The 57,671-nt window shown below is 39.6% G+C and carries 45 protein-coding genes, 17 tRNA genes, 1 rRNA gene and 2 pseudogenes (1 of these 65 running past the window's edge); 60 read left to right on the forward strand and 5 right to left on the reverse strand.

The window, feature by feature from the left end:
• Positions 1-41 precede the first annotated feature (41 nt).
• From rrf to QM469_RS08250, 18 genes are all read left to right on the forward strand, one after another.
• Positions 42-157 (forward strand): 5S ribosomal RNA (gene rrf, locus QM469_RS08165).
• A gap of 4 nt (positions 158-161) precedes the next feature.
• Positions 162-234, forward strand: a tRNA-Val gene (locus tag QM469_RS08170).
• 2 nt (positions 235-236) lie between these two features.
• A tRNA-Asp gene (locus tag QM469_RS08175) sits at positions 237-309 on the forward strand.
• A 24-nt stretch (positions 310-333) separates the two neighbouring features.
• Positions 334-406, forward strand: a tRNA-Lys gene (locus QM469_RS08180).
• Positions 407-411: 5 nt separating this feature from the next.
• Positions 412-493, forward strand: a tRNA-Leu gene (locus QM469_RS08185).
• A gap of 12 nt (positions 494-505) precedes the next feature.
• A tRNA-Thr gene (locus QM469_RS08190) sits at positions 506-578 on the forward strand.
• 27 nt (positions 579-605) lie between these two features.
• A tRNA-Gly gene (locus tag QM469_RS08195) sits at positions 606-677 on the forward strand.
• A gap of 7 nt (positions 678-684) precedes the next feature.
• Positions 685-770: transfer RNA gene (locus tag QM469_RS08200), tRNA-Leu, on the forward strand.
• Between the two features lie 8 nt (positions 771-778).
• Positions 779-852 (forward strand) — tRNA-Arg (locus tag QM469_RS08205).
• A gap of 16 nt (positions 853-868) precedes the next feature.
• Positions 869-942, forward strand: a tRNA-Pro gene (locus tag QM469_RS08210).
• Positions 943-947: 5 nt separating this feature from the next.
• Positions 948-1,021, forward strand: a tRNA-Met gene (locus QM469_RS08215).
• 13 nt (positions 1,022-1,034) lie between these two features.
• Positions 1,035-1,108 (forward strand) — tRNA-Ile (locus QM469_RS08220).
• A gap of 11 nt (positions 1,109-1,119) precedes the next feature.
• Positions 1,120-1,209, forward strand: a tRNA-Ser gene (locus QM469_RS08225).
• A gap of 10 nt (positions 1,210-1,219) precedes the next feature.
• A tRNA-Met gene (locus QM469_RS08230) sits at positions 1,220-1,293 on the forward strand.
• 3 nt (positions 1,294-1,296) lie between these two features.
• A tRNA-Phe gene (locus QM469_RS08235) sits at positions 1,297-1,369 on the forward strand.
• A 13-nt stretch (positions 1,370-1,382) separates the two neighbouring features.
• A tRNA-Gly gene (locus tag QM469_RS08240) sits at positions 1,383-1,453 on the forward strand.
• 36 nt (positions 1,454-1,489) lie between these two features.
• Positions 1,490-1,563 (forward strand) — tRNA-Ile (locus tag QM469_RS08245).
• Positions 1,564-1,569: 6 nt separating this feature from the next.
• Positions 1,570-1,657, forward strand: a tRNA-Ser gene (locus QM469_RS08250).
• A gap of 223 nt (positions 1,658-1,880) precedes the next feature.
• Here the strand turns inward: QM469_RS08250 and QM469_RS08255 are convergent.
• The 4 genes from QM469_RS08255 to QM469_RS08270 form a co-directional block, all read right to left on the reverse strand.
• The gene (locus tag QM469_RS08255; RefSeq protein WP_414276538.1) at positions 1,881-3,083 is read right to left on the reverse strand and encodes an IS110 family transposase; all 1,203 of its coding nucleotides are present in this window, start codon (positions 3,081-3,083) and stop codon (positions 1,881-1,883) included.
• 490 nt (positions 3,084-3,573) lie between these two features.
• Positions 3,574-4,305, reverse strand: a complete 732-nt coding sequence (locus QM469_RS08260; RefSeq protein ID WP_248035511.1) for a hypothetical protein — start codon at positions 4,303-4,305, stop codon at positions 3,574-3,576.
• Positions 4,306-4,320: 15 nt separating this feature from the next.
• Positions 4,321-5,016 (reverse strand): ABC transporter ATP-binding protein, encoded by a 696-nt coding sequence (locus tag QM469_RS08265; protein WP_000173159.1) that lies wholly within the window; start codon positions 5,014-5,016, stop codon positions 4,321-4,323.
• Positions 5,017-5,019: 3 nt separating this feature from the next.
• Positions 5,020-5,385 (reverse strand): GntR family transcriptional regulator, encoded by a 366-nt coding sequence (locus tag QM469_RS08270; RefSeq protein ID WP_000119157.1) that lies wholly within the window; start codon positions 5,383-5,385, stop codon positions 5,020-5,022.
• Positions 5,386-5,524: 139 nt separating this feature from the next.
• Here QM469_RS08270 and nrdR point away from each other — a divergent pair, with 139 nt between their 5' ends.
• The 12 genes from nrdR to glmS all read left to right on the forward strand — a co-directional run bounded on the left by nrdR (position 5,525) and on the right by glmS (position 21,125).
• Entirely contained in the window at positions 5,525-5,998 is a 474-nt protein-coding gene (gene nrdR / locus QM469_RS08275) for a transcriptional regulator NrdR (protein WP_001203674.1), read from the forward strand.
• Positions 5,999-7,165: a DnaD domain protein gene (locus tag QM469_RS08280; RefSeq protein WP_414276537.1), complete on the forward strand. Its 1,167-nt coding sequence runs from the start codon at positions 5,999-6,001 to the stop codon at positions 7,163-7,165. It begins immediately after the preceding gene.
• A complete protein-coding gene (gene dnaI / locus QM469_RS08285) occupies positions 7,166-8,062 on the forward strand; it encodes a primosomal protein DnaI (protein ID WP_223140149.1) in 897 nt (298 codons plus the stop codon). It begins immediately after the preceding gene.
• Entirely contained in the window at positions 8,059-8,772 is a 714-nt protein-coding gene (locus QM469_RS08290; RefSeq protein WP_414276536.1) for an NADPH-dependent oxidoreductase, read from the forward strand. The genes dnaI and QM469_RS08290 overlap by 4 nt, the downstream gene beginning before the upstream one ends.
• Before the next feature lie 13 nt (positions 8,773-8,785).
• A complete protein-coding gene (der, locus tag QM469_RS08295) occupies positions 8,786-10,096 on the forward strand; it encodes a ribosome biogenesis GTPase Der (protein WP_414276535.1) in 1,311 nt (436 codons plus the stop codon).
• A 643-nt stretch (positions 10,097-10,739) separates the two neighbouring features.
• Positions 10,740-13,253: a preprotein translocase subunit SecA gene (gene secA, locus QM469_RS08300; protein WP_414276534.1), complete on the forward strand. Its 2,514-nt coding sequence runs from the start codon at positions 10,740-10,742 to the stop codon at positions 13,251-13,253.
• An 81-nt stretch (positions 13,254-13,334) separates the two neighbouring features.
• A complete protein-coding gene (locus tag QM469_RS08305; RefSeq protein ID WP_000232201.1) occupies positions 13,335-14,366 on the forward strand; it encodes a 3-deoxy-7-phosphoheptulonate synthase in 1,032 nt (343 codons plus the stop codon).
• A gap of 1 nt (position 14,367) precedes the next feature.
• Positions 14,368-15,399, forward strand: coding sequence for a 3-deoxy-7-phosphoheptulonate synthase (locus tag QM469_RS08310; protein ID WP_075228792.1), 1,032 nt, complete (start codon positions 14,368-14,370; stop codon positions 15,397-15,399).
• A 45-nt stretch (positions 15,400-15,444) separates the two neighbouring features.
• Complete coding sequence (acpS, locus tag QM469_RS08315) at positions 15,445-15,807, forward strand: holo-ACP synthase (protein WP_315640904.1); 363 nt, start codon at positions 15,445-15,447, stop codon at positions 15,805-15,807.
• The gene (gene alr, locus QM469_RS08320) at positions 15,797-16,900 is read left to right on the forward strand and encodes an alanine racemase (RefSeq protein ID WP_414276533.1); all 1,104 of its coding nucleotides are present in this window, start codon (positions 15,797-15,799) and stop codon (positions 16,898-16,900) included. The genes acpS and alr overlap by 11 nt, the downstream gene beginning before the upstream one ends.
• Before the next feature lie 24 nt (positions 16,901-16,924).
• Positions 16,925-18,940, forward strand: coding sequence for an ATP-dependent DNA helicase RecG (recG, locus tag QM469_RS08325; RefSeq protein ID WP_414276532.1), 2,016 nt, complete (start codon positions 16,925-16,927; stop codon positions 18,938-18,940).
• 376 nt (positions 18,941-19,316) lie between these two features.
• Entirely contained in the window at positions 19,317-21,125 is a 1,809-nt protein-coding gene (gene glmS, locus QM469_RS08330) for a glutamine--fructose-6-phosphate transaminase (isomerizing) (RefSeq protein WP_414276531.1), read from the forward strand.
• A gap of 367 nt (positions 21,126-21,492) precedes the next feature.
• On the opposite strand, the gene QM469_RS08335 is transcribed toward glmS, so the two are convergent.
• Complete coding sequence (locus QM469_RS08335; RefSeq protein ID WP_311522935.1) at positions 21,493-22,977, reverse strand: DUF1846 domain-containing protein; 1,485 nt, start codon at positions 22,975-22,977, stop codon at positions 21,493-21,495.
• Positions 22,978-23,129: 152 nt separating this feature from the next.
• Between QM469_RS08335 and QM469_RS08340 the strand changes: the two genes are divergently transcribed.
• From QM469_RS08340 to QM469_RS08485, 30 genes and pseudogenes are all read left to right on the forward strand, one after another.
• Positions 23,130-24,740: a glycoside hydrolase family 13 protein gene (locus QM469_RS08340; RefSeq protein ID WP_414276530.1), complete on the forward strand. Its 1,611-nt coding sequence runs from the start codon at positions 23,130-23,132 to the stop codon at positions 24,738-24,740.
• A gap of 168 nt (positions 24,741-24,908) precedes the next feature.
• A complete protein-coding gene (locus QM469_RS08345; RefSeq protein WP_075227262.1) occupies positions 24,909-26,876 on the forward strand; it encodes a peptide ABC transporter substrate-binding protein in 1,968 nt (655 codons plus the stop codon).
• A 159-nt stretch (positions 26,877-27,035) separates the two neighbouring features.
• Positions 27,036-28,994: a peptide ABC transporter substrate-binding protein gene (locus QM469_RS08350; protein ID WP_414276529.1), complete on the forward strand. Its 1,959-nt coding sequence runs from the start codon at positions 27,036-27,038 to the stop codon at positions 28,992-28,994.
• A gap of 494 nt (positions 28,995-29,488) precedes the next feature.
• Positions 29,489-30,934 (forward strand): LCP family protein, encoded by a 1,446-nt coding sequence (locus QM469_RS08355; protein ID WP_414276528.1) that lies wholly within the window; start codon positions 29,489-29,491, stop codon positions 30,932-30,934.
• A gap of 1 nt (position 30,935) precedes the next feature.
• On the forward strand, positions 30,936-31,667 hold the full coding sequence (cps4B, locus tag QM469_RS08360) for a capsular polysaccharide biosynthesis protein Cps4B (RefSeq protein ID WP_414276527.1): 732 nt from the start codon (positions 30,936-30,938) through the stop codon (positions 31,665-31,667).
• Positions 31,668-31,675: 8 nt separating this feature from the next.
• Positions 31,676-32,368 carry a CspC family polysaccharide chain length determinant protein gene (locus tag QM469_RS08365; RefSeq protein WP_371608370.1) on the forward strand — a complete coding sequence of 231 codons (693 nt, stop codon included), beginning with the start codon at positions 31,676-31,678 and terminating at the stop codon, positions 32,366-32,368.
• A 10-nt stretch (positions 32,369-32,378) separates the two neighbouring features.
• Positions 32,379-33,068 (forward strand): tyrosine-protein kinase, encoded by a 690-nt coding sequence (locus QM469_RS08370; protein ID WP_371608371.1) that lies wholly within the window; start codon positions 32,379-32,381, stop codon positions 33,066-33,068.
• 15 nt (positions 33,069-33,083) lie between these two features.
• Positions 33,084-34,454 carry a sugar transferase gene (locus tag QM469_RS08375; RefSeq protein ID WP_414276526.1) on the forward strand — a complete coding sequence of 457 codons (1,371 nt, stop codon included), beginning with the start codon at positions 33,084-33,086 and terminating at the stop codon, positions 34,452-34,454.
• A 4-nt stretch (positions 34,455-34,458) separates the two neighbouring features.
• The gene (locus QM469_RS08380) at positions 34,459-35,244 is read left to right on the forward strand and encodes a LicD family protein (RefSeq protein WP_414276525.1); all 786 of its coding nucleotides are present in this window, start codon (positions 34,459-34,461) and stop codon (positions 35,242-35,244) included.
• Between the two features lie 19 nt (positions 35,245-35,263).
• Positions 35,264-35,986: a WecB/TagA/CpsF family glycosyltransferase gene (locus QM469_RS08385; protein ID WP_371608389.1), complete on the forward strand. Its 723-nt coding sequence runs from the start codon at positions 35,264-35,266 to the stop codon at positions 35,984-35,986.
• Positions 35,961-37,046, forward strand: a complete 1,086-nt coding sequence (locus QM469_RS08390) for a glycosyltransferase family 4 protein (RefSeq protein WP_371608374.1) — start codon at positions 35,961-35,963, stop codon at positions 37,044-37,046. The genes QM469_RS08385 and QM469_RS08390 overlap by 26 nt, the downstream gene beginning before the upstream one ends.
• Positions 37,043-38,137 carry a non-hydrolyzing UDP-N-acetylglucosamine 2-epimerase gene (wecB, locus tag QM469_RS08395; RefSeq protein ID WP_414276524.1) on the forward strand — a complete coding sequence of 365 codons (1,095 nt, stop codon included), beginning with the start codon at positions 37,043-37,045 and terminating at the stop codon, positions 38,135-38,137. Before QM469_RS08390 ends, wecB begins: the two co-directional genes overlap by 4 nt.
• A complete protein-coding gene (locus tag QM469_RS08400; RefSeq protein WP_414276523.1) occupies positions 38,137-39,102 on the forward strand; it encodes a glycosyltransferase family 2 protein in 966 nt (321 codons plus the stop codon). Before wecB ends, QM469_RS08400 begins: the two co-directional genes overlap by 1 nt.
• A 6-nt stretch (positions 39,103-39,108) precedes the next feature.
• A complete protein-coding gene (locus QM469_RS08405; RefSeq protein WP_414276522.1) occupies positions 39,109-40,524 on the forward strand; it encodes a flippase in 1,416 nt (471 codons plus the stop codon).
• Positions 40,525-40,741: 217 nt separating this feature from the next.
• Positions 40,742-41,890 (forward strand): polysaccharide polymerase, encoded by a 1,149-nt coding sequence (locus QM469_RS08410; protein WP_371608378.1) that lies wholly within the window; start codon positions 40,742-40,744, stop codon positions 41,888-41,890.
• Positions 41,891-42,016: 126 nt separating this feature from the next.
• Positions 42,017-43,117 (forward strand): UDP-galactopyranose mutase, encoded by a 1,101-nt coding sequence (gene glf / locus QM469_RS08415; protein ID WP_414276521.1) that lies wholly within the window; start codon positions 42,017-42,019, stop codon positions 43,115-43,117.
• The gene (locus QM469_RS08420; RefSeq protein WP_414276520.1) at positions 43,114-44,106 is read left to right on the forward strand and encodes a stealth family protein; all 993 of its coding nucleotides are present in this window, start codon (positions 43,114-43,116) and stop codon (positions 44,104-44,106) included. The genes glf and QM469_RS08420 overlap by 4 nt, the downstream gene beginning before the upstream one ends.
• Positions 44,107-44,116: 10 nt before the next feature.
• On the forward strand, positions 44,117-45,172 hold the full coding sequence (locus QM469_RS08425; RefSeq protein WP_414276519.1) for a galactofuranosyltransferase: 1,056 nt from the start codon (positions 44,117-44,119) through the stop codon (positions 45,170-45,172).
• Positions 45,173-45,574: 402 nt separating this feature from the next.
• On the forward strand, positions 45,575-45,925 hold the full coding sequence (gene tnpB / locus QM469_RS08430; RefSeq protein WP_371608382.1) for an IS66 family insertion sequence element accessory protein TnpB: 351 nt from the start codon (positions 45,575-45,577) through the stop codon (positions 45,923-45,925).
• A 53-nt stretch (positions 45,926-45,978) separates the two neighbouring features.
• Positions 45,979-46,186: pseudogene (locus QM469_RS08435) on the forward strand (transposase domain-containing protein).
• Positions 46,187-46,314: 128 nt separating this feature from the next.
• Positions 46,315-46,530 (forward strand): annotated as a pseudogene (locus tag QM469_RS08440) (transposase domain-containing protein); the annotation flags it as partial.
• Positions 46,531-46,786: 256 nt separating this feature from the next.
• The gene (gene ftsA, locus QM469_RS08445) at positions 46,787-48,160 is read left to right on the forward strand and encodes a cell division protein FtsA (RefSeq protein ID WP_315640761.1); all 1,374 of its coding nucleotides are present in this window, start codon (positions 46,787-46,789) and stop codon (positions 48,158-48,160) included.
• A gap of 17 nt (positions 48,161-48,177) precedes the next feature.
• Complete coding sequence (ftsZ, locus tag QM469_RS08450; protein WP_414276518.1) at positions 48,178-49,434, forward strand: cell division protein FtsZ; 1,257 nt, start codon at positions 48,178-48,180, stop codon at positions 49,432-49,434.
• Between the two features lie 5 nt (positions 49,435-49,439).
• The gene (locus tag QM469_RS08455; RefSeq protein ID WP_248035604.1) at positions 49,440-50,111 is read left to right on the forward strand and encodes a YggS family pyridoxal phosphate-dependent enzyme; all 672 of its coding nucleotides are present in this window, start codon (positions 49,440-49,442) and stop codon (positions 50,109-50,111) included.
• A 9-nt stretch (positions 50,112-50,120) separates the two neighbouring features.
• Positions 50,121-50,672 (forward strand): cell division protein SepF, encoded by a 552-nt coding sequence (locus QM469_RS08460; RefSeq protein ID WP_075231297.1) that lies wholly within the window; start codon positions 50,121-50,123, stop codon positions 50,670-50,672.
• Entirely contained in the window at positions 50,672-50,935 is a 264-nt protein-coding gene (locus QM469_RS08465; RefSeq protein ID WP_248035607.1) for a YggT family protein, read from the forward strand. Before QM469_RS08460 ends, QM469_RS08465 begins: the two co-directional genes overlap by 1 nt.
• Positions 50,932-51,717, forward strand: coding sequence for an RNA-binding protein (locus QM469_RS08470; RefSeq protein WP_414273802.1), 786 nt, complete (start codon positions 50,932-50,934; stop codon positions 51,715-51,717). The genes QM469_RS08465 and QM469_RS08470 overlap by 4 nt, the downstream gene beginning before the upstream one ends.
• A 9-nt stretch (positions 51,718-51,726) precedes the next feature.
• Complete coding sequence (locus QM469_RS08475; RefSeq protein ID WP_075231300.1) at positions 51,727-52,485, forward strand: DivIVA domain-containing protein; 759 nt, start codon at positions 51,727-51,729, stop codon at positions 52,483-52,485.
• A gap of 274 nt (positions 52,486-52,759) precedes the next feature.
• Positions 52,760-55,552: an isoleucine--tRNA ligase gene (gene ileS / locus QM469_RS08480; RefSeq protein ID WP_075231301.1), complete on the forward strand. Its 2,793-nt coding sequence runs from the start codon at positions 52,760-52,762 to the stop codon at positions 55,550-55,552.
• 788 nt (positions 55,553-56,340) lie between these two features.
• Positions 56,341-57,671, forward strand: part of the annotated coding region (locus QM469_RS08485) for an Ig-like domain-containing protein (protein WP_414276517.1) (this coding region is incomplete at its 3' end). 2,021 nt of the annotated region lie beyond the right edge of the window; 1,331 of its 3,352 annotated nt are in view.

Here is a 57,671-nt window from a genome sequence, read left to right on the forward strand (position 1 = left end):
AATTTGATAGATATTCAATTTTGAGTAGGTATTACTCAAAGTTAAGTGACGATAGCCTAGGAGATACACCTGTACCCATGCCGAACACAGAAGTTAAGCCCTAGAACGCCGGAAGTAGTTGGGGGTTGCCCCCTGTGAGATAAGGAAGTCGCTTAGCTAAAGGGAGTTTAGCTCAGCTGGGAGAGCATCTGCCTTACAAGCAGAGGGTCAGCGGTTCGATCCCGTTAACTCCCATAGGTCCCGTAGTGTAGCGGTTATCACGTCGCCCTGTCACGGCGAAGATCGCGGGTTCGATTCCCGTCGGGACCGTTTAAGATAACGTAAGTTATTTTAGACTCGTTAGCTCAGTTGGTAGAGCAATTGACTTTTAATCAATGGGTCACTGGTTCGAGCCCAGTACGGGTCATCATTGCGGGTTTGGCGGAATTGGCAGACGCACCAGATTTAGGATCTGGCGCTTAACGGCGTGGGGGTTCAAGTCCCTTAACCCGCATAATAGAAATAAGCCGGCTTAGCTCAGTTGGTAGAGCATCTGATTTGTAATCAGAGGGTCGCGTGTTCAAGTCATGTAGCCGGCATTTTTTTAATATAACCAAGAGGTCGATGCGAACGTAGTTCAGTGGTAGAACACCACCTTGCCAAGGTGGGGGTCGCGGGTTCGAATCCCGTCGTTCGCTTAGAGAGGCCGGGGTGGCGGAACTGGCAGACGCACAGGACTTAAAATCCTGCGATTGGTAACGATCGTACCGGTTCGATCCCGGTCCTCGGCATATAATGAGCACCCTTAGCTCAACTGGATAGAGTACCTGACTACGAATCAGGCGGTTAGAGGTTCGACTCCTCTAGGGTGCATTTTTTCTATTTAACTCGGGAAGTAGCTCAGCTTGGTAGAGTACTTGGTTTGGGACCAAGGTGTCGCAGGTTCGAATCCTGTCTTCCCGATTGATGGCGGTGTAGCTCAGCTGGCTAGAGCGTCCGGTTCATACCCGGGAGGTCGGGGGTTCGATCCCCTTCGCCGCTATAATGATCTTGTTGGACCTTTAGCTCAGCTGGTTAGAGCTCTCGGCTCATAACCGAGTGGTCGTAGGTTCAAGTCCTACAAGGTCCATTAAATACTATGGAGGATTACCCAAGTCCGGCTGAAGGGAACGGTCTTGAAAACCGTCAGGCGTGTAAAAGCGTGCGTGGGTTCGAATCCCACATCCTCCTTTATTATTAACGCGGGATGGAGCAGCTCGGTAGCTCGTCGGGCTCATAACCCGAAGGTCGTAGGTTCAAATCCTGCTCCCGCAATAAGGCTCGGTAGCTCAGTTGGTAGAGCAATGGATTGAAGCTCCATGTGTCGGCGGTTCGATTCCGTCTCGCGCCATATTTGTTTTTATGCGGGTGTAGTTTAGTGGTAAAACTACAGCCTTCCAAGCTGTTGTCGCGAGTTCGATTCTCGTCACCCGCTTTGAACATTTAGTTCATTTACCAAGTTATTTAACTTGGGCGCGTAGCTCAGGTGGTTAGAGCGCACGCCTGATAAGCGTGAGGTCGGTGGTTCGAGTCCACTCGTGCCCATTAATAGGAGAATTACTCAAGAGGCTGAAGAGGACGGTTTGCTAAATCGTTAGGTCGGGTAACTGGCGCAAGGGTTCGAATCCCTTATTCTCCGTAGTTGAAGAGCTTAAAAGCTCTTTTTTTGACTTTAAAAGGCTCTTTTCTACCATTTGTCAAGTATATCAAGGGCCTTAAGCAAAAAAAGAGATAAGACAGTAGCTATTCTGAGGTTACTGTCTTATTTTTACCACTTATTGATCCATAAAAGTGCATGCTAAAAAACACCTCATCTGGTATTTTTTGAAACAAGGTGTTATAATAATACGGCATAGATGACCTTATCGATTTTGGGTCAAAGAGTAATCGTAAAGTTTGTTATGCGTAATGAGGTAATACATTGTTCGAATGAGACGATGTATAGAGGCAATCGCATGTGGCTTGGTTGAAGCTATTGTCGATTGTCTTTTTCGTTTCTCATAAAAGTCGGCGATATGGCAGGGATTGGTATGACTGGCTGAAGCGATGTTATGAATGCACTTGAACAAGATTTTTCTGGCATAGGGATTACCTCGCTTAGTAATGTGTTTCTTGGCGAGAAAGTTCCCAGATTCATAGTGTCTCAGGTCAATGCCAATAAAAGCGTTGATTTGATTGGTAGACTGAAAGCGCCGAATATCTCCCAATTCGCCAGTGATAGATGTCGCTGTGGTTTCTGCGATGCCAGGAATTGATCGTAAGATGTCATACTCTGGTAAAGGCTGAGCTAGAGCTACCATGTCGTCTAAGACAACCTGTCTGTGCTCAGAAAGACGAAGCAATTCTTGAGCATAGTAACGAACCTCTTCAAGCATTGGGGAGATTTTCTTGACCGCACAAAAAGATTGTTTAGCGAGTTTTATAAGTTTATCAGTCAGATAAGCAATACGCTTTTCAGAGATTCGTTTGGAGGTAGATTGACGGATAATCTTACACAATTCATTTTGAGATAGGTTTAATACAAACTCTTTGCATGGAAAAGCCATCACTAAATTCCAATATTGCTCTCCAGTTGGTGTGGATAAGAGATTTTCCAATTCAGGAAAGGTGACTTGTAAGACCTTGTGTAGACGGTTTTTAGCTCTAACAATGTCTTCTGTAAGATTTTGATAGAAACGGCTTAAATCACGCAGGTGTTGATAAACTTCTTCCTGCGCATAAGTTGGTTTACGATTGAGTATAAACTGAGAATGAGCCAACTTTTCAGCGTCAATTTTGTCTGTTTTACGAACTCGCAGACTGTCCAGTTGCTTCTTAGCTTCCAGAGAATTCAGCTGTGTATAAGCGTAGCCGTATTCCTCAAGAAAGGCTTGAAGACGCCGAGAATAGACACCAGTAGCTTCAAATATAATCTCAGGGTTATGAATAGTTTTCAAGTCATTCAAAAGACGATTGAAGCCAATGGCGTCATTGAGCATAGTGTATCCATGAATCTTTTCACCGTTGACTAAAATTGCCACCTCAGAACTTGCCTTACTCACATCAATCCCAAATACTGTACGCATGATATTACCTCTTTTGTCTTGAATAATTCCGTGTTTTAGTGATTTTATTTTCAATACGCGACGTCTAGCGTCCCACATACTTTGATCAAATTCCACCTAAAATAGGTGTCTTGCCAGTTTGTCAAGCGACGTCTAGCGCCAAAGAGCCCTACGACTTTACAAGACACCTCTACTTTAACATAAAGAAAAAGTATTGAGTACTCTCTCCCGTCGGAGATTTTCTCACTACTAATCTTAGTATGTTTTCTACACAAAAATAGGTTCCATAATATCTATAGGGGATTTACCCACTACAAATATTATAGAGCCGATAATATGCGTTTGATCATAGACAGATCTATTTCATTTTTTACTATAGTTGATTGAAATAAGATATGAACAAAGAGGTTAGGAAAGTCAAATTAATTTTTAAAAATGTTTTAGAATCCATGACGTGCTACTCTAAGTTCAATCCACTATAAAATTAAGTTTTTAACTAGCCTCTGAATGATTACTGAAGATTAACCTTGTTTTTCAAGATGTAGTAGTTTCCGAGATAGAAGACTGCGATAAGGATTAGGTCTTTGAAGATTTCATAAGTAAGCATCATATTGTAATGGGTACCAAAGTTTAAGAAGAGATCACTGAATCCAAGGACAACATGAATGACAATATAGGCTAAAACTGCAAGAGCTGTACGGTATTCATTAAAGAGTTGTCCGATTGAGATTGCCAAGTAGATGCATAGTATGCCTGCTACAGTGCTGAGGATGAATGAAATCAGAGATAAGCTGATACTGTCTAGGTACTGTTGGAACAAGTCTTTAAAAGCAAGGAAATCAACAGAATTAGGCTCAATTATCACAAGAATGATATAAATGCTCAGAACCAATACTGCTGAACTGATCAGAGACCAAATGAAGGCCCCCAAGAGTTTGGCTAGGATAATCTGGTGTTCGGAAACTGGCAAGGTCAAAGTGAGATAACCTTGTCGGTCATAGACACTACCTTTGAAGCGACGGATGATCAAAATCAAGGTTGAAATCCCAAGCGTAATCATCAAGCCACCAAATACGAGTGCAAGAAAAACAAGTAGAATAGGTTGACTTTCTTTGATGGGTAGATTGTTATAGGTCTTTGCTTGAATTCCGATAAGACCAGAAAGTGCTAACACAGCACCATAGAGGGCTAAATACCATTTGTTAACATTTTTAAATTCATAACGAACTAAATTCCAAAACATAATAATCTCCTTTATCTAGGCTTTGAATTCGTGGCGGAAGAGCTGGTCGATAGACTCTCCAGACTCATAGCGAATATCATCAACATTTCCTTGACGGACGACTTTTCCATCCTTTAGGAAGATAATCTCATCCAAGATTGGTTCGATATCTGAAATCAAGTGAGTTGAAATCAAGACAGTCGAAGTTGGAGAGTAGTTGTTAATGATGGTGTTCAAGATATAGTCACGAGCTGCGGGGTCGACACCACCGATTGGTTCATCAAGGACATATAGACGAGCATCACGACTCATGACAAGAATCAACTGAACCTTTTCTTTGTTTCCTTTTGAGAGTTTCTTGAAACGGCTGTTCTCATCGATGCCAAGGTCACGAAGGAGACCTTGAGCACGTTCCAGATTAAAATCTTGGTAGAAGGTCTTGAAATAAGTGAGAGCTTCCTTGACTTTCATTTGCTCGTTTAGATAGGTCGTATCAGGCAGATAAGAAACAATCGCTTTAGTTGCTGGACTTGGTTCCATGCCATTAATAAGGATACGCCCTTCCTCTGGCTGTAGCAAGCCGTTGATTAGTTTAATCAAGGTTGTTTTTCCAGAACCGTTTGGGCCAAGGAGGCCAACGATTTTTCCAGCTGGAATTTCAAGGGAAACATTTGTAAGAGCAGGGCTTGCTCCATAGGATTTTGACACATTTTCAAATGCTAACAAGGTCATAGTTTAAACTCCTTCAATATAATCTCTCAAAACAGTCGGTAGTTCTTCTTTTTCATAGCCGAATTCTACCATGCCTGTTACAAACTGTTGCAGCTGTTCTTCTGACAGTTGCTTACGGGATTGGAGGATCAAGTCCAAATCCTCTGTGACAAAGCGTCCAGATGTTCGCTTGGTATAGACAAAGCCTTCTCTCTCCAAGTCCGATAGGGCGCGCTGGATGGTGTTGGGATTGACACCTGCCTCGCTAGCCAATTCTCTAACGGTTGGAAGCTGTTGATTGGGCTCGAGTTTATGGGAAATAATCTGCAATTTGATTTTCTCCATAATCTGCAAATAAATGGGTTTATTGTTATCAAATGTCCAAGACATCACGATCTCCTTTCTATTTACCTTTGTGTTAATTCAATAATACAACAAAACAAAAAACTTGTCAAGCCAAAAGGAGAATTATTTTGGGAATCTCTTAAAAAATGGTATAATGAAAAGAAAACGACAAGGAGGGAAAGGCATGCGTTGTCCAAAATGTGGCGCTACAAAATCAAGTGTGATCGATAGTCGCCAGGCTGAAGAAGGAAATACAATCAGAAGAAGACGTGAGTGTGAAGAGTGTCAGCATCGTTTTACAACCTATGAACGTGTTGAAGAGAGAACACTAGTTGTGGTCAAAAAAGATGGTACACGGGAACAATTTTCAAGAGATAAAATCTTTAACGGGATTATTCGTTCAGCCCAGAAACGTCCAGTGTCCAGTGATGAAATTGGCATGGTGGTCAATCGCATCGAACAAAAACTCCGTAGTCGCAATGAAAATGAAATTCAGAGTGAGGTTATTGGCTCTTTGGTTATGGAAGAGTTGGCAGAGTTAGATGAGATTACTTATGTACGTTTTGCCAGTGTTTACCGTAGCTTTAAGGATGTGAGTGAGCTTGAAAGCCTACTCCAGCAGATTACACAATCCTCTAAAAAGAAAAAGGAAAAATAAATGAAGCCAAATGACCGTTTTTCTTTTGTAAAGAATAATCGGGTGTCGCAAGATACCTCATCAATGGTGCAGTGCTACCTCCCGATTATCGGTCAGGAGGCGCTGAGCCTCTATCTTTATGCTGTGACTTTTTGGGATGGTGGTCAAAAAGAACATCTCTTTGCAGCCATGCTTAATCATCTGAATTTCGGGATGGATACCCTTTTAAAGGCTTTTAAAACTCTGACAGCCATGAAATTGGTGACCCTCTATCAGCAAGGGGAGACCTATAACTTGTTACTCCATTCTCCCTTATCAACTCAAGAATTTTTACAACATACAGTTTATCGGACCTTGTTAGAAAAAATGATTGGGGATAGTGCGGTTGCAGCCATGAGACAGGAAAGTGTTGAAGGGGAACCTATCTCGGTGGCCTTGAGTCAAATCTTTCCTCAGTTATCTGAGTTTGCGAGTCGAGAAACCTCTAGCAGTCAGCCTGCAGCAGATGATTTTGATTTGGAGCATTTCCGTCAGCTCATGGCTTGCGATGGTCTTCGTTTTCAAGATGAGACTTCGGATGTTTTGGCCTTGTTTGCAATAGCAGACGAGCAGAAGTGGACCTGGTTTGAGACTTATCAAGTAGCCAAAGCGACAGCAGTGTCGCAAGTGATTTCTGTCAAACGCATCCGTGAAAAGATAGCGCAAAAGCCTGTGACTTCTGACTTTAGTCCCAAGGAAGCAACCATTATCCGAGAGGCTAAGAGAAAGACAGCCTTGCAGTTCCTTGCTGAAATCAAGCAGACCCGCAAGGGAAATATTACCCAGACTGAACGGGACCTGCTCCAGCAGATGGCAGCCTTGGGCTTGTTGGATGAAGTGATCAATGTTATCTTGCTCCTAACCTTTAATAAGGTTGATTCGGCCAATATCAATGAAAAATACGCCATGAAGGTGGCTAATGACTACGCCTATCAAAATATTCGTAGTGCCGAGGAGGCTGTCCTCCGTATTCGTGAACGTGGCCAAAAAGCAAAAACGCAAAAGCAGAATCAGACTGCCCCAGTAAAAACTAATGTGCCTAAATGGAGCAATCCTGAATATAAGAATGAAACCAGCGAAGAAACTCGCTTAGAACTAGAACGTAAGAAAAAAGAAATGTTAGCTCGATTAGAAAAAGGAGGAGACTAGATGGAAAGTGTCGGAGACGTACTCAAGCGTCAACCAAGCCGATTTCAGTATCAGGATTTGGTCCAGCAAATTGTGAAAGACCCTGATGTTGCGGCCTTTATCCAGAAAGAATCTCTCAGTCAGGAGGAGTTGAACCGAAGTATTTCCAAGTTTAACCAATACATCACTGAGAGAGATAAGTTCCTCCGAGGAGATACAGACTATATCGCGCGTGGCTACAAGCCTATCCTAGTCATGAACCATGGCTATGCAGATGTCTCGTATGAAGAGACTCCGGAGCTCATCGCGGCAGAAAAAGAAGCGGCGATTAAAAACCGTCTCAAGCTAATCAATCTTCCAGCTAGTCTTAAAAAAGCTAGCCTAGCTCAAGTAGATTTAGATGATTTGGGGCGCTTGTCCGTTTTTGAAAAGCTCCTAGCCTTTGTGGAGCAATATCCAGCTATTCGGAAAGGTCTGTACTTATATGGAGACTTTGGTGTGGGTAAAAGTTTCATGGTGGCTGCCCTAGCCCATGATTTGTCTGAAAAACGTGGTGTTTCATCAACGCTCCTCCACTATCCTAGCTTTGTCATCGATGTCAAAAATGCCATTGGTGATGGCAATGTCAAGACCTTGGTGGATGAGATTAAGCTGGCTGAAGTCTTGATTTTAGATGATATTGGTGCCGAGCAATCAACAGCTTGGGTGCGTGACGAGATCTTGCAGGTCATTCTCCAATATCGCATGCAGGAAGATTTACCGACCTTTTTCACCTCCAACTTCAATTTTGAAGATTTGGAGAAGCATTTCGCTAAAGGGAAAAATGGAAATGACGAAACCTGGGAGGCCAGACGCGTCATGGAACGCATCCGTTATTTAGCAGAGGAAACAAGACTTGAAGGAGAAAACCGTCGATGACAGAAACAATCAAATTAATGAAGGCTCACACTTCAGTGCGTAGATTTAAAGAGCAAGAGATTCCTCAAGCAGACTTAAATGAGATTTTGACAGCTGCCCAAATGGCTTCTTCTTGGAAAAATTTTCAATCCTATTCTGTGATTGTAGTTAGAAGTCAAGAAAAGAAGGATGCCTTATTTGAGTTAGTTCCTCAGGAAGCGATTCGCCAGTCTGCAGCATTTTTACTTTTTGTTGGTGATCTAAACCGTGCAGAAAAAGGGGCTCGTCTCCATACGGATGTTTTCCAACCTCAAGGGGTGGAAGGACTCCTTATCACTTCGGTAGATGCGGCTTTGGCTGGACAAAATGCCTTGCTTGCGGCAGAAAGCTTAGGCTATGGTGGAGTGATTATCGGTTTGGTGCGTTACAAGTCTGTTGAGTTAGCAGAATTGTTCAAGCTTCCTGACTATACCTATCCAGTCTTTGGGATTGCACTCGGTGTGCCAAATCAACAGCATACTGTAAAACCAAGACTGCCACTAGAGAATGTTGTCTTTGAGGAAGAATACCAAGAACAGTCAACTGAGGCAATTGAAGCCTATGACCGTGTACAGACTGAATATGCAGGTGCGCGTGCGACTACAACTTGGAGTCAACGTTTAGCAGAGCAATTCGGCAATCCAGAACCAAGCTCGACTCGAGAAAATCTTGAGCAGAAGAAGTTATTGTAGAAAGTGAGAAAACATGGCCTTACCAACTGTTGCCATTGTAGGGCGTCCCAATGTTGGGAAATCAACCCTATTTAACCGTATCGCGGGAGAACGCATCTCAATCGTAGAAGATATTGAAGGTGTAACGCGAGATCGTATCTATGCCACAGGTGAGTGGCTCAATCGTTCTTTTAGTATGATTGATACTGGGGGAATTGATGATGTCGATGCGCCTTTCATGGAACAAATCAAGCACCAGGCAGAAATTGCCATGGAAGAAGCAGATGTTATCGTCTTTGTCGTGTCTGGTAAAGAAGGAATTACAGATGCGGACGAATACGTTGCCCGTAAACTTTATAAAACTCATAAACCAGTCATCCTAGCCGTTAACAAGGTTGACAATCCAGAGATGCGAAATGATATCTATGATTTCTATGCTCTTGGATTGGGCGAACCTCTACCAATCTCATCTGTTCACGGTATCGGGACAGGGGATGTACTGGATGCTATTGTGGAAAACCTCCCACATGAAGTTGAAGAAGAAAATCCAGATGTTATTAAATTCAGCTTGATTGGTCGTCCAAATGTTGGAAAATCTAGCTTGATTAATGCCATTTTGGGAGAAGATCGCGTCATTGCCAGCCCTGTCGCTGGTACCACTCGTGATGCCATTGACACCCATTTTACAGATGCTGAAGGCCAAGAGTTTACCATGATTGATACGGCTGGTATGCGTAAGTCAGGTAAAGTCTATGAAAATACTGAGAAATACTCGGTTATGCGTGCTATGCGTGCTATTGACCGTTCAGATGTAGTCTTGATGGTCCTCAATGCCGAGGAAGGTATTCGTGAGTATGACAAGCGTATCGCTGGATTTGCCCACGAAGCTGGTAAAGGGATGATTATCGTAGTCAACAAATGGGACACGCTTGAAAAAGACAACCACACCATGAAAAACTGGGAAGAGGATATCCGTGAGCAGTTCCAATACCTGCCTTACGCACCGATTATCTTTGTATCAGCCTTGACCAAGCAACGCCTCCACAAGTTGCCTGAGATGATTAAGCAAATCAGTGAGAGTCAAAATACCCGTATTCCATCAGCTGTCTTGAATGATGTGATTATGGATGCTATCGCCATCAATCCAACACCGACCGACAAAGGGAAACGCCTCAAGATTTTCTATGCGACTCAAGTGGCAACCAAACCACCAACCTTTGTCATCTTTGTCAACGAAGAAGAACTCATGCACTTCTCTTACCTACGTTTCTTGGAAAATCAAATCCGCAAGGCCTTTGTCTTTGAAGGAACACCGATTCACTTGATCGCAAGAAAACGGAAATAAAAAAGTAGAATCTGGAAGGATATTTCCAGATTTTTTGCTATAATAAAATAAGGAAAGCGTTGGAGAGGTAAGGAGATGGAAAAACTATTAAAATTCTTGATTTTGGCACCCTACTTTTACTTTTTTCGTTGGCAAGGGAAGGTACATCCAGGAAGTAGGTACTTTTCTGTCTTTTACTATTTTTATTGGTTTTATATGCCTCTAGCAGCCTTGTTTAGTCTAGTTTTCACTCTTTTTTCGCTAGTCTTATTTAACTTTATTTTACAAGAACCAAGGGATCTTGCTAGATGGGTGATTTGGCTACTTTTAGTCCTTTTATCCTTAGTCAATGACTGGAAAATCTATGCTTGTCTAAAATTTATGAATAAGCTGCGATTGGAGAAGAAAAAATCCAGTCTTCCTTGAAAGAAATAGGCGAGCTTGTATCTGATAGAAAATGATGGTCAATTTTTCATGGAAAAACTAGCTAGAAGCATTAATGAAGAAAACTAGCCTCGGAATAGGAATTTTAAGGGAACTAATCACCTTGGTTAGCCCTTTTTTCGTCCTAAGGGAAAACGGAATATTTCTTGAAAAAATTGGGCAAATATGCTACAATAAAAAGAACATTCTAAAATATTCAGAATTTAAAGTAAGGAAAAAAATGGCAAATTTACTAAAAACAATCATCGAAAATGATAAAGGAGAGATTCGTCGTCTGGAAAAGATGGCGGACAAAGTCCTAAAATATGAAGATGAAATGGCTGTATTAACAGACGAGCAATTGCAAGCAAAAACAGAAGAATTCAAACAACGCTACCAAAATGGTGAGACTCTTGACCAACTTTTGTATGAGGCGTTTGCTGTTGTACGCGAGGGAGCTAAGCGTGTTCTTGGTCTTTTCCCGTATAAGGTTCAGGTTATGGGGGGGATCGTTCTTCACCATGGTGACGTTCCTGAGATGCGTACTGGTGAGGGGAAAACCTTGACAGCGACTATGCCTGTATACCTCAATGCTCTTTCAGGTAAAGGGGTTCACGTAGTTACGGTCAATGAATACCTTTCTGAACGTGATGCGACTGAGATGGGTGAATTGTACTCATGGCTTGGCTTGTCAGTAGGGATCAACTTGGCGGCCAAATCTCCAATGGAGAAAAAAGAAGCCTATGAGTGTGATATCACTTACTCAACCAACTCAGAAATCGGATTTGACTACCTCCGTGATAACATGGTTGTCCGTGCGGAGAATATGGTTCAACGTCCGCTTAACTATGCCTTGGTTGATGAAGTTGACTCTATCTTGATTGACGAGGCCCGTACACCTTTGATCGTATCAGGAGCCAATGCAGTTGAAACCAGTCAACTCTACCATATGGCTGACCATTTTGTGAAGTCTTTGGATAAGGATGACTATATCATTGATATTCAGTCTAAGACTATTGGTCTATCAGATTCAGGGATTGACAAGGCCGAAAGCTACTTCAATCTAAGAAACCTTTACGACATTGAAAATGTTGCTCTGACTCACTTTATCGATAACGCCCTTCGTGCCAACTACATCATGCTTCTCGATATTGACTATGTAGTCAGCGAAGAGCAGGAAATCTTGATTGTCGACCAATTTACAGGTCGTACTATGGAAGGTCGTCGTTATTCTGATGGATTGCACCAAGCGATTGAAGCTAAAGAAGGTGTGCCAATCCAAGATGAAACCAAGACTTCAGCTTCTATCACCTACCAAAACCTCTTCCGTATGTACAAGAAGTTGTCCGGTATGACAGGTACTGGTAAGACTGAGGAAGAAGAATTCCGCGAAATCTACAATATTCGTGTTATTCCTATCCCAACAAACCGTCCAGTTCAACGTATTGACCATCCAGATGTACTTTATGCTAGTCTTGAAGCTAAGTTTAAGGCGGTTGTCGAAGACGTTAAGGATCGTTACCAAAAGGGTCAACCTGTCTTGGTAGGTACTGTTGCCGTTGAAACCAGTGATTATATTTCTAAGAAATTGGTAGCTGCAGGTGTTCCTCACGAAGTATTGAATGCCAAGAACCACTACAAAGAAGCTCAAATCATCATGAACGCTGGCCAGCGTGGTGCAGTTACAATCGCGACCAACATGGCCGGTCGTGGTACCGACATCAAACTTGGTGAAGGTGTTCGTGAACTTGGTGGACTTTGTGTCATCGGTACAGAACGTCATGAAAGCCGTCGTATCGATAACCAGCTTCGTGGACGTTCAGGACGTCAAGGGGATCCAGGGGAATCTCAATTCTACCTTTCTCTTGAAGATGATTTGATGAAACGTTTCGGTTCAGAGCGCTTGAAGGGTGTCTTTGAACGTCTCAATATGTCAGACGAAGCAATCAAATCTCGTATGTTGACACGTCAGGTTGAAGCAGCACAAAAACGTGTTGAAGGAAACAACTACGACACACGTAAACAAGTCCTTCAATACGATGATGTCATGCGTGAGCAACGTGAGATTATCTACTCACAACGTTACGATGTCATCACTGCTGATCGCGACTTGGCTCCTGAGATTCATGCAATGATTAAACGCACCATTAATCGTGTTGTTGATAATCATGCGCGTGCTAAACAAGATGAAAAACTAGAAGCTATCTTGAATTTTGCAAGATACAACTTGCTTCCAGAAGATTCAATTTCACTTTCAGACCTAGAAGGTTTGTCAGACCAAGCGATCAAAGATGAACTTTACCAACGTGCCTTGAAAGTCTACGATAGCCAAGTTGCTAAGCTTCGTGATGAGGAAGCTGTTAAAGAATTCCAAAAAGTCTTGATTCTACGTGTTGTAGATAACAAGTGGACAGACCATATCGATGCTCTTGATCAGTTGCGAAATGCTGTTGGTCTCCGTGGTTATGCTCAGAATAACCCAGTCGTTGAGTATCAAGCAGAAGGTTTCCGCATGTTTAATGATATGATTGGTTCCATTGAGTTTGATGTGACTCGTTTGATGATGAAAGCACAAATTCATGAACAAGAGCGTCCACAAGCAGAGCGTCATATCAGTACGACAGCAACTCGTAATATTGCTGCGCAACAGACTGAGCTTCCTGCAGATTTGGATCTTAGCCAAGTTAAGCGTAACGACTTGTGCCCATGTGGTTCTGGTAAGAAATTTAAAAACTGTCATGGTAAACGACATTAAGAATGACTAATTTTCAGGCGGATGCCTAGTGAAAAGTGAATTTTCGCTTGGCGTCCGTTTGCTTTATAAGGAGGATGAATCATGGTATTTACAGCCAAAAGCCCTAAAATTAATATTGAAGAAGTTCGTAGTTTGTCTAAATTAGAAGGACAAGCACTTGCCAATAAACAACAACGCGATCAAGAACTTGAAGCGATTATTCGTGGTGAAGATCAACGCATTTTGTTAGTGATTGGTCCGTGTTCGTCTGACAATGAAGAAGCAGTTCTTGAGTATGCCAAGCGTTTGGCAAAACTGCAAGAAGAAGTAAAAGACCGCGTCTTTATGGTCATGCGTGTCTACACTGCTAAACCACGTACTAATGGTGATGGCTATAAGGGCTTGATTCACCAACCAAATGCCAAAGAAGCACCTAGTCTCATCAATGGGATCAAGGCGGTTCGTCACCTGCATTACCGTGTTATTTCTGAAACAGGAATGACGACAGCGGATGAAATGTTGTACCCAGAAAACCTTCCTTTGGTAGATGATTTGATTTCTTACATGGCAGTTGGAGCTCGTTCGGTTGAAGATCAACAACACCGTTTTGTAGCTAGTGGAGCAGATTTTGCGACAGGTTTTAAAAATCCAACGTCTGGAAATCTCAATGTCATGTTCAACGGTATTTATGCGGCTCAAAACAAACAAAGTTTCCTTTTCCTAGGGAAAGAAGTTGAAACGACTGGAAATCCTCTATCGCATGCTATTCTCCGTGGTGCCCTCAATGAATACGGGAAAAACATTCCGAACTATTACTACGATAATTTGATGGATACCATTGCCCAGTATGAAAAAATGGGCCTCGAAAATCCATTTATCATCATTGATACCAACCATGATAACTCAGGCAAGCAGTATATGGATCAGATTCGCATCGTTCGTCAGACCTTGATTAACCGCGACTGGAATGAAAAGATTAAAAAATATGTCCGTGGTTTCATGATTGAGTCTTATCTAGAAGACGGTCGTCAAAATGAACCAGAGGTCTTTGGAAAATCTATCACCGATCCTTGTCTTGGATGGGAGAATACTGAAGCTCTTGTTCGCGAAATCTACCAAAGACTAGGAGAATAGTATGGCATTTATTGAAAAAGGTCAAGAAATCGACATTGAAGCGATTAAGGCGGAAACACAGCTGTCTGCAGAAGCCTTGCAACATAAGGAAAGCCGAGACCAAGAACTAGCTGATATTCTATCTGGTAAGGATGATCGTATCCTTTTAGTCATTGGTCCTTGTTCATCTGATAATGAAGAAGCAGTGCTTGAATATGCTCGCCGTTTAGCAGACTTGCAGAAAAAAGTGGCGGATAAGATTTTTATGGTCATGCGTGTTTACACAGCTAAGCCACGTACTAATGGAGATGGGTACAAGGGTTTGGTTCATCAGCCAGATACTTCTAAAGCGCCAAGTTTGATTAATGGTTTGCAGGCTGTTCGTCAGCTTCATTATCGAGTGATTACAGAAACTGGATTGACCACAGCGGATGAAATGCTTTATCCATCCAATCTAGTCTTGGTTGATGACTTGGTGAGCTACCATGCAGTGGGTGCGCGTTCAGTAGAAGATCAGGAACACCGTTTTGTAGCTTCAGGGATTGATGCACCAGTGGGTATGAAAAATCCAACCTCTGGAAATCTGTCTGTTATGTTTAATGCCATCTATGCTGCACAAAACAAGCAAACATTTCTTTACCATGGACAAGAAGTTGAGACTTCAGGGAATCCCCTAGCTCACGTTATCCTTCGTGGAGCTATGAATGAATATGGGAAGAATGAACCAAACTTCTACTATGAAACTCTCTTAAATGCTATCGGGCGTTACGAGTCTATGGGGCTTGAAAATCCCTTTATCATGATTGATACCAACCATGATAATTCAGGGAAACAATATATGGAGCAAGTTCGAATTGTTCGCCAAGCACTGCTCAACCGTGACTGGAATGAAAAGATTAAGAAAACAGTTCGAGGTTTCATGATTGAATCCTACTTGGCAGATGGTCGCCAAAATCAACCAGAAATCTTTGGTTGCTCTATTACAGACCCATGTCTAGGATGGGAAAACACAGTTGCCTTGGTAGAAGAAATTTATACTACCTTAACAAAATAAGTGAAAAGGATGGAGTTGGGGGTATCTCAACTCCTTTTGACGAAAATGATAGTTGGACACGGAATTGATATCGAAGAATTAGCTTCCATACAAAATGCAGTTGAAAAAAGAAAATGTTTTGCCCAGCGTGTCTTGACAGACAAGGAAATGGAGCGCTTTTCCAGTCTCAAGGGTCGAAGACAGGTCGAGTATTTGGCTGGTCGTTGGTCAGCTAAAGAAGCCTTTTCAAAGGCTATGGGAACGGGAATTGGGAAATTAGGTTTTCAGGACTTGGAAGTCTTGAACAATGAGAGAGGAGCCCCCTACTTCAGTAAATCCCCGTTTTCAGGAAAAGTGTGGCTATCGATCAGCCATACAGATCAGTTTGTGACAGCTAGTGTTATTTTGGAGGAAGATTATGAAAACTAGTCCACATAGACCAACTAAGGCCCTCATCGATCTGGGTGCTATTCGCTACAATATCCAACAAATGGGTGCGCATATTCCCAAAGATACCCTAAAATGGGCGGTTGTGAAAGCCAATGCATACGGACACGGAGCGGTAGCTGTTGCTACGGCTATCCAGGATGATGTCAATGGTTTTTGCGTTTCTAATATCGATGAAGCCATCGAGCTTCGTCAGGCAGGAATTTCTAAGAAGATTCTCATTTTGGGAGTATCTGAGGTTGAATCTCTTTCATTGGCTAAGCAGTATGCGATTACCTTGACAGTGGCTGGATTGGAATGGATTGAGAATCTCCTTGCTACTGATTCAGATTTATCAGGCTTAACCGTTCACCTTAAAATTGACTCAGGTATGGGACGAATTGGTTTTAGAAGTGCAAGCGAGGCAGCACAAGCTCAAACTTTACTCAAGGGACATGGATCAAATGTTGAGGGAATCTTTACGCACTTTGCAACTGCTGATGAAGAGTCGGATAGTTACTTTAATCAACAGTTAGAATGCTTTAAGGGAATCCTAGCTGACTTGCAAGAAGTACCAGAACTAGTCCATGCGAGTAACTCCGCAACGACTCTATGGCATGCAGAAACGATTTTCAATGCGGTTCGCATGGGAGATTCCATGTATGGTCTCAATCCAAGCGGACAAGTTTTAGAATTGCCTTATGAACTAAAACCAGCCTTAACTTTGGAAACAGCCATCGTTCATATCAAAACAGTAGAGGCTGGTGCTTGTATGGGTTACGGAGCAACTTATCAGGCAGACGGTGAGCAAGTCATTGCAACGCTACCAATCGGTTATGCTGATGGTTGGACAAGAGACATGCAGAATTTCTCAGTTCTGGTGGATGGACAATTGTGCCCTATCGTAGGGCGGGTATCTATGGACCAGATCACGGTTCGTTTGCATAAGCTGTATCCATTAGGTACCAAGGTAACTTTGATTGGTGCAGACGGTGATCAAGAAATTACTGCAACAGATGTAGCAGTCTACAGAGGAACTATCAATTATGAGGTGGTTTGCCTCCTCAGTGATCGAGTTCCGAGAGAATATCATTAAAAGAAAGAAGGAAAGGAGAAGAGCATGAATTTACATCAACCCTTGCATGTCTTGCCTGGCGTGGGACCAAAATCAGCAGAGAAATATGCCAAACTAGGAATTGAAAACCTGCAAGATCTCTTGCTCTACTTTCCTTTCCGTTATGAAGATTTTAAGACCAAGCAGGTGCTAGAGCTAGAAGATGGTGAAAAGGCTGTCCTATCTGGTCAGGTAGTAACACCAGCTAGTGTTCAGTATTATGGTTTTAAGCGCAATCGCCTACGCTTTAGCCTCAAGCAGGGAGAAGTTGTGTTTTCAGTGAACTTCTTTAACCAACCCTACCTGGCTGACAAGATTGAGCTAGGAGCGACTCTAGCCGTTTTTGGTAAGTGGGATCGCGCCAAGGCTAGTCTCACAGGGATGAAGGTTTTAGCCCAAGTGGAGGACGACCTTCAACCTGTCTATCGTCTCGCACAAGGAGTTAGTCAAGCAAGCCTTGTTAAGGTCATTAAAACCGCCTTTGATCAGGGGCTAGATCTCTTGATAGAGGAAAATCTCCCTCAGTCCTTGCTAGATAAATACAAACTCATGTCTCGCTGTCAGGCTGTTCGTGCCATGCATTTTCCTAAGAATTTGGCAGAATACAAGCAGGCTCTCCGTCGAATCAAGTTTGAGGAACTTTTCTATTTCCAAATGCAATTACAGACCCTCAAGTCTGAGAATAAGATTCACGGAAGTGGTCTGGTTCTGAATTGGTCCCAGGAAAAACTAACTGCGGTTAAAGAAAAGTTACCCTTTGCTTTGACACAAGCTCAAGAAAAAAGCCTGCAAGAAATCCTATCAGATATGAAGTCGGACCATCACATGAATCGACTCTTACAAGGGGATGTTGGTAGTGGGAAGACAGTGGTTGCAGGTCTTGCCATGTATGCTGCTGTAACGGCAGGGTATCAGGCTGCCCTCATGGTTCCAACAGAGATTCTTGCAGAGCAACATTTTGAAAGTCTAGAAAGTCTCTTTCCTGATTTGAAACTGGCTCTCTTAACAGGTTCATTAAAAGCTGCAGAAAAACGCACGGTTTTGGAAACTATTGCCAAGGGCGAGGTCGATGTTATTATCGGAACTCATGCTCTGATTCAAGATGGGGTAGACTATGCTAAACTCGGTTTGATTATCATCGACGAGCAACACCGTTTTGGTGTGGGACAAAGACGTATTTTACGTGAAAAAGGAGAAAATCCAGATGTCCTCATGATGACGGCGACGCCGATTCCACGAACCTTAGCCATCACCGCCTTTGGAGATATGGATGTTTCCATTATTGACCAGATGCCTGCTGGGCGCAAACCAATCGTAACTCGCTGGATCAAGCATGAGCAATTACCACAGGTCCTGACTTGGTTGGAAGGAGAAATTCAAAAAGGGTCTCAAGCCTATGTTATTTCGCCCTTGATTGAAGAATCTGAAGCCTTGGATTTGAAAAATGCTATCGCTTTGTCAGAAGAGTTGACGGCTCATTTTGCAGGAAAAGCAAAAGTTGCTCTCTTACACGGTAAGATGAAGAGTGATGAAAAAGATCAGATTATGCAGGAGTTCAAAGAGAGAAAGACTGATATTCTGGTTTCGACAACGGTTATCGAGGTTGGGGTAAATGTGCCAAATGCGACCGTCGTGATTATCATGGATGCTGATCGTTTTGGCCTTAGTCAGCTTCATCAGCTTAGAGGTCGCGTCGGTCGGGGAGACAAACAGTCCTATGCGGTTCTTGTAGCTAATCCTAAAACGGACTCAGGTAAAGAGCGTATGCGTATCATGACAGAAACGATCAATGGTTTTGTCCTTGCGGAGGAAGATTTGAAAATGCGCGGTTCGGGTGAGATTTTTGGAACCAGACAGTCAGGTCTACCAGAGTTTCAAGTGGCTGATATTATCGAGGACTTTCCAATACTTGAAGAAGCACGTAAGGTAGCTAGTTATATCAGCTCACTGTCTAACTGGCAGGAGGACCCAGAGTGGCATATGATTGCCCTAAATCTAGAAAAGAAAGAACATTTAGATTAAGCTTTCTCTAAGAAAATCTTAAGTTTGCTTTTAGGGTTATTGCCTATACTAGAGTCATCAAAAAGAAACGAGGACTCTCACATGACAATGACGATTAAAGTGAATTATCAAAAAACCTTTCAAGAAGTAGTAGAGGCAGACAAGCTTGCTACAAAATAGTATTTAAAAAGGGCGATAAAGCCCTTTTTAAATACTTGCTTTAGGTGAAATATGATAGACTTTTAGTATAAAGAATCAGTAGAATTACGCTATACCAATTTTTACTCTTGACAAGTAAAAGAAACAAGTATATACTGTTTTTGCTGATTCTATAAAAGAAGAATTAGACTATACCAATTTTAAGGGGAAAGCACAGCTAGCCTGTGTCGTATATACTATGTGTGGAATTGTTGGTGTTGTTGGAAACACAAATGCAACTGATATTTTGATTCAAGGACTTGAAAAACTCGAATACCGTGGCTATGATTCGGCTGGAATTTTTGTTCTAGGTGGTGCTGAAAACCATTTGGTAAAAGCAGTTGGTCGTATTGCAGAATTGTCTGCCAAGACAGCTGGGGTTGAGGGAACAACTGGTATCGGACATACTCGTTGGGCAACTCACGGGAAACCAACAGAAGACAATGCTCACCCACACCGCTCTGAGACAGGACGTTTTGTCTTGGTGCACAACGGGGTGATTGAAAACTACCTTGAAGTCAAGGAAGACTACCTTGCAGGTCACCACTTCAAGGGACAAACAGATACAGAAATCGCTGTTCACTTGATTGGAAAATTTGCGGAAGAAGATGGCTTGTCAGTTCTTGAAGCCTTCAAAAAAGCTCTTCACATCATCCGTGGTTCTTATGCCTTTGCCTTGATCGACTCTGAAAATCCAGATGTCATCTATGTTGCCAAGAACAAATCACCTCTTTTGATTGGTCTTGGAGAAGGCTATAACATGGTCTGCTCAGACGCCATGGCTATGATTCGTGAGACCAATCAATACATGGAAATCCATGACCAAGAGTTGGTAATCGTGAAAGCTGATAGCGTCCAAGTACAAGACTATGATGGCAACAGTCGTGAGCGTACCAGCTACACTGCTGAACTTGACTTGTCAGATATCGGTAAGGGAACTTACCCTTACTACATGCTCAAGGAAATTGATGAGCAACCAACTGTTATGCGTAAACTCATCCAAGCCTACACAGATGATGCTGGTCAAGTAGTGGTAGACCCAGCTATCATCAAGGCTGTTCAAGATGCAGACCGCATCTACATCCTTGCAGCTGGGACATCTTACCACGCAGGATTTGCTTCTAAGAAGATGCTGGAAGAACTGACCGATACGCCAGTTGAACTTGGTATCTCCTCTGAGTGGGGGTATGGTATGCCGCTTCTCAGCAAGAAACCACTCTTCGTTTTTATCAGTCAATCTGGTGAAACAGCTGACAGCCGTCAGGTTTTGGTCAAGGCCAATGAAATGGGAATCCCAAGCTTGACAGTGACAAACGTTCCAGGATCAACTCTGTCACGTGAAGCCAACCATACTATGTTGCTTCATGCAGGTCCTGAAATTGCCGTAGCGTCAACTAAGGCCTATACAGCCCAAATCGCAGCCCTTGCCTTCCTTGCAAAAGCGGTTGGTGAAGCAAATGGCAATGAAAAAGCCAAAGCCTTTGACTTGGTTCATGAATTGTCTATCGTGGCTCAGTCTATCGAATCAACTCTTTCAGAGAAAGAATTGATTGATGCTAAAGTTCGTGACCTCCTTGAAACAACACGCAACGCCTTTTACATCGGACGTGGTCAAGACTACTACGTAGCTATGGAAGCGAGTCTCAAACTCAAAGAGATTTCTTACATCCAGTGTGAAGGTTTTGCGGCTGGGGAGCTCAAGCACGGAACGATTGCCTTGATTGAGGAAGGAACACCTGTCTTGGCCCTCTTGTCAGACCCAGTTCTTGCAAACCACACTCGCGGAAATATCCAAGAAGTGGCAGCACGTGGAGCTAAGGTCCTCACCATTGCAGAAGAAAATGTTGCCAAAGATACAGATGATATCGTTCTTACGACCGTCCACCCTTACCTCTCACCAATCTCAATGGTCGTACCAACACAATTGGTCGCTTACTTTGCAACTCTACACCGTGGACTTGATGTGGATAAACCACGTAACCTTGCTAAGTCAGTAACGGTAGAATAAACTAAAAGTTTAACTCATAAGCAAAAGTGAACAAAATAGTTTTCTGGAAATCAGAATGCTGTCTTGTTCACCTTTTTTTGTATTTTCAATGAAAATCAATGACCAAACTAGTTCTCTTGTGTAGATGTCTCAAAGCAGTGCTTTGAGCAACCTGCGGCTAGTTTCCTAGTTTGCTCTTTGATTTTCATTGAGTATCACTCCTTTTAAGGATTCATTAGAAATAAATCTAAAATTAAATGGTATCTCAGTTTCTATTAAAATGAGAATTCTTTTTGAAAGATATGCTTGTGAAAGACTTGCAAGCTATAAAAAAACTCTAAGAGCTGGATGATAAGGATCCAACTCTTAGAGGAGTGAGTGTCGTATTTTACTTGCGATACAAACGATCGTATTGGTAGTAAGGATCAAAGGTTACGTTGATACCTAGTTTGCGAAGAACATTCTTGTCTTCATCCGTTAAGATAATCGTAGAGTGAGCTTCGCTTCCTTTGAGATTTCCGAGTTCTTTCATGGCACGATCTGCATCAGGATTCTGCATTGCTGTGATAGCAAGAGCGATGAGGATTTCATTTGAGTGGAGTCGAGGGTTACGGCTACCCAAGTGATTGATTTTCAAACCTTGAATTGGTTTCACCACTTCTGGTTCAATTAATTTTGTTTCAGCATCAATGTTAGCGGACATCTTGATAGCATTGATCAAAGCAGCGGCTGTTGGACCAAAGAGTTCTGAGTTCTTACCAGTAACGATTTCACCAGAAGGTAATTCAAGAGCGAGAGCGGGTCCGTCTGTTTCTTCAGCTCTTTGACGAGCGGCTACAGCTACCTTACGGTCAGCTGGTGTGATACCGAGGTCATTCATGAGAAGCTCGATTTTCTTGACAGCAGACTCAGCAACTTTTTCAGCCTTAAAGTCGAGAACTGTTTGATAGTAGCGACGGATAATTTCTTGTTTAGATGCTTCAATTGCAGCGTCATTATCAGTAATTGCAAAACCAACCATATTGACACCCATGTCAGTTGGAGATGCATATGGAGATTCACCCAAGATACGTTCTAGCATGCGCTTAAGAACAGGAAAAATCTCGATATCACGATTGTAGTTGACCGTGGTTTCTCCATAAGTTTGGAGATGGAATGGGTCAATCATGTTGACATCATCTAGGTCTGCTGTAGCAGCTTCATAAGCTAAGTTTACTGGATGATGCAGTGGGAGATTCCAAACTGGGAAGGTTTCAAATTTGGCATAACCAGACTTGATACCATTGATTTGGTCGTGGTACATGTTAGACATACAAGTTGCCAACTTACCTGAACCAGGCCCAGGAGCAGTCACGACAATCAAGTTACGACTAGTTTTGATATAGTCGTTTTTCCCCATACCTTCTGGAGAGATGATGTGATCCATATCTGTCGGATACCCTTTGATTGGGTAGTGAAGATAAGAGTCGATACCGTTTTTAGCTAATTGATTGCGGAAAGCATCTGCTGCAGGTTGGCCAGCATATTGAGTGATAACAACTGAACCTACAAAGATACCGAGCTCGTTGAATTTATCGATCAAACGAAGCACTTCTTGGTCATAAGAAATGCCCAAGTCTCCACGAGCTTTTGAGTGCTCGATATTGCTAGCGTTAATAGCGATAACAACCTCAACTTGCTCCTTCAACTCTTGCAAGAGCTTGATTTTATTGTCAGGTTCATATCCAGGAAGGACACGAGCAGCGTGGAAATCTTCTAACATTTTGCCACCAAACTCCAAGTAGAGTTTGCCGTCAAATTGGTTGATGCGCTCCAAGATATGGTCGCGTTGTAGATTCAAATATTGTTCAGAACTAAAAGCTTGTTTTTTCATTTTTTTACCTCTGAGCTCTATTATATAAAAAAAATGGAAGATTAGAAACTAGAGAGTCGCAAAAGTGAGAAAAAAAGATAAAGCAAACGCTTGCATAATTTTGATAAAAGGTCTATGATGGAGTAAAGTCGATTTTAAATAGAGGTAAAAAGATGCAAGAAAAATGGTGGCACAATGCCGTTGTTTATCAGGTCTATCCAAAAAGTTTTAAGGATAGCAATGGAGATGGGATTGGTGATTTGCCTGGGATTACCAGTAAGTTAGACTATCTAGCTAAGTTAGGGATCACAGCGATCTGGCTTTCTCCAGTCTATGATAGCCCCATGGATGACAATGGTTATGATATTGCCAATTATCAAGATATCGCGGCTATCTTTGGAACCATGGAAGATATGGATGTGCTGATTGCTGAGGCTAAAAAACGAGATATCCGAATCATTATGGATTTGGTGGTCAATCATACATCAGATGAGCATGCTTGGTTTATAGAGGCTTGTGAAAATCCTGATAGTCCTGAGCGAGACTACTATATCTGGCGTGATGAACCTAACGAATTGGAGTCAATTTTCAGTGGATCTGCCTGGCAATATGACGAAAAGTCTGGTCAATATTACCTGCACTTTTTCAGTAAGAAACAACCAGACCTTAACTGGGAAAATGAAGAACTACGCCAAAAAATCTATGAAATGATGAATTTCTGGATTGATAAAGGGATTGGTGGATTCCGTATGGACGTCATTGACATGATTGGGAAGATTCCTAATCAGAAGATTGTCAACAATGGTCCTATGCTCCATCCCTATCTCAAGGAAATGAATCAGGCTACTTTCGGCGACAAAGAGCTTTTGACAGTAGGGGAGACTTGGGGAGCAACACCAGAGATTGCTAAACTCTATTCAGATCCTAAAGGACAAGAACTGTCTATGGTCTTCCAGTTTGAACATATCTGTCTTCAGTATCAGGAAGGGAAACCTAAGTGGCAGTACCAAAAAGAGCTAAATGTTGGGAAGTTAAAAGAGATTTTCAACAAATGGCAGACAGAGTTGGGAGTTGAAGATGGCTGGAATTCCCTCTTCTGGAACAACCATGACCTCCCTCGTATTGTCTCTATCTGGGGGAATGACCGAGACTACCGCGAAAAATCTGCCAAAGCGTATGCCATCTTGCTTCATCTCATGAGAGGGACTCCTTATATTTACCAAGGGGAGGAGATTGGGATGACCAATTTCCCGTTTGAAAGCTTGGAGCAAGTAAAGGATATTGAATCCCTCAACTATGCGCGTGAAGCTCTTGAAAAAGGCGTTCCAATGGAAGAAATCATGGATAGCATTCGTGTGATTGGGCGTGACAACGCCCGTACCCCCATGCAGTGGGATGAGACAAAAAATGCTGGTTTCTCAGATGGTCAACCTTGGCTTGCTGTAAATCCAAACTATGCGAAGATAAATGTAGAAGAAGCTTTAGCAAATCCAGCATCAATCTTTTACACTTATCAAAAACTGGTAGAAATTCGTAAGGAAAATAGCTGGTTGATTCGTGCTGACTTTGAACTTCTTGATACGACTGAAAAAGTCTTTGCTTACATCCGTAAGGATGGCGACCGTCGATTCCTAGTTGTGGCCAATTTGTCCAACCAAAAGCAAGAGTTTGCAGTAGAAGATCAGGTTAAGTCTATCTTGATTGAAAATACCTCAGTAGAAGCAGTTTTGATTACACAGAGCTTGGCTCCATGGGATGCCTTCTGTATCGAATTAGCTGATTAAAACCAGAAACTCAAGTGTCTAAGATGCTTGAGTTTTTTTCTAAAATAAGTGTAAAAACTTCTTTAATAAATATTAGTTTGAATTTTCTAAAAAATCACCTGAAAATCCTTGCTTTTATATAAAAATAGGGTATAATGGTGAAAAATAGTATTTTAAAGGAGAATACCGATGAAATCGAAAAAGTGGCTCGCAGTAGCAGGGATAACGATGAGCGCAGCTCTTCTTTTGGCAGCTTGTGGCAAGACTGAGAAAAAAGCAGATGCTCCAACAACATTTTCGTATGTATATGCCATTGATCCAACAACATTGGACTATAGCGTTACTAGTAAAAGTTCAACATCAGACGTCATTGCTAACTTGGTCGATGGACTCTTGGAAAATGACAAATATGGGAACTTGATTCCATCGCTTGCTGAAGACTGGTCTGTTTCACAGGACGGTTTGACCTACACCTACAAGCTACGTAAAGGTGTCAAATGGTATACTTCAGAAGGAGAAGAGTATGCTGAAGTCAAGGCCCAAGACTTTGTGACAGGTTTGAAGCATGCTGCAGATGGCAAATCAGATGGCCTAACTCTTATCCAAGACTCTATCAAAGGTTTGGCAGAGTACGTTAGTGGTGAAACAAATGACTTCTCAACAGTCGGTGTTAAAGCAGTTGACGATTATACAGTCGAGTATACCTTGAACAAACCAGAAAGCTTCTGGAATTCTAAGGTGACAACAGCGACTATGCTCCCTGTTAATGAAGAATTCTTAAATTCTCAAGGAAAAGATTACGGTGCGGCAGCTCCCTCAGGTATTCTCTACAATGGTCCATATATTTTGAAGAACTTCACTTCAAAATCCGTGATCGAGTACGAAAAGAATCCAAACTACTGGGATAAAGACAATGTTAAAATTGATCACGTCAAGCTGACTTTCTACGATGGTTCTGACCAAGAATCATTGATTCGTAGCTTTGCGTCAGGCTCATATACGACAGCTCGTCTCTTCCCAACTAGTTCAAGTTTTGATTCAACTAAGAAAGAATACGGCGATAAGATTGTTTATAGCCCGCAAGAAGCGACAAGCTATTACTTTACTTTCAACGTAAATCGTCAGTCTTACAATAAAACAGCTAAGACAGATGATGCCCAAAAAACATCAACTAAAGAAGCGCTTCTCAATAAAAACTTCCGTCAAGCTATCAACTTTGCTCTAGACCGTCACGCCTACTCTGCACAGATGAATGGTGAAGAAGGTGCAGACAAGATTATCCGTACTAGCCTTGTGCCTTATGACTATGTTCAAGTTGGTGAAAAGACCTTCGGTGAATTGGCTCAAGAACAATTGGTAACATACGGAGACCAGTGGAAAGATGTAGCTTTGACAGATGGTAAAGATACCCTTTACAATCCAACAAAAGCAAAAGCTGCTTTTGAAAAAGCAAAATCAGAATTGCAAGCTAAAGGTGTAACCTTCCCAATCCATTTGGATATCCCAGTTGAGCAGACTGATGTCATTGCTGTACAGCAAACCAACTCTCTCAAACAGTCTGTCGAAGCAGCGCTTGGAAGTGAAAATGTTGTCATCGATGTACTTCAAATGACTGACAATGAGAAAATGAGCATTACATCTCAAGCTAAAGTGCCTTCTCAAAAAGACTATGACTTGAACGGAACTGGTTGGGGGCCAGACTATCAAGACCCAGCAACCTACCTCAATATCTTAGATGCTAAGAAGGGTTCTGCTCTTAAACACTTGGGTATCACAAAAGGTAAAGATCCAGAAGTTATGGCTCAAGTTGGACTTGATGAGTACAAGAAACTCTTGGATGATGCAGCGTCAGAAACAAGCGATCTGAACAAACGCTATGAAAAATATGCCAAAGCACAAGCTTGGGTTTCAGATAGCTCACTTCTTATCCCTGTAGCTTCTTCAGGTGGTTCTCCGACAGTTAGCCGTACAGTGCCATTCACAAAAGCTTACTCTCAAGTTGGTATCAAGGGAGATCCATTTGTATTTAAAGGTTTAGAATTGCAAAACGATATTGTAACAGCTAAAGAATACGAAGAAGCTCTCAAGAAATGGCAAAAAGAGAAAATTGAAACAAATGCCAAATACCAAAAAGAACTAGCAAATCACGTTAAATAGTCTTTTGTAATGAATAAAGAAATCCTGTTTTGAAGCAGGATTTCTTTATTTTTTTCTATTGCCAATGAGAGCACAAACAGTATATAACTTTACTTTTAGGCTAAAATTTGATAAAATAGTTATATGTTATAAAACCTAACATATAAGGAGAAATGAATCATGAGCATGAAAAAACGCTTATTAGGAGCAGGTTTGACGCTTGCTGCTGCGGTCCTATTGACAGCATGTGGCCAGTCAGCATCAGACGGTAAAACATACTCGTCGACCTTTGGTGCAGATCCAACAACCTTCAACTATCTCTTGGACTACGCTGGTGATAACACTGCTATTGTAACCAACTTGGTTGATGGTTTGCTTGAAAATGATAACTACGGAAACCTCATTCCTGCCCTTGCAGAGGATTGGAGTGTTTCTAAGGATGGTTTAACTTATACCTACAAACTTCGCCAAGATGCCAAGTGGTTTACAGCTGACGGTGAAGAATACGCTCCCCTTAAAGCACAGGACTTTGTAACTGGTATCAAGTACGCTGCTGACAACAAGGGACAAGCCTTGGACTTGATTCAGAACTCTATCAAGGGCTTAGATGATTATATAACAGGTGCAAATACGGACTTTTCAAATGTTGGTGTCAAAGCCTTGGATGACTATACTGTACAATATACCTTGACTCGTCCAGAGCCATTCTGGAACTCAAAAACAACCAACAGTATCTTGTTCCCTGTGAATGAAGAATTCCTTGCTTCCAAAGGTAAAGACTTCGGAACCCTGAAACCAGATAGCATTCTTTATAGCGGACCATATTTGTTAAAAGATTTTACATCTAAGTCTTCTATCGAATATGTGAAAAACCCACATTACTATGACCAAGGAAAAGTAACGATCGAAAAGGTAAAATTGGCCTACTTTGATGGTTCAGACCAAGACTTGACAATTCGTAACTTTGAAAGTGGTGCTTACTCATCTGCAGGTGTTTATCCAAATAGCTCAAACTTCGCTAAGACAAAGGAAAAATACAAGGACAATATCGTTTATAGCTTGCAAGATGCAACATCTTGGTACTATAACTTTAACGTCAACCGTGGTGCTTATAACCATACTGCAAAAACAAGCGATGAACAAAAACAAGCAACTCAAGCTGCGATTTTAAATAAAAACTTCCGTCAGGCAATTAACTTCGCCATTGATCGTACAGCCTACTCAGCTCAATCAAACGGTGAAGAAGCAGCTAAAAACACTCTTCGTAACTCGCTTGTACCACCAACTTTCGTACAAGTTGGAGACAAGACTTTTGGTGAAACGGTTGCTTCAAAATTGGTCAACTATGGTACACAATGGTCAAATATGAATCTTGAAGATGCTCAAGATGGTTATTTCAATAAAGATAAAGCACAAGCTAAGTTTGCAGAAGCTAAAAAAGAATTAGAGGCCCAAGGTGTGAACTTCCCAATTCATTTGGACTTGCCTGTAGACCAGGTTAACAAGACCTTGCTTTCTGGAACAAACTCAATCAAACAATCAATCGAATCAACGCTCGGTTCTGAAAATGTAGTGGTTGATGTTATCCAATTGTCGACAGATGATTATACAAACGCAACAGCTCAAGCGCCAACTCCTGCAGATCATGACTATGATTTGAACTTGGATGGATGGTCAGCTGACTACCAAGATCCTTCAACTTACCTCAATCCTTTCAACTCTGAAGATGGATTCTATCTCAAGATTTTGGGACTTGATCCAAGCAAGGATGCTGATAAGATTACAAGTATCGGATTGGACCAATATACTCAAAAATTAAAAACAGCAGATGCAGAAAATACAGATGTAGCTAAACGCTATGAAAACTACGCAGATGCACAAGCTTGGTTGATTGATAGTTCCCTTCTAATCCCAGTTGTGTCAAACGGTGGTGGTGCTTCAGTGACTCGTGTGACACCATTTACACGCGCTTACTCACTAGTTGGTATCAAAGGAACTGGAAGCAACTACAAATACATGAGATTACAGACAGATGTTGTTACAAGCTCTCAATTTGCTGAAGCGAAGGCTAAATGGGAACAAGAACGTAAAAATTCTGTCGAGAAGAGTCAAAAAGACTTTGAAAGTCACGTGAAATAAGTTTAAGAAGATAGGTTGGGTAAAAACTCAATTTGAAAATGAAATTGAGTGAAGCTTTCAAGTATAAAATGCATAGTATAAAGTTTTTGAACACTTAATACTATGTTTTTTTATTTTGAAGACTTTTACCCTGCCTCTTGCTTTTTATTAACGATAAATCTTTACTGCGATAGCTGGTTGTTTTTTGTTTTCGAGACTCTAAAAGGCTATTTTTATAAAAACTTGAGTTTCTCTAGTCAAAATTTTCCACTTTCTTGGTAATTATTGAAAGTTTTAGGGTGTGAGAGTATGGTGTTGAGAGGTTGTCAACCGATTTCTATCTCCTGGTATTTTTGTTGGCAGTCTTCTTTCAAAAAAAGATATGAGGCATTTAATGATTGAAATATAATATTTTTGGTTTTAAGGTAAAATAAAACGGTTGCAATTCAGGTGTTGATAGTATCCAGTGTTACTTTGTGATATAATAGAAATAAAATAATTAATAGAGGTGTAAGGTGGGGAGACGTTTAAAAGAAAATAAAACGAGCAAGTTTCAGCAAAGTTTCAATATTATTTTGTTGTTTCTATATATAGTGCTTACTTGTTTTTTGCTGTTTTTAATATTCAGATATCATATCTTAGCCGTTAGTTATTTCAATCTTATTCTAGCAGCTATTATGGTGTTCATTGCGCTAGTAGCTTTATTTTTAATATCAAATAGAAAAGCTAAGAAGTTTACTTTAATCATGCTCTTGCTATCTATTGTAGCTAGCTCACTAGCCTTGGTTGGAGTTCATCAGTTCGTTAGTTTGGCCAATCATTTAAATGCAACATCTAACTATTCTAGTTACTCCATCAGTGTTGCAGTTTTGGCGGATAGTGAGATTGGTAATGTATCCCAACTATCCAGTGTGACAGCTCCGACAAAAACAGATGCGGAGAATATCAAAAAACTGCTTGATGATATTAAGACAAGTCAGAATAAAGATCTAAAGGTTGAGGATAGTTCTTCTTACCTTGCGGCTTATAAGAGTCTCTTAGCTGGAGAGACCAAGGCAATTGTTTTGAATAGTGTCTTTGAAAATCTGATTGAACAAGAGTATCCAGATCACGCAAAAAAAATCAAGAAAATTTATACCAAAGAACTAACCAAAACTGTTGAGGCACCTAAGTCTTCTCAAAACAAGGCTTTTAATATCTATATTAGTGGGATTGACACATACGGACCGATTAGCTCTGTTTCTCGTTCGGATGTCAATATCATCATGACGGTTAATCAAGAAACCAAGAAAATTCTCTTGACAACGACCCCTCGTGATGCTTATGTGCCCATAGCTGATGGAGGCAATAACCAAAATGATAAATTGACCCATGCAGGTATTTATGGTGTGGATGCTTCGATTCATACTTTGGAAAATCTTTATGGAATTGATCTAAATTACTATGCACGACTCAACTTCACTTCCTTCTTGAAATTAATTGATCTCTTAGGTGGTGTCGATGTTAATAATGACCAAGAATTCACCTCACTTCATGGTAATTACCATTTTCCTGTTGGAAATGTTCATCTAGACTCTGAGCAGGCCCTAGGCTTTGTACGCGAGCGGTATTCATTAGCAAATGGCGATGGAGACCGTGGGCGCAATCAACAGAAAGTCATTTCTGCAATTGTCCAGAAACTAACTTCGGCAGAAGCATTGAAAAATTTTGATGATATTATGCAAAGTTTACAGGATTCTGTCCAAACTAATATGCCTCCTGAAACAATGGTTAGTTTAGTGAACGCCCAACTAGCAAGTGGAGGGAAATATACTGTTATCACTCGAGATCTAAAAGGAACTGGTCGTATGGATCTCCCTTCCTATGCCATGCCAGACAGCAATCTCTATATGTTAGAAGTTGATCCAAATAGCCTAGAGACACTCAAAGTAGAAATCAAAGATATCATGGAAGGAAAATAAGATGATTGATATCCATTCACACATAGTTTTTGATGTAGATGATGGTCCTAAGGATAAGGCAGAAAGTATAGCGCTTCTGAAGGAGGCCTATGCTCAAGGAATCCGTACCATCGTTTCGACTTCCCATCGTCGAAAGGGGATGTTTGAAACACCAGAAGAGAATATATTAAGAAATTTTAAAGTTGTCAAGGAGTTGGCTAAAGAGGTTGCTCCTGATTTAACCATCTTGTATGGAGCAGAGATTTATTACAGCAGTGATGCTTTAAACAAATTAGAGAATCAGCAGATTCCACAACTAAATGGCACTCGTTATGCCTTGATAGAATTCAGCATGAATACTCCTTACCGAGACATTCATAATGCACTAACGAATGTTCTCATGTTAGGGATAACACCTGTAATAGCACATATAGAGCGATACGCTGCTTTGGAAAATAATGAAAAAAGAGTGCGAGACCTCATCAATATGGGATGTTATACACAGGTCAACAGTTCGAGTATCCTTAAACCAAAATTGTTTGGTGATACTTATAAATTCATGAAAAAACGGGCTCGCTATTTCTTAGAGAGGGATTTGGTTCACATAGTTGCTAGTGATATGCACAATCTAGATGGTCGCCCTCCTTATATGAAGGAAGCATACGAAATAGTGAGTAAAAAGTATGGCCAAGATAAGGCTCGGGAACTCTTTATATTAAATCCAGAAAAAATCATTAAAGATCAAATTATTTAGGAGTTATAATGAAAGAAAAAGATACTATTGAAATCAATGTTATTCAGTTGTTAAAGGCACTATGGAAAAAGAAACTGCTAATCCTTCTTGTAGCCATCGTAGCAGGAGCTGCTGCATTTGCATATAGTAATTTTGTTGTTAAACCTGAGTATAGAAGTACAACTCGGATCTATGTAGTTAATCGAAACCAAAGTGATAAACCGGGATTGACAAATCAAGATCTACAAGCAGGAACTTACCTGGTTAAGGACTATCGTGAGATCATTCTTTCCCAAGATGTCCTAGAGAAAGTAGTTGCTGATCTTGGCTTAAACATTAATGCGAAAATATTAGCTAAGAAGATTCAAGTAACGGTTCCCGCAGATACACGTATCGTATCTATTTCAGTTAGTGATCACAAACCTGACGAAGCAAGTCGAATTGCAAATGCTCTTCGAGATGTTGCGGCACAAAAGATTATTGCGGTCACCCGTGTTTCTGACGTAACTACCTTGGAGGAAGCACGTCCAGCAACTGGACCGTCTTCACCAAATATTCGTCGAAATACCATTATGGGAGTTGTAGCAGGTGCAGGATTAGTGATTGTAGTGGTCTTGTTGCTTGAACTATTCGATGACCGTATTAAACGTCCAGAAGATATCGAAGATGTTATGGAAATTTCACTCCTTGGAGTCATTCCAGACATGGATAAATTAAAGTAAGGGAGAACTTATGGCGAAGTTAGAATTATCACAACAAAAACTGAACTCTGTAAAAAAAGCAGAAGAGTACTACAATGCTTTATGTACAAATATACAACTGAGTGGGAATAACTTAAAGGTTATTGCCGTTACATCGGTTGACCCTAGCGAAGGAAAGTCTACAACAGCTACTAATGTTGCTTGGGCTTTTGCGCGTGCTGGCTACAAGACGCTATTGATTGATGCCGACATTCGAAACTCAGTCATGTCTGGAGTATTCAAATCAAGAGAACGAATCACAGGTTTAACTGATTATCTTGCTGGTACGCAAGATTTATCTCATGGCCTTTGTGAAACAAACATTGATGATTTGTTTATAATCCAATCAGGGTCACCTTCTCCAAACCCAACAGCTCTTCTTCAAAGTGCCAATTTTGGCTTGATGATTGAAACCTTACGGAAATATTTTGATTATATTATTGTTGATACAGCACCAATCGGAGTTGTAATTGATGCAGCAATTATTGTGCAAAAATGCGATGCATCGATTTTGGTTACAGAAGCTGGCGGAACAAAAAGAAGAGACATTCAAAAAGCTAAAGTTCAGCTAGAACAAACAGGGGTTCCATTTTTGGGTGCGATTTTAAATAAATTTGATGTTAAACGAGAAAAATATGGATCTTATGGAACTTACGGTTCTTATGGTAAAAGAAAAAAATAAGATAGGGAGTTCAGTATGGAAGGAAGAGGCTTCTACAATATAACTCTGGCACTCTTGCAGAGTATACTTGTTAGTTTATTAGCTTATGTACTGATTGCAATTTCAGAAACTGACATTGTTTTAAATACAGTATTTGTTCTGTTTTTTCTTCACTTTGTCGCCTTCTATATCAGTGGATACGGTAAGGATTTTTTTAAACGTGGTCAGTATGTGGAGTTAGTAGAAACAATTAAATATATTATCTTTTATGCTCTGCTGATCAGTTTTTCAAGTTTTTTCTTGAAGGAAAAGTTTGTAATTTCAAGGCGAGGGATGGTATACTTGCTTTCCTTGTACAGTGTTTTGAATTATCTACTCAGTTTCTTTGTGAAGAGATATTGGAGAATCTTCAAACATAATTTGAAGGGAAGTCGTAATATTTTATTGATTACGGCGATGTCACGTACCGAAAAAGTATTGGATCGATTATTAACAGCTAATGATGTTCAAGGGAAATTGGTTGCAGTAAGCGTTTTAGACATGCCAGAGTTCACTCATGAAAAGGTGATTGTGGTACCAAAGGAGCAATTACTGAGTTATGCGACACATGAAGTGGTGGATGAAGTCTTTGTCAATCTGCCAAGTGAGGACTATGATATTGGAGCTGTTATTTCTCAGTTTGAAACAATGGGAATTGCTGTAACAGTTAATCTCAACGCTTTCGATAAAAACCTAGGTCGCAATAAACAAATCCATGAGATGGCGGGCTTAAACGTAGTGACATTTTCTACAAATTTTTACAAGTCGAGCCATGTGATTGCTAAACGAATCCTTGATATTTGTGGTGCCATTGTTGGGTTGATCCTTTGTGGAATTGCTAGTCTATTTTTAGTTCCCTTGATTCGTAAAGATGGAGGACCTGCAATCTTTTCTCAAACTCGTATCGGGAAAAATGGCCGTCACTTTACCTTTTATAAATTTCGCTCGATGAGAATCGATGCTGAAGCGATCAAGGAACAGTTGATGGATCAAAATACGATGCAAGGTGGAATGTTTAAGATTGATAACGATCCTCGAGTGACTAAGATCGGACAATTCATCCGAAAAACTAGTTTGGATGAATTGCCACAATTTTGGAATGTGTTGATTGGAGATATGAGTCTGGTCGGCACACGCCCACCAACTGTAGATGAGTACGAAAAGTACACACCTGAGCAAAAACGTCGTCTTAGCTTTAAACCTGGTATTACAGGCTTGTGGCAAATTAGTGGCCGAAGTAAAATAACCGATTTTGACGATGTTGTAAAACTAGATGTGGCTTATATTGATAATTGGACAATCTGGAAAGATATTGAAATTTTGTTAAAAACTGTTAAAGTTGTATTCATGAGAGATGGAGCGAAATGATTCTATGAATAAAGTGAGAGAAATTCAATTAGGAGAGTTAACTCTTTTAGAAAGTTATATCGACCTTTGTAAAAGATATAATTTGCGTTATTACGCCTTGGGTGGTACATTACTTGGTGCCATTCGTCATAAAGGATTTATCCCATGGGATGATGATATGGATTTAGGAATGCCTAGAAAAGATTACGAAAAATTCTTGTCAATCTGTGAGAAAGATCTTCCTGAAAGTGTTGTTTTAAGACTTCACGATGATAATCTAGGTAATACTTCGATTATGGATACTTCAATCCAAATTCAATTTGGCAATGAATGGTGTAGTCCTTTTATTGATATCTTTCCCTTAGATGGTTACCCAGAAGATGGAATCCATTACTGGGTGCATACAAATAAAATAAAGTTCTATCGTGCCTTGTCTAAAATTTCTGTTATCGATCGTTTGCATGAGAGAGATAGAGGTTCGTTCGAAAATGCGATTGTGAAAGTTTCAAGAGCCTTAAAATTAAATAAACTCTTAAAGACTTCAAAAATTAACAAAAAATTACAAAGTATCATTAAACAATATGATTACGAGACTAGTACCATGGTCGGAAATGTCTTGGGTTCCTACCGCGAACGAGAACTCGCAAGAAAAGAAGTGTTTGGGGAACCGCAATTACTAGAGTTTGAAAACTTACAAATTAGTTGTCATGAAAATCCTGATGAATATTTGACAAAAATATATGGTGATTACATGCAACTACCAAAAGAAGCTGAGCGTAAGGGTCATTTTGAGTCTACGTGGGGAGATTAAATTGAATAGTTTTAATTTAATGGGGGTCAGAATTGACCCCTTAACAATGGACGAAACTGTCCAAGCAGTTGAAAAATTTGTTGTAGAAAAGCGTCCGCTCCACTTAATGGGGGTAAACGCAGATAAAATTAACCAATGCCAAAACGATGAATCAATTAAAAAGATCGTGAATGATTCTGAAATCATCAACGCAGATGGAGCCTCGGTTGTTCTTGCTTCCCGTTTTTTGGGTTATCAAGTTCCTGAGAGAGTCGCTGGGATTGACTTAATGCAAAGATTGCTTCATTTAGCTAATGAAAAGTCTTATTCGGTTTATTTTTTTGGTGCCAAGGAAGACGTTTTAATAGATATGCTAGAAATTTTTAAGAAAGATTATCCAAATTTACGAGTCCTTGGATATCGGAATGGTTATTTTTCTGAAGAAGATGAATACGGTATTCAAGAAGACATTCGAGAGAAAAATCCTGATTTTGTTTTTGTTGGGATTACCTCTCCCAAGAAAGAATACATCATTCAAAAATTTATGGATCAAGGTGTTAATTCAGTCTTTATGGGAGTTGGAGGTAGTTTTGACGTTTTATCTGGCCATATTAAACGAGCTCCTCTCTGGATGCAAAATGCACATCTTGAGTGGTTGTTCCGAGTGGCAAATGAACCTAGACGACTCTTTAAGCGTTATTTTGTAGGGAATGTCACTTTTATTAAGCGAGTTTTAGATGAAAAACGAAAATCGAAAAAATAATATTTTACATATTTCACGTACCATGGATATTGGTGGTGCAGAGCGTATTGTTTACCAGTTGAGCTCAGATTTGAAAGATGAGTTTGACAGCGTTCACGTCGCATCTACGGGTGGGCTTTGGGAGAGCGAGCTTTCTGCTAAAGGGATCCAACATCATAAAATTTTAGATATTGATAGCAAAAACCCCGTGACGGTATTAAAGCTACTTTTTAGCATTCACCAGATTATCAAACAAAAAGGGATAACAATAGTTCATACTCATCATCGGATGGCTGCTTTTTATATTCGATTATTAAAATTTGTTTATCCAAAATTAACACATGTTTATACAGCTCACAATGTCTTTAAAGATAAATTGCCCTTATATAGATTTGCCTTAAAGAATGCCAAAAGTGTTGCTGTAGGAGAAGCTGTGAATAATAACCTGAAAGAAGACGTAGGAATTACTGATAGTAAGGTTATTTACAATGGAGTTATCTTAAAGGAAACGGATAATCAAGTCGATGATATTATCGGTTATGATGGGACTAAGCTTGGGTGTATAGCTAGATTGTCTGAACAAAAAGGTTTGACTTATCTTATTGAAGCTATGTCTTTACTTACAGTGAAGAATATTCGGTTGTTTATCGTTGGTGATGGTGAGCTTAGAAATGAACTTGAGAACAAGGTTGAAGAGTTACATCTTCAAGATTCGGTGACATTTTTAGGATATCGCAAGGATATAGTAGAATGTATCAATAGTTTTGATTTTTGTATCTTACCTTCAGTATTTGAAGGATTTGGCTTAGTTGCTATTGAGGCATTTATGAATAGCAAAACCTTAGTTGCGACGGATATACCGGGATTAAACGAAGTTGTTACAAATGAAAATGGGATTTTAGTTCCAGCAAAAGACCCTGTTGCCCTATCAGTTGCTATTGATAAATTAGCTACAGATGCAACATTAAGACAGGAACTTGCTAGTCAAGCTAAGAAAGACTATGAAAACAAATTTAGTTATCCTTTGTTTTTGGAAAACTATCGAGCATTGTATAGAGAAATACAGGGAGAACCAAAATGAAAAAAGTAATGTTGGTTTTTGGGACACGTCCAGAAGCAATCAAAATGTGTCCGTTAGTAAATGAGTTGAAGGAAAATGATTCAATCAAGACCATTGTCTGTGTAACTGGCCAACACAAGGAAATGCTTGACCAGGTTCTGAATGTCTTTAAGGTTGTTCCTGATTATGATTTGGGGATTATGAAGGCTAATCAAACTCTATTTACAATTACGACCAGTATTCTAGACAAGATTCAAGCAGTTCTTGAACAAGAAAAGCCTGATATTGTTCTGGTCCATGGGGATACAAGTACAACATTTGCCACAGCTTTAGCTGCCTTTTACATGGGCATCAAAGTTGGACATGTGGAAGCAGGATTACGAACTTATAATCTTCAAAGTCCATTTCCTGAGGAGTTTAATCGTCAAACGACATCTATTATAGCGGATTACCATTTTGCACCGACAGAAGTTGCAAAGGAAAATCTTCTAAAAGAGGGAAGAGAGAATATTTTTGTAACGGGTAATACGGTTATTGATGCTTTAAAGACAACTGTTCAGGATAATTACAATCATCCAATTTTAGAGTGGGCTAAGGACAGTAAATTGATTATGTTGACAGCTCACAGACGTGAAAATCTTGGGCTACCAATGGAAAATATGTTTAATGCTGTTAATCGTATTTTAAATGAATTTGAGGATGTTAAAGTTGTTTACCCAATTCATAAAAACCCTAAGGTTCGTGAGCTGGCAAGTAAAGTATTTGGTGACAATGAACGTATGAAAATTATTGAACCTTTAGAGGTCATTGATTTCCATAATTTTATGAACCAAAGCTACATGATTTTAACAGATTCTGGTGGAGTTCAGGAAGAAGCTCCATCCTTAGGGAAGCCTGTTTTAGTCATGCGTGACACAACAGAGCGTCCAGAGGGGATTGCTGCTGGAACATTAAAACTAGTGGGTACGGAAGAAGAAAATATTTACTCTAATTTTAAACTTCTTTTAGAAAATCAAACAGAATATAACAAGATGAGTAAAGCAAGTAATCCATATGGAGATGGAAAAGCTTGTGAGCGTATTGTTGATATCATTTTGGAAGGATTATCATAATGGATCAGATTTCTATTGTTGTACCAGTGTACAATGTTGAGAACTGTTTGAGTTATTGTGTAGAAAGTCTAAGACAACAAACATATAAAAATATTGAAATAATCCTAGTAGATGATGGTTCGACGGATAGTTCTGGAGAAATTTGTGACCAATATGCTCGAGAAGATAACAGAATAAAAGTTCTGCATATTGAAAATGGGGGATTGTCCAATGCCCGCAATACTGGGGTAAAAGAATCTTCAACGGATTGGATTGTTTTCATTGATTCAGACGATTATTATGACCATAGAGCCATTGAATATTTAGTAGAACTTAGAGATAAGTATAGAGTTGATCTTGTAGCAACTCCAGTGATTGAAGTTAGAAACTATGAAAATAGTGATTTCCTAGGAGATTTCAGAGAGAAATATTCTGGAAAATTAGATCGTCGAACAGCTTTAGAACAAATGTTTTATGGAAATTATGTTGGGACACATTCAGGTGGTAAACTATATAAGAAAGAAATCTTATTAAGGTTTCCATATCCTAATGGGATGTTGTATGAAGATTTAGCTCTTGCTTATGAGCATATTGCTTCTTGTGAAAATATTGCTGTTAGTGATCTAAATCTTTATAAATACTATCGAAGACCAGGAAGTATTGTAAATTCTAAGTATAGTGATCGTCTCTTAGATTTTTACAAGGCAATGGAATGGAATAGAAGTTATGTTGAACGAGACTATTCAGGTGATAGGGATATGAGAAGAGCCTTGAATGTTCGCTATGTTTTTAATGGTCTGCATATTGTACATGCTATGCTTAGTTCAGATATGTATGCTGAAGTTAATAAAATTAGAAAAGAATACATTCAATATTTCAAAGATGTTATTCCGAATTCAAATGTTACAAGGAAAAATAAAGTGAAATACTTGATGTTTTTGGTTTCTCCAAAACTGTATGAAAAAATTAGAGAGAAGATGGGTTAGGTAAGAATGAAGGTTTTAAAAAATTATGCATATAATCTCTCTTACCAGCTACTAGTGATAATTCTTCCTATTATAACAACACCTTATGTAACTAGGGTATTTAGTTCAACTGAATTAGGTACTTATGGTTATTTCAATTCAATTGTAACCTACTTTATTTTATTGGCGACATTGGGCGTGGCCAATTATGGTACAAAAGAAATTTCAGGCCATCGTAAAGATATCAGAAAAAACTTTTGGGGCATATACACCTTGCAGTTTGGTGCGACCATTCTGTCGATATGCTTATACATTCTCTTATGTCTATCCATGTCATTTATGCAAAATCCCGTTGCATATATTTTGGGCTTGAGTCTGGTATCTAAAGGGATGGATATCTCCTGGTTATTTCAAGGGTTAGAGGATTTTCGCAAGATAACAGTTAGAAATATTACTGTCAAACTGATCGGTGTCATTTCAATCTTCTTATTTGTAAAATCAGCAAATGATTTATATCTTTATGTGTTTTTGCTAACAATATTTGAATTATTGGGGCAGTTTAGTATGTGGTTGCCAGCTAGAGAATTTATCGGGAAACCACATTTTGATTGGTCCTATGCTAAACAACACTTGAAACCAGTTGTTCTCTTATTTTTGCCGCAAATAGCTATTTCGCTATATGTTACTTTGGATCGTACTATGCTAGGGGCATTAGCATCAACTAAAGATGTCGGAATTTATGACCAAGCCTTAAAATTGGTCAATATTTTGCTTACACTAGTGACTTCGTTAGGAAGCGTAATGCTTCCTCGTGTTGCCAATCTCCTATCAACTGGAGATCACAAGGCTGTAAACAAAATGCATCAGATGTCTTTCTTAATATACAATTTAGTCATTTTTCCTATAATAGCAGGAATGTTAATTGTTAATGATGATTTCGTGCAATTTTTCTTAGGACAGGATTTTCAAGATGCTAAATATGCGATAGCAATTATGATTTTTAGAATGTTCTTTATTGGCTGGACAAATATTATGGGTATTCAAATCTTGATTCCACATAATAAAAATAAAGAATTTATGATTTCGACAACTATTCCAGCTATTGTGAGTGTCGGTTTAAATTTATTACTACTACCTAAATTAGGTTATATCGGAGCAGCTATTGTTTCTGTATTAACAGAAGCCCTAGTATGGGCTATTCAACTGTATTTTACAAGAAACTATTTAAAGGAAGTGCCTCTTCTAGCTTCGACAGTTAAAATTATAGGAGCATCAGCTCTTATGTACGGTGTACTATTCGTTGTAAAAACTACAGTGAATTTTACGTCTGTTATAAATGTTATGCTATTTGCTACAATAGGAGCGATACTTTACATTTTTCAAATACTATTCTTAAAGGTAATTAGTCCAAAAGAGTTGAAACAGCAGTTATTGAATAAGTGAAATTGAATGGAATAAATAGAAATTTCAGTAGCTTATAGTCTTATTGTAAACTGAACTCTTGTATAGATTAAATTCGCTTTGGTTGATTAAATAGTTAGGAAAGGGAGGATAGAAGAGTATAAGTGAACTAGAAGATTAAAGAAATATTATTTTTTCTCATTCAATTCCATATTTCTTTTTCTTATAATTCACCCTGTATGATTCTTTTTCAAAAAATATGATAAAAATTAAATTTGAAAACCTACTAGTCAGCATTGTTGTATCTGTAGTGGTGTTTTTTAATACCATATCAACTACGATGCTGGATAGGACTTTTTTTCAAGTCAAAGTAAATTTCCTATTTTTGGTTGTATTGCTTTTAGGGCTTCGTTTTTTGTATAAAATGCGGGTCTCATACAAATATCTAATACTTTCTATTTTATTGTTGCTTTCGGGGGGGTTAGTGTATTTTCAAACGAACAGGCTTAATTTTCTAGTCTATTCGATGCTACTAGTCCTCTTGGTTAATGTAGATATGAAAGTAGTTTTGAGGACCTATGTAGTTGTGGTTGGTATCCTTGTAGTAGCAGTTTTTCTTTTATCACTCGTTGGTATGGTCCCTAACTTGCAATATAATCGTGAGGGTGTTATTCGAAATTCGTTTGGGTTTATTTATCCAACGGACTTTGCATCACATTGTTTCTATCTATTTTTAGCAATTTCTTATCTTTTAAAAGATAAATTTATTTGGACCAGATCTTTGTTTGGTGTCTTGCTATCAGCTTTTATTATAAAATACTGTGATGCACGTTTAAATGCTTTGTCTATTCTCTTAGCAACGATAATATTTGTATATTTTTACTTTACTAAAGAGAAAAAATATAGATTGTATTCTATTTTACCCTTTTCATCAATTATATTTTCAGGACTAATTTTATATTTGACATACTACTTTTCATGGTCTTCTCAGTTTTTTGTTTCGATAAATAAACTTATTACTGGTAGACTTTCTTTGGGGAAAAATGCATTCAATTCTTATGAATTACATTTATTTGGGACAAGAAACGTTCAATTTATCGGATCAGGTGGAAAAACAGAATCTGTAATAGGGTATAACTATGTAGATTCCTCTTATGTGCAGATGTTGTTTACATATGGAATAGTGCCTGTAGTCCTATTGATAATAATTTATGTTGTCGCCTCAAGAAAACAGTATAAGGATGGTCAATATTTATTAGTTGCGATTTTATCATTGATTGCTTTTAACTGTATGATTGAAGCCTTTTGGTTTGTTCCTACATATAATATATTCATGTTTTTACTATTTACAACAAATACTTTTAGCAAAAAAGAATCAAATGATATTGTTGCATTAAATGTGACCTAGCTCTAGTACTAGATTTTAGGCGGGTCTAATACATGATATGATACCTTTCTAAAAAAACAACTTACTTTTGCTGATCCTGAGTTGGCATTAATAAGAAATTGCAGAGTTCATTAACGGAGTTTTAATATGTATGACTATTTAATTGTTGGTGCAGGTTTGTCTGGAGCAATCTTTGCACACGAAGCTACAAAACGTGGCAAAAAAGTAAAAGTGATTGACAAGCGTGATCACATCGGTGGAAATATCTACTGTGAAAATGTTGAAGGTATCAACGTTCACAAGTACGGTGCTCACATTTTCCATACTTCAAACAAAAAAGTTTGGGACTATGTCAACCAGTTTGCTGAGTTTAATAACTATATCAACTCACCAGTAGCCAACTACAAGGGCAGTCTTTACAATCTTCCCTTTAATATGAATACTTTCTACGCTATGTGGGGGACAAAAACTCCGCAAGAAGTCAAAGACAAGATTGCGGAGCAAACGGCGGATATGAAGGATGTTGAGCCCAAGAACTTGGAAGAACAAGCTATCAAGTTGATTGGCCCGGACATTTATGAAAAATTGATCAAAGGCTACACAGAAAAACAATGGGGACGTTCTGCAACAGAACTTCCACCATTTATCATCAAGCGCCTCCCAGTGCGTTTGACCTTTGATAATAACTACTTTAACGACCGTTACCAAGGTATTCCAATCGGTGGTTACAATGTCATCATTGAAAACATGCTTGGCGATATAGAAGTAGAGCTTGGAGTTGATTTCTTTGCTAATCGTGAAGAGCTGGAAAAATCAGCTGAAAAAGTTGTCTTCACTGGAATGATTGACCAATACTTTGATTACAAGCATGGAGAGTTGGAATATCGTAGTCTTCGTTTTGAACACGAAGTCTTGGATGAGGAAAATCATCAAGGGAATGCTGTGGTCAACTATACAGAACGTGAGATTCCTTATACTCGTATCATCGAACACAAGCATTTTGAGTATGGCACCCAACCGAAGACGGTCATCACTCGCGAGTACCCAGCTGATTGGAAACGTGGAGATGAACCATACTATCCAATTAATGATGAAAAGAACAATGCTATGTTTGCTAAGTATCAAGAAGAAGCAACCAAAAATGACAAGGTTATTTTCTGTGGGCGCTTAGCTGACTATAAATACTACGACATGCATGTGGTTATTGAGCGTGCCTTGGAAGTCGTAGAGATAGAATTTACTAAATGACACAAGAAAAGATTGATATTGTTGTTCTCTGGGTTGATGGGAGCGATCCAGAATTTATCCGTGAGAAACAGAAAGTAATAGGGGAAATGGATTCGGTAGACCTGTATATTGATGGTGACATGCGATACCGTGATTATGGAACCTTTAACAATTGGTTCCGTATGATCGAAAACCATGCTCTTTGGGTCAATAAGATCTTTCTAATCACCAATGGACAGAAACCTGAATGGCTGAACTTGGCTCATCCCAAGTTGAGGTGGGTTACGCATAAAGAATTTATGCCACAAGAATATCTTCCGACCTTTAACTCAGCAGCAATTGAATTAAATCTGCATCGTATCGAAGATTTGTCAGAAAACTATCTCTATTTCAATGACGATATGTATATGATTAGGGATTGCAAACCTTCAGATTTCTATAAAAATGGTTTGCCTAAACTACTTGCTGTTTATGATGCAATAGTTCCTTGGGCTCCGATTACAAAGACATATCTCAACAATATCGAGTTAATTTATCGCCATTTTCCTAATAAGGCTGCTATGAAAGCATCGCCATGGAAATTCTTTAATTACCGCTATGGTTTACGCTTGTTTAAGAATTTAGTATTGCTACCTTGGGGACCAACAGGATATGTCAATCCGCATTTGCCGATTCCTATGAAGAAGAGTACTTTAGCGCACCTCTGGGAAATCGAATTTGAAACCCTTGATAGGACGTCAAAAAGTCAAATTCGAGACTATAAAGTTGATGTGAATCAGTATATATGTCAAAACTGGCAGATTGAAAGCAATCAATTTTACCCAATTGCACACAATATAGGGAAGTCGATTGACCTGAATCGACTTGATCAACTGGACCGTATTTTTAAGGATAAGCATAAAAAGCTTCTTTGTGTAAATGACAATGTTGACTTCAAAGAAGAAAATTTGCTCCGTTTTAAACAGTTCTTAGATGAACGTTATCCTGAAAAGTCGGCTTTCGAACTATGAGAACAAAGAGATGAAATATTATTTAAAAGAAGAATTTTTAAAGGATAAAAATATCAAAAACGCTGGTAATAAGGCGCGAAATGATGTCGAGGAAATTGTAAAACAAGAGGGTTTTAGTCCTTTGTTATTGACGGTTGAAGACTGGTACAAAATGAGTACGATTAAAGCTCAACAACACAAATCAAAAGCCTTGGCACAAGCCTTTTCGCGGTTGAAACCAGGAGATCAACTGTTAATTCAATTTCCTATGCTCCATCATAGCTTCTTTACTACCTATTTAGTAAAAAAATTGCAAGCTAGAGGGGTCAAAGTATATTTTATTATCCATGATTTAGAAGTTTTGCGCTATGCTAATTTGGATACAGTACCCTTGAAGCATAAAATTCGTGTTCATCTTCAAGAGTCAAGTCTTTTGAAACAAGCTGATGGTCTTATTGCTCATAATCCAGTTATGAAATCAGTGCTTGTTGATAAGGGGATTTCTGAGAAAAAAATAGTTAGTTTAGGCATTTTTGATTATCTGATTCCCGATTTTCAGGAAAAAGAAGAACTTTCGAAGGATCAACCGATTATTGTGGCAGGTAATCTAGCACAAGAAAAAGCGGGTTATTTGTACAATTTGCCGTCTAGCCCTGCCTATAACCTTTATGGTGTTGGCTTTGATGAAACTAGAAAGTTAGCAAACCAAGAGTATTTCGGTTCCTTTCTCCCTGATGAACTCCCTGCTGCACTTTCAGGAGGATTTGGACTTGTCTGGGATGGTGATAGTTCCGAAACTTGTAGTGGTGTTTTTGGGGAGTATCTTCGATATAATAATTCTCATAAGGCATCGCTTTATCTAGCTTCTGGGTTTCCATTGGTGGTATGGAAACAATCTGCTTTATCTAGTTTTGTACTAGAGAACCAGTGTGGAATTGCAGTTGAATCGTTACACGATCTAGCTCAAGTCATTGAACAATTAACCCAGAATGACTATCAAAAGTTACTAAAAAATGTGAGAAATGTAGGTCAAAAGATTCGAAAAGGGAACTATCTGATTACAGCATTAAGTCAATACGACTTTTAACAGATAGTACTAATTACTTTTTTATTCTTTGAGAAGTGTATTTACTAATAGATGGGGAAAGAGTGGTAGTGGAAGTTTTGAAATACTATTCCACTTTAAAGATTGAATAATTTGGGCTTTTTTCTACATTTGTCAAGTCTATCAAGCACTTAATAAAAAATGATGTATAGAGGTTGTTGTCTTATTTGGCTCTTTGTTAACAGTAGTGGGTTGAATAAAAGCTAACATCTGGAGTGGACAATCGTTGTCCTCTCCATTTTTATATTCAGAGCGATGAAAATCCGTTTTAAACTAACTTCCACTTTGGCTAACCGTAAGCGCGTCATAACAAGGTATCTATCCTACTTCCCAAACTTCCAGTATACTAGATAAAAATAGTTATCGGAGGAAAGGTACTGTACTATGATGATTCAATTAAACGATTTAGGTCAAGTTTACCTTGTTTGTGGCAAGACAGATATGAGGCAGGGAATAGACTCCTTAGCCTATGTAGTTAAAACTCACTTTGAATTGGATCCTTTCTCAGGTCAAGTCTTTCTCTTTTGTGGTGGACGTAAAGACCGCTTTAAAGCCCTTTACTGGGATGGTCAAGGATTTTGGCTACTTTATAAACGCTTTGAGAACAGAAAACTGACTTGGCCAAGTACAGAAAAGGATGTCAAAGCTCTAACACCTGAACAAGTAGATTGGCTGATGAAGGGCTTTTCTATTACTCCAAAAATAAATCCATCAGAAAGTCGTGATTTCTATTGAAATTAGGACTTTCTTTTCGGTAGAATAAAGTTAGAAAATAAGGAGGAAAGTCTATGGGAGAATTATTGAAAATCATTCAACAACAGAGTGCGACAATTGATAGTCTCACCAATGAACTTGCCCTTCTTCGTGAACAAGTGGCTTATCTGACGCAAAAGCTCTATGGAAAATCTCTCTGAGAAAAGTGTTTGCCTTTCTGGACAACTCAACCTTTTTGAGGAAGAGGTTCCATCTGAGGAAGATGGAGATGTTCCCAGTTGAAACAGAGGAGATTACCTACAAACGTAAGAAATCTAAAGGTAAACGCCAAGCTCTTCTTGCCCAATTTGATTCAGAAGAATTTCATCATTAACTAGAAAAGTGCATTTGCCCTGATTGTCAGGTTTAAACAGCGAGGGTGGTTGTTTTCTCAAAGTTTTGAAGGAGCTAAAGCAGCAGCTATTATTATGAGCTTGTTGGAAACAGCTAAACGTCACCAATTAAATAGCGAGAAATATCTATCCTATCTTCTAGAATGTCTTCCAAACGAGGAAATTCTCGTAAACAAAGAGGTTTTAGAGGCTTATTTACCATGGACTAAAGTTGTACAAGAAAAGTGCAAATAAGAAATCTCCAGATTAGGAACTATCAGTGAATTCTCTAGTCTGGAGATTTTTCAATATACTTCATTATTAGGCGGTTACGGCTAACCAAGTGGAAGTTACTTTGAGAAATTACCTCCAAGAAAAAGCTTGGTTAAATATTAGAAAATTCGAGCACGAATGTATTTTTTGTGTTATAATATTCTGTGAGTAGTTATGCCTTGGTGTAGCTATTAAAAATAGAAGTGTGAAACTGGTAAGATAGAGAGGACGCAGTGTAATGACTAGGAATGGTTTTTTTACAGGCTTAGATATCGGAACTAGCTCTATTAAAGTGTTGGTTGCAGAGCTTGTAAATGGTGAAGTAAATGTAATTGGCGTAAGTAATGCCAAAAGTAAAGGTGTCAAAGATGGGATTATCGTTGACATCGAAGCAGCAGCGACGGCTATTAAGTCTGCAATTTCTCAAGCAGAAGAAAAAGCAGGAATTTCAATCAAGTCTGTAAACGTTGGTTTGCCAGCTAATTTGCTACAAGTTGAGCCAACTCAAGGCATGATTCCGGTGACATCAGATACAAGAGAAATTACAGATCAAGATGTTGAAAATGTGGTTAAATCAGCTTTGACTAAAAGTATGACTCCAGACCGTGAAGTTATCACCTTTATTCCAGAGGAATTTGTCGTAGATGGATTCCAAGGAATTCGTGATCCTCGCGGAATGATGGGTGTGCGTTTGGAAATGCGCGGTCTCTTGTACACTGGCCCACGTACGATTCTCCATAATCTTCGTAAAACTGTAGAGCGTGTAGGCATTCAAGTTGATAACGTGATTATTTCACCTCTTGCAATGGTTCACTCTGTCTTGAATGAAGGTGAACGTGAGTTTGGTGCGACTGTTATCGACATGGGTGGTGGCCAAACGACGGTTGCCACTATTCGCAATCAAGAACTTCAATATACAAATGTTAACCAAGAGGGTGGCGATTATGTCACAAAAGACATTTCAAAAGTTCTTAAGACTTCTAAGAAAATTGCAGAAGGTCTAAAATTGAACTATGGTGAAGCTTATCCACCGCTAGCAAGCAAAGAAACTTTCCAAGTTGAAGTGATCGGTGAAGTTGAACCAGTTGAAGTGACCGAAGAATACTTGGCTGAGATTATTTCGGCAAGACTTAAGCACATTTTTGAGCAAATTAAGCAAGATTTGGAAAGACGTCACCTATTAGACTTGCCAGGAGGTATTGCTTTGATTGGTGGAAATGCCCTCCTTCCAGGCGTCGTTGAATTGGCCCAAGAAGTATTTGGAGTCCGTGTTAAGTTATTCGTACCAAATCAAGTTGGGATTCGTAATCCTGCTTTTGCCCATGTCATTAGCTTGTCAGAATTCGCTGGAAGCCTTACTGAAGTGAATGTTCTAGCTCAGCGAGCAATTCGAGGGGAAAATGCTTTAAGCCACCAGCCACTTGACTTTAGAAGTTCAGCTCAACCTGTTTCACCTGTTTCTCCACGACCAGTATTTAATACAGTGACAACACCTGAGCCTGAAACAAACCAATCTGTTGAACCAGTAGCTCCTCTTCAATCGGAAGAAAAGAGCAAAGGTAAATTAACAGATCGTTTCCGTAGCTTGATTGGAAGCATGTTTGACGAATAAAATAGAGGAATATAAATATGACATTTTCATTTGATACAGCAGCAGCACAAGGTGCAGTAATTAAAGTAATCGGTGTCGGCGGTGGTGGTGGAAATGCCATCAACCGTATGGTTGACGAAGGCGTTTCTGGCGTTGAATTTATCGCAGCCAACACAGATGTACAAGCTTTGAGCAGTACAAAAGCTGAGACAGTTATCCAGCTCGGCCCTAAATTGACTCGTGGACTTGGTGCAGGAGGTCAACCTGAAGTTGGTCGTAAAGCTGCAGAAGAAAGCGAAGAAGTATTGACAGAAGCGATCAGCGGTGCTGATATGGTCTTCATCACTGCTGGTATGGGTGGTGGTTCTGGTACAGGTGCTGCACCAGTTATCGCTCGTATTGCAAAAAGTCTTGGTGCTTTGACAGTCGGTGTTGTTACTCGCCCATTTGGTTTTGAAGGAAGCAAACGTGGACAATTTGCTATCGAAGGGATTAACGAACTTCGTGAGCATGTTGATACACTCTTGATTATCTCAAACAACAACTTGCTAGAAATCGTTGACAAGAAGACTCCACTTCTTGAAGCATTGAGTGAAGCAGATAACGTTCTTCGTCAAGGTGTGCAAGGGATTACAGATTTGATTACAAATCCTGGTTTGATCAACTTGGACTTTGCAGACGTTAAGACTGTTATGGCCAATAAAGGTAACGCCCTTATGGGAATTGGTATCGGTAGCGGTGAAGAACGTGTTGTAGAAGCTGCTCGCAAAGCAATCTACTCACCACTTCTTGAAACAACTATCGATGGAGCAGAAGATGTGATTGTTAACGTAACTGGTGGTTTGGACTTGACTTTGATTGAAGCTGAAGAAGCATCGGAGATTGTTAACCAAGCAGCTGGGCATGGAGTTAACATCTGGCTTGGAACATCTATTGATGAGACAATGAAAGACGAAATCCGCGTGACGGTTGTTGCGACAGGAGTACGTCAGGATAAAGTTGAGAAAGTTGTAACTCCTCAACCGCGCCAAGCAACACACCGTGAACCTGCTCGAACTAGTCATACGCAAACTTTTGATCGTAATTTTGATATGGCTGATACAGCAGAAATTCCAACTCCAAATTATCGCCATCAAGAAGCTCCAAAGACATCAGCTTTTGGTGACTGGGACTTGAGACGCGATGCCATCGTTCGTCAAGGAGAGCCAGTTGTTTCTCCAGTGGAACGTTTTGAAGTTCCAGCAGCTACGGATGAAGATGAGTTGGAAACACCACCATTCTTTAAAAATCGTTAATGAAGATGAATTTAAAAGAAAATACGAACCTTGTTTTTCAACAGATATCGAATGCAGTTCAGGAAGCTGGTCGTGAAAACGACTCGGTTTCTGTGATTGCGGTGACCAAATATGTAGATGTTGAAACAGCCTCAGCTTTGGTTTCGCAAGGGGTGCAACACATTGGTGAGAACCGTGTTGATAAATTTCTTGACAAGTATCATGCTCTAAGTGATAAGAATCTTACCTGGCATTTGATTGGAACCTTACAGAGACGTAAAGTCAAGGAAGTGATTTCTTATGTGGATTATTTTCATGCCTTAGATTCCTTAAAGCTAGCTCAGGAAATTCAAAAACGAGCAGACCACAAGATTAAGTGCTTTTTGCAAGTAAATATTTCTAAGGAAGAGAGCAAGCACGGTTTTTCGAAAGAAGAATTGTTAGCCCTCTTACCAGAACTTTCAGAATTAGACCAGATTGAGTATGTGGGACTGATGACCATGGCTCCATTTGAAGCAACTAGTCAAGAGTTACTAGAGATATTTAAAGAAACGCAAGAATTGCAAAAAAACATTCAAGAAAAACATCTCCCCAATATGCCGATGACAGAACTCAGTATGGGTATGAGTCGAGACTTCAAAGAAGCGATTCAATGTGGTTCAACTTTCGTTCGAATCGGCACAGCATTTTTTAAGTAGGAAATAACCATGTCACTAAAAAATAAATTTGAAAAGTTTATAGATTATTTCACTGAAGATGGAGAAGAAGTGGCACCAAACGTTGCTGAATTAAAGCCTGAAAAAACGCTAACATCAGTTTCTGCCCCCATGGAAGAACTTCCACAAGCTCAACAACTTCCTCAGCCTTCACAAGTGAATTCAAAGGAAAAAAATATTACGCGCCTTCATGCTCGTCAGCAAGAATTAGCGATGAAGAGTCATCGTAGTACAGAAAAGGTAACCATTGATGTTCGTTATCCTCGTCGCTACGAAGATGCAACGGATATCGTTGATTTACTAGCAGGTAATGAAAGTATTTTAATCGATTTCCAATACATGACTGAAGTACAAGCGCGTCGTTGTCTAGACTATTTAGATGGAGCTCGTCATGTACTTGCTGGTGAATTAAGAAAGGTTGCAAATACCATGTACCTTTTGACACCAGTAGGAGTTGTGGTTAACATTGAAGATATTCGTTTGCCAGAGGGAACTCATGGTGAAGAGTTTGATTTCGATATGAAGAGAAAACGAGTGAGATAATGATATTTCTAGTTCGCTTTATTCAAAACGCTACAGATATCTATTCTATGATACTTGTAGCGTTTGCTCTCTTATCCTGGTTTCCAAATGCCTATGAGACTAGAGCAGGTCGTTTGTTGACTAATTTAGTCAAACCGATTCTTCAACCCTTGAGACGTCTGCCGCTAAGTATTGGTGGTTTAGATTTTTCAGTTTGGGTGGCTGTCGTTTTAGTTCATTTACTTGGAAACTATCTGATCCGTTTTCTTTTAATACTAGCATGAGAAAAGATATCTATCAGCATTTTTCAGTCGAGGATATTCCTTTTATTGATAAAGGTTTGGAGTGGCTTAGGCAGGTTGAAGAGCACTACGCTCCCATCTTAACTCCTTTTATCAACCCCCATCAGGCCTTTATTTTAAAGACATTGGGCAATCATCAAGGGATTCAAGTTTTTTCTAGCAATGATTTTGTAGCTAGCGAGTATAGTCGTGTACTACTTGCACCAGATTATTTCATACCGACTTTGACGGATTTTGAAATGGAATTGCTTGAGATTGTTTATTCTAGTAAGTTTGACCAATTGACTCATTCCAAGATTTTAGGAACTGTTCTGAATCGTCTGGGAATCGATCGCAAGTTGTTTGGTGATATATTGGTAACGGAAAATAGAGCTCAAATCATTGTGGACCGGAAATTCACTTCTCTCTTTCAAGATGGGATTCAAAAGATTGCTCGATTGCCTGTCAAACTTGAAGTCAAATCCTTTGAAGAATTGGTAGAAGCCGAGAGTGATTATCAGGAAAAGGAAGTTTTAGTTCCGAGTATGCGCTTGGATGCTTTCTTGTCAAATGTTCTGAAATTGTCTCGCTCTCAGACAGCTGATTTATTAGAAAGAAAATATGTTCAGGTAAATTACCATCTGGTTGAAAAATCCGATTATCAAGTTAAGATTGGTGATTTAGTAAGTGTCAGACGTTTTGGAAGAATTAGTGTTCTGAGAGAAAATGGTCAGACAAAAAGGGATAAGAAGAAATTGACAATACAATTATTATTAAGTAAGTGAGGGGAAAATATGCCAATTACATCGTTAGAGATTAAGGATAAAAGCTTTAGTACTAAGTTTAGAGGTTTTGATCCTGAAGAAGTTGATGAATTTCTCGATATTGTAGTTCGAGACTATGAAACATTGGTTCGAAGTAACCATGATAAAGAGCAACAAATTAGAAATTTAGAAGAGCGTTTGTCTTATTTTGATGAGATGAAAGATTCATTGAGTCAGTCTGTTTTAATTGCTCAAGATACTGCTGAGCGAGTTAAACAAGCAGCTACTGAACGCTCTCATAATATCATTCATCATGCTGAACAGGAATCACAACGTTTGCTTGATGAAGCTAAGTACAAGGCAAATGAAATTTTACGTCAAGCAACTGATAATGCTAAGAAGGTTGCGATTGAGACAGAAGAACTGAAGAATAAGAGTCGCGTCTTCCATCAACGCTTGAAATCTACAATTGAAAGTCAATTGGCCATCGTTGATTCATCTGATTGGGAAGAAATTTTACGTCCAACAGCAACTTATTTACAAACTAGTGATGAAGTCTTTAAAGAGGTGGTTAGAGAGGCTTTGGGGGAAAATATTTCAGCATTTCATGAGGAGGAAGCCAATGATTTGACTCGTCAGTTTTCACCTGAAGAGGTTGCTGAACTCCAAGCACGTATAGAAGCAACTAATCGTGAATTGATGGAAGCACAGGATGAATCAACTTTATCTGACTTATCTTCGTTAGTAAATAATGAAATGAGTTCTGAGTCTAAAGAGGATTCAGAATAACAATTTCTCAACATTTATAATTGTAAAATCTGAGAACAAGATCTTATCAAACATATTTTTAGCGAGTAGGAGATGGTGGAAGTCCTACAATCCCTGTTGATAAGATTATCCTCTCAAGTTATCAAGTCTGAAGTTAGTAGGATTTGACGTTCCCCACGTTACGGGAAAAGAGGGAGAAAGACTAGTTCTTTTTCCGAACAAAGGTGGTACCACGATTTTCGTCCTTTTTAGCGAGTCGTGGTTTTTATTTTGTCTATATAAAAAAGGAGATATCATGAAACTCAAAGAAACTTTAAATCTTGGGAAAACTGACTTCCCAATGCGTGCAGGCCTTCCAACCAAAGAGCCAGTCTGGCAAAAAGAATGGGAAGAAGCAAAATTGTACCAACGCCGTCAAGAATTAAATGAAGGAAAACCTCATTTCACTCTTCATGATGGACCTCCATACGCTAACGGAAATATCCACGTTGGTCATGCTATGAACAAGATTTCAAAAGATATCATTGTTCGTTCTAAGTCTATGTCAGGATTCTACGCACCATACATCCCAGGTTGGGATACACACGGACTACCAATCGAGCAAGTTTTGGCTAAACAAGGTGTTAAACGTAAAGAGATGGACTTGGTTGAGTACTTGAAACTTTGCCGTGAATACGCTCTTTCTCAAGTAGATAAACAGCGTGAAGACTTCAAGCGCTTGGGTGTTTCAGGTGACTGGGAAAATCCTTATGTGACTTTGACTCCTGACTATGAAGCAGCCCAAATCCGTGTCTTCGGTGAGATGGCAAACAAAGGTTATATCTACCGTGGTGCTAAGCCAGTTTACTGGTCTTGGTCATCTGAGTCAGCTCTTGCTGAAGCGGAGATTGAATACCACGACTTGGTATCAACATCACTTTACTATGCCAACAAGGTTAAAGATGGCAAAGGTGTTCTAGATACAGATACTTATATCGTTGTCTGGACAACTACTCCATTTACTATCACAGCTTCTCGTGGTTTGACAGTTGGTGCAGATATTGATTACGTTTTGGTTCAACCTACTGGTGAAGCTCGTAAGTTTGTGGTCGCTGCAGAATTATTGACTAGCTTGTCTGAGAAATTTGGCTGGACTGATGTTCAAGTTTTGGCGACTTATCGTGGTCAAGAATTGAACCATATCGTGACAGAACACCCATGGGATACTGCAGTAGATGAACTCGTTATCCTTGGTGACCACGTTACAACTGACTCTGGTACAGGTATCGTCCATACAGCTCCTGGTTTTGGTGAGGACGACTACAATGTTGGTGTGGCTAATGGTCTTGAAGTTGCTGTGACAGTTAACGAACGTGGTATCATGATGGCTAATGCTGGCGCTGAGTTTGAAGGTCAATTCTACGACAAGGTAGTGCCAACTGTCATTGAAAAACTAGGCAACCTCCTTCTTGCTCAAGAAGAAATCTCTCACTCCTACCCATTTGACTGGCGTACGAAAAAACCAATCATCTGGCGTGCAGTTCCACAATGGTTTGCTTCAGTATCAAAATTCCGTCAAGATATTTTAGATGAAATCGAAAAAGTGAAATTCCATTCAGAATGGGGTAAAGTCCGTCTTTACAACATGATCCGTGACCGTGGTGACTGGGTCATCTCTCGTCAACGTGCTTGGGGAGTTCCTCTTCCAATCTTCTACGCAGAAGACGGCACACCAATCATGACAGCTGAAACGATTGAACATGTAGCTCAACTCTTTGAGGAACATGGTTCAATTATCTGGTGGGAACGTGATGCTAAAGCCCTCTTGCCAGAAGGATTTACACATCCAGGTTCACCAAATGGTGAGTTCAAGAAAGAAACAGACATCATGGACGTTTGGTTCGACTCAGGTTCATCATGGAATGGTGTCGTGGTTAACCGTCCAGAACTCAAATACCCAGCCGACCTCTACCTTGAAGGTTCTGACCAATACCGTGGTTGGTTCAACTCTTCTCTTATCACATCTGTGGCTAACCATGGTGTGGCACCATACAAACAAATCTTGTCACAAGGTTTTGCCCTTGATGGTAAAGGTGAGAAGATGTCTAAATCTCTTGGAAATACCATTGCTCCAAGCGATGTTGAGAAACAATTTGGTGCTGAAATCTTGCGTCTCTGGGTAACAAGTGTTGACTCAAGCAACGACGTGCGTATCTCTATGGATATCTTGAGCCAAGTCTCTGAGACTTATCGTAAGATCCGTAATACCCTTCGTTTCTTGATTGCTAACACATCTGACTTTAACCCAGCTGAGGATGCAGTAGCTTACGAAGAACTTCGTTCAGTTGATAAGTACATGACCATCCGCTTTAACCAGCTTGTTAAGACAATTCGTGATGCTTATGCAGACTTTGAATTCTTGACAATCTACAAGGCCTTGGTGAACTTTATCAACGTTGACTTATCAGCCTTCTACCTTGATTTTGCCAAAGATGTTGTCTACATCGAAGGTGCAAAATCACTTGAACGCCGTCAAATGCAAACTGTCTTCTATGATATCCTTGTAAAAATCACCAAACTTTTGACTCCAATCCTTCCTCACACTGCGGAAGAAATCTGGTCATATCTTGAGTTTGAAGCTGAAGACTTTGTCCAATTGTCAGAATTGCCAGAAGCTCAAACTTTTGCTAACCAAGAGGAAATCTTGGATACATGGGCAGCCTTCATGGAGTTCCGTGGACAAGCTCAAAAAGCCTTGGAAGAAGCTCGTAATGCCAAAGTCATCGGTAAATCCCTTGAAGCTCACTTGACAGTTTATCCAAATGAAGTGGTACAAACCCTTCTTGGTGCGGTTAACAGTAATGTTGCTCAACTCTTGATCGTCTCAGAATTGACTATCGCAGAAGGACCAGTTCCAGAAGGTGCAGTAGCCTTTGAAGATGTAGCCTTTACAGTTGAACGCGCTGCAGGTGAAGTTTGTGATCGTTGCCGCCGTATTGATCCAAGTACAGCAGAACGTTGCTACCACGCAACCATCTGTGACCACTGTGCAAGTATCGTAGAAGAAAACTTTGCGGATGCAGTCGCAGAAGGATTTGAAGTAAAATAAAAGTAAAAAATGGCGAGGGTAGTCCAAAGGTTGATTTGAAAAGAAAGGCCAATAGCGCTCTCCAACATTAAACGCATACTATCAAGACTTTTAAAGTCTTGATAGTATGCGTTTTTTCTTGTAATACTATTTTTACCATGTATCTTTTTTGTACAGTGGATTGAATCCAGAATAGTAGGCTATGGATTCTATAGTAGATTGAACTTAGAATAGTACGCTACGAATTCTAAAACATTTTTAAAAATTATTTTGACTTTCCTAATCGATTTGTTCATATCTTATTTCAATCCACTATATTTTCATACTCCGTTATAGTAGATTGAATATTGAATAGTACACTGTTGCTTCTAAAACATGGATAAAAATCGATCTGATTTCCCTAGTCAATTTGTTCAGATTTGATTTCATTACACTATAAAATAAAATTGCACTTTTTGTTAGCAGGCTGCTTAAGAAATATCTAAGTCCGTGTGTAAATTTGGAATTCTAGTAGCTAATCAACGTATTCTAGGAAGCTAAGGAAAGAGTTTCTAACAAAACATACAATATATATGGTTGTGTGGTGAAAATTTCTGCTCTTTTTGATTTTAAAAGAACATCAAGTTTTTAAGAAAAAAACTAACAAAATAGAGAAAAACTATATTTAGATATTATAAAAACTTATATGTATATATTTGGAATGTAATAAACTGAAAGAAATCTAAAGAATAAATTTGATTTATCTAAGTAAAAAGATTATAATAAAATTGTATTTATAATACTACATAAACACAAAAGGAGAATATCTGATGTATTTTAATCGTAAAAATGCAGAGCAAAAGAACTGGCGTATGATCAAAAAAGGAAAACATTTCCTATTCGGTTGTTCGCTTGTTTTTGCGGTTGGGGCTACCTTAGCTACTCCAACAGTTCAGGCTGACACTGCAGAAGCTAAAGTGGATGCTACAGTAGGAACAGCTCAAGCAGAACCTACTGCAGAGGCGCCGACCTATGCGGCACCAGCTGCAACTAGCCCAGTTGCGACTGAAGCAGTAGAAGCAAATTCTGCAACAACTGCAGTTTCAGTTGATAAGTCTCAACTTGAAGCAGTTTTGGCACAAGCTAAAGCTAAAAGCTTGGATGGTCAAGAAGCTTCAGTTAAAGCTGAAGTAGCAACTGCAATTGCAGAAGCAGAAGCATTAGTTGCGAACGGTTCAGCAAGCCAAGAACAAGTTAACCAAAGTGTTGAACGTTTGACTCAAGCTGTGGCAAGTGTGAAGGAAGTTACTGAAGCAGCAATTGAGAAAACATCGGAAGCAACTACAGAATCTTCAGCAACTCCTAAAGTAAGAAGCAGACGTGCGACTACTGAAGGAACAACTCGTTCAATTGATGAAACTAACCTTGCTCGTGCTATCGTAACCAAGGAAAACTTTGAAAGTTTCTTCCAAGAAGGTGGAACTGCAAGTTATGAAAAATCTTCAGGAACTATTAAGTTGACAGAAGATGTATCAGGACAGGCTGGTAATGCCTACCTACGTTTTAAAATCGATCCTAGCCAAGATTTCTCTTTCACTGGTAAAGTAGATATTGGTAATAAATATGAAGGACACGAAGTGGATGGTCGTGCTGGTGGTGACGGAGTCGGTTTTGTCTTCCATACAGGTAAGCAAAGTCAACTAGGTCTTTCTGGTGCATCAATCGGTATGGGTGGAATTAATGCAGCTTTTGGTTTCAAACTTGACTCATGGTGGAATAAAGGTACTCCAAAACCTGAAATCAAATCAATGGCAGATCCTTCATACAACCGTGGAGATACGAATCATGCGTTCGGTGCGTTTTATTCATCAAACAATCAAGGAAGAGTAAATTCTATTACAGAGATGAAACCTTTAAATCCAGCACCAAATGGACAATGGGTTGATTTCAAGATTAACTATAATGGAACTAAAAAAGAATTCACGGTAACATACGGTAGCCAAACTTGGACAACAAAACTTGATAAATCTAGCCGTAGTATGACAAATGAAGCCAAGAATGCCTTGACTGCTAGAAATGCTACCTATGCCCTCTCATTTGTCGGAAGTACAGGTTCTGGTACAAACTTGCAACGTGTTCAGATTGAAAAATTTGAGTTTAC

The organism is Streptococcus infantis (assembly GCF_047464215.1).
Classification (GTDB): domain Bacteria; phylum Bacillota; class Bacilli; order Lactobacillales; family Streptococcaceae; genus Streptococcus; species Streptococcus infantis_P.

Excerpts from the sequence above, each read along its gene's own strand:
- wecB (WP_414276524.1), top strand. The coding sequence starts at position 37,043 with ATGAAAAAAGTAATGTTGGTTTTTGGGACACGTCCAGAAGCAATCAAA.
- QM469_RS08290 (WP_414276536.1), top strand. The coding sequence starts at position 8,059 with ATGACAGAAACAATCAAATTAATGAAGGCTCACACTTCAGTGCGTAGA.
- QM469_RS08305 (WP_000232201.1), top strand. The coding sequence starts at position 13,335 with ATGGTATTTACAGCCAAAAGCCCTAAAATTAATATTGAAGAAGTTCGT.
- alr (WP_414276533.1), top strand. The coding sequence starts at position 15,797 with ATGAAAACTAGTCCACATAGACCAACTAAGGCCCTCATCGATCTGGGT.
- QM469_RS08460 (WP_075231297.1), top strand. The coding sequence starts at position 50,121 with ATGTCACTAAAAAATAAATTTGAAAAGTTTATAGATTATTTCACTGAA.
- tnpB (WP_371608382.1), top strand. The coding sequence starts at position 45,575 with ATGATGATTCAATTAAACGATTTAGGTCAAGTTTACCTTGTTTGTGGC.
- cps4B (WP_414276527.1), top strand. The coding sequence starts at position 30,936 with ATGATTGATATCCATTCACACATAGTTTTTGATGTAGATGATGGTCCT.
- der (WP_414276535.1), top strand. The coding sequence starts at position 8,786 with ATGGCCTTACCAACTGTTGCCATTGTAGGGCGTCCCAATGTTGGGAAA.
- QM469_RS08410 (WP_371608378.1), top strand. The coding sequence starts at position 40,742 with ATGATAAAAATTAAATTTGAAAACCTACTAGTCAGCATTGTTGTATCT.
- QM469_RS08400 (WP_414276523.1), top strand. The coding sequence starts at position 38,137 with ATGGATCAGATTTCTATTGTTGTACCAGTGTACAATGTTGAGAACTGT.
- QM469_RS08390 (WP_371608374.1), top strand. The coding sequence starts at position 35,961 with ATGAAAAACGAAAATCGAAAAAATAATATTTTACATATTTCACGTACC.
- QM469_RS08265 (WP_000173159.1), bottom strand. The coding sequence starts at position 5,016 with ATGACCTTGTTAGCATTTGAAAATGTGTCAAAATCCTATGGAGCAAGC.
- QM469_RS08255 (WP_414276538.1), bottom strand. The coding sequence starts at position 3,083 with ATGCGTACAGTATTTGGGATTGATGTGAGTAAGGCAAGTTCTGAGGTG.
- QM469_RS08260 (WP_248035511.1), bottom strand. The coding sequence starts at position 4,305 with ATGTTTTGGAATTTAGTTCGTTATGAATTTAAAAATGTTAACAAATGG.
- QM469_RS08405 (WP_414276522.1), top strand. The coding sequence starts at position 39,109 with ATGAAGGTTTTAAAAAATTATGCATATAATCTCTCTTACCAGCTACTA.
- QM469_RS08425 (WP_414276519.1), top strand. The coding sequence starts at position 44,117 with ATGAAATATTATTTAAAAGAAGAATTTTTAAAGGATAAAAATATCAAA.
- ileS (WP_075231301.1), top strand. The coding sequence starts at position 52,760 with ATGAAACTCAAAGAAACTTTAAATCTTGGGAAAACTGACTTCCCAATG.
- QM469_RS08280 (WP_414276537.1), top strand. The coding sequence starts at position 5,999 with ATGAAGCCAAATGACCGTTTTTCTTTTGTAAAGAATAATCGGGTGTCG.
- ftsZ (WP_414276518.1), top strand. The coding sequence starts at position 48,178 with ATGACATTTTCATTTGATACAGCAGCAGCACAAGGTGCAGTAATTAAA.
- QM469_RS08465 (WP_248035607.1), top strand. The coding sequence starts at position 50,672 with ATGATATTTCTAGTTCGCTTTATTCAAAACGCTACAGATATCTATTCT.
- QM469_RS08370 (WP_371608371.1), top strand. The coding sequence starts at position 32,379 with ATGGCGAAGTTAGAATTATCACAACAAAAACTGAACTCTGTAAAAAAA.
- QM469_RS08340 (WP_414276530.1), top strand. The coding sequence starts at position 23,130 with ATGCAAGAAAAATGGTGGCACAATGCCGTTGTTTATCAGGTCTATCCA.
- acpS (WP_315640904.1), top strand. The coding sequence starts at position 15,445 with ATGATAGTTGGACACGGAATTGATATCGAAGAATTAGCTTCCATACAA.
- nrdR (WP_001203674.1), top strand. The coding sequence starts at position 5,525 with ATGCGTTGTCCAAAATGTGGCGCTACAAAATCAAGTGTGATCGATAGT.
- QM469_RS08420 (WP_414276520.1), top strand. The coding sequence starts at position 43,114 with ATGACACAAGAAAAGATTGATATTGTTGTTCTCTGGGTTGATGGGAGC.
- QM469_RS08310 (WP_075228792.1), top strand. The coding sequence starts at position 14,368 with ATGGCATTTATTGAAAAAGGTCAAGAAATCGACATTGAAGCGATTAAG.
- QM469_RS08455 (WP_248035604.1), top strand. The coding sequence starts at position 49,440 with ATGAATTTAAAAGAAAATACGAACCTTGTTTTTCAACAGATATCGAAT.
- QM469_RS08470 (WP_414273802.1), top strand. The coding sequence starts at position 50,932 with ATGAGAAAAGATATCTATCAGCATTTTTCAGTCGAGGATATTCCTTTT.
- recG (WP_414276532.1), top strand. The coding sequence starts at position 16,925 with ATGAATTTACATCAACCCTTGCATGTCTTGCCTGGCGTGGGACCAAAA.
- QM469_RS08345 (WP_075227262.1), top strand. The coding sequence starts at position 24,909 with ATGAAATCGAAAAAGTGGCTCGCAGTAGCAGGGATAACGATGAGCGCA.
- QM469_RS08375 (WP_414276526.1), top strand. The coding sequence starts at position 33,084 with ATGGAAGGAAGAGGCTTCTACAATATAACTCTGGCACTCTTGCAGAGT.
- QM469_RS08350 (WP_414276529.1), top strand. The coding sequence starts at position 27,036 with ATGAGCATGAAAAAACGCTTATTAGGAGCAGGTTTGACGCTTGCTGCT.
- QM469_RS08385 (WP_371608389.1), top strand. The coding sequence starts at position 35,264 with ATGGGGGTCAGAATTGACCCCTTAACAATGGACGAAACTGTCCAAGCA.
- secA (WP_414276534.1), top strand. The coding sequence starts at position 10,740 with ATGGCAAATTTACTAAAAACAATCATCGAAAATGATAAAGGAGAGATT.
- ftsA (WP_315640761.1), top strand. The coding sequence starts at position 46,787 with ATGACTAGGAATGGTTTTTTTACAGGCTTAGATATCGGAACTAGCTCT.
- QM469_RS08270 (WP_000119157.1), bottom strand. The coding sequence starts at position 5,385 with ATGTCTTGGACATTTGATAACAATAAACCCATTTATTTGCAGATTATG.
- QM469_RS08365 (WP_371608370.1), top strand. The coding sequence starts at position 31,676 with ATGAAAGAAAAAGATACTATTGAAATCAATGTTATTCAGTTGTTAAAG.
- QM469_RS08475 (WP_075231300.1), top strand. The coding sequence starts at position 51,727 with ATGCCAATTACATCGTTAGAGATTAAGGATAAAAGCTTTAGTACTAAG.
- glmS (WP_414276531.1), top strand. The coding sequence starts at position 19,317 with ATGTGTGGAATTGTTGGTGTTGTTGGAAACACAAATGCAACTGATATT.
- glf (WP_414276521.1), top strand. The coding sequence starts at position 42,017 with ATGTATGACTATTTAATTGTTGGTGCAGGTTTGTCTGGAGCAATCTTT.
- dnaI (WP_223140149.1), top strand. The coding sequence starts at position 7,166 with ATGGAAAGTGTCGGAGACGTACTCAAGCGTCAACCAAGCCGATTTCAG.
- QM469_RS08380 (WP_414276525.1), top strand. The coding sequence starts at position 34,459 with ATGAATAAAGTGAGAGAAATTCAATTAGGAGAGTTAACTCTTTTAGAA.
- QM469_RS08335 (WP_311522935.1), bottom strand. The coding sequence starts at position 22,977 with ATGAAAAAACAAGCTTTTAGTTCTGAACAATATTTGAATCTACAACGC.